The sequence below is a fragment of the Pseudomonas sp. NPDC087697 genome, from assembly GCF_044743155.1.
GTDB lineage: Bacteria > Pseudomonadota > Gammaproteobacteria > Pseudomonadales > Pseudomonadaceae > Aquipseudomonas.
The window spans coordinates 1-45315 of record NZ_JBIUVW010000050.1 but is presented as its reverse complement, the minus strand read 5'-3'; the positions used below and the strand labels follow the sequence as shown (position 1 = coordinate 45315).

Annotated in this window: 46 protein-coding genes and 1 other RNA gene; 12 read left to right on the top strand and 35 right to left on the bottom strand. The window is 58.0% G+C overall.

What is annotated here, in order from left to right; translation table 11 throughout:
- Nucleotides 1–181: 181 nt before the first annotated feature.
- The 17 genes from ftsZ to rsmI all read right to left on the bottom strand — a co-directional run bounded on the left by ftsZ (nt 182) and on the right by rsmI (nt 18718).
- The gene (gene ftsZ / locus ACIPIN_RS25470) at nt 182–1372 is read right to left on the bottom strand and encodes a cell division protein FtsZ (RefSeq protein WP_123425034.1); all 1191 of its coding nucleotides are present in this window, start codon (nt 1370–1372) and stop codon (nt 182–184) included.
- A gap of 104 nt (nt 1373–1476) precedes the next feature.
- The gene (gene ftsA / locus ACIPIN_RS25465; RefSeq protein ID WP_019693553.1) at nt 1477–2739 is read right to left on the bottom strand and encodes a cell division protein FtsA; all 1263 of its coding nucleotides are present in this window, start codon (nt 2737–2739) and stop codon (nt 1477–1479) included.
- Nucleotides 2740–2753: 14 nt separating this feature from the next.
- Entirely contained in the window at nt 2754–3620 is an 867-nt protein-coding gene (locus ACIPIN_RS25460) for a cell division protein FtsQ/DivIB (RefSeq protein ID WP_401123559.1), read from the bottom strand.
- A 4-nt stretch (nt 3621–3624) separates the two neighbouring features.
- Entirely contained in the window at nt 3625–4605 is a 981-nt protein-coding gene (locus ACIPIN_RS25455) for a D-alanine--D-alanine ligase (protein ID WP_401123556.1), read from the bottom strand.
- Entirely contained in the window at nt 4602–6062 is a 1461-nt protein-coding gene (murC, locus tag ACIPIN_RS25450) for a UDP-N-acetylmuramate--L-alanine ligase (RefSeq protein WP_401123554.1), read from the bottom strand. Before murC ends, ACIPIN_RS25455 begins: the two co-directional genes overlap by 4 nt.
- The gene (gene murG / locus ACIPIN_RS25445) at nt 6055–7125 is read right to left on the bottom strand and encodes an undecaprenyldiphospho-muramoylpentapeptide beta-N-acetylglucosaminyltransferase (protein WP_401123551.1); all 1071 of its coding nucleotides are present in this window, start codon (nt 7123–7125) and stop codon (nt 6055–6057) included. The genes murC and murG overlap by 8 nt, the downstream gene beginning before the upstream one ends.
- Nucleotides 7115–8332, bottom strand: a complete 1218-nt coding sequence (ftsW, locus tag ACIPIN_RS25440) for a putative lipid II flippase FtsW (protein ID WP_123425029.1) — start codon at nt 8330–8332, stop codon at nt 7115–7117. Before ftsW ends, murG begins: the two co-directional genes overlap by 11 nt.
- Entirely contained in the window at nt 8329–9675 is a 1347-nt protein-coding gene (murD, locus tag ACIPIN_RS25435; protein ID WP_401123548.1) for a UDP-N-acetylmuramoyl-L-alanine--D-glutamate ligase, read from the bottom strand. Before murD ends, ftsW begins: the two co-directional genes overlap by 4 nt.
- 5 nt (nt 9676–9680) lie before the next feature.
- Nucleotides 9681–10763 (bottom strand): phospho-N-acetylmuramoyl-pentapeptide-transferase, encoded by a 1083-nt coding sequence (mraY, locus tag ACIPIN_RS25430; RefSeq protein WP_071553419.1) that lies wholly within the window; start codon nt 10761–10763, stop codon nt 9681–9683.
- Entirely contained in the window at nt 10763–12130 is a 1368-nt protein-coding gene (gene murF / locus ACIPIN_RS25425; protein ID WP_401123545.1) for a UDP-N-acetylmuramoyl-tripeptide--D-alanyl-D-alanine ligase, read from the bottom strand. Before murF ends, mraY begins: the two co-directional genes overlap by 1 nt.
- Entirely contained in the window at nt 12123–13586 is a 1464-nt protein-coding gene (locus ACIPIN_RS25420; RefSeq protein WP_401123543.1) for a UDP-N-acetylmuramoyl-L-alanyl-D-glutamate--2,6-diaminopimelate ligase, read from the bottom strand. The genes murF and ACIPIN_RS25420 overlap by 8 nt, the downstream gene beginning before the upstream one ends.
- Nucleotides 13586–15325 (bottom strand): peptidoglycan D,D-transpeptidase FtsI family protein, encoded by a 1740-nt coding sequence (locus ACIPIN_RS25415; protein WP_401123564.1) that lies wholly within the window; start codon nt 15323–15325, stop codon nt 13586–13588. The genes ACIPIN_RS25420 and ACIPIN_RS25415 overlap by 1 nt, the downstream gene beginning before the upstream one ends.
- Nucleotides 15325–15618 (bottom strand): cell division protein FtsL, encoded by a 294-nt coding sequence (gene ftsL / locus ACIPIN_RS25410; RefSeq protein WP_401123541.1) that lies wholly within the window; start codon nt 15616–15618, stop codon nt 15325–15327. The genes ACIPIN_RS25415 and ftsL overlap by 1 nt, the downstream gene beginning before the upstream one ends.
- Nucleotides 15615–16562 carry a 16S rRNA (cytosine(1402)-N(4))-methyltransferase RsmH gene (rsmH, locus tag ACIPIN_RS25405; protein WP_401123540.1) on the bottom strand — a complete coding sequence of 316 codons (948 nt, stop codon included), beginning with the start codon at nt 16560–16562 and terminating at the stop codon, nt 15615–15617. Before rsmH ends, ftsL begins: the two co-directional genes overlap by 4 nt.
- The gene (mraZ, locus tag ACIPIN_RS25400) at nt 16559–17014 is read right to left on the bottom strand and encodes a division/cell wall cluster transcriptional repressor MraZ (protein ID WP_071553412.1); all 456 of its coding nucleotides are present in this window, start codon (nt 17012–17014) and stop codon (nt 16559–16561) included. The genes rsmH and mraZ overlap by 4 nt, the downstream gene beginning before the upstream one ends.
- Before the next feature lie 402 nt (nt 17015–17416).
- An RNA gene (gene rnpB, locus ACIPIN_RS25395) (RNase P RNA component class A) lies at nt 17417–17770 on the bottom strand.
- Nucleotides 17771–17845: 75 nt separating this feature from the next.
- A complete protein-coding gene (rsmI, locus tag ACIPIN_RS25390) occupies nt 17846–18718 on the bottom strand; it encodes a 16S rRNA (cytidine(1402)-2'-O)-methyltransferase (protein ID WP_401123536.1) in 873 nt (290 codons plus the stop codon).
- Between the two features lie 208 nt (nt 18719–18926).
- On the opposite strand from rsmI, the gene ACIPIN_RS25385 reads away from it, so the two are divergent.
- The 4 genes from ACIPIN_RS25385 (at nt 18927) to ACIPIN_RS25370 (ending at nt 22370) form a co-directional block, all read left to right on the top strand.
- Nucleotides 18927–20738, top strand: a complete 1812-nt coding sequence (locus ACIPIN_RS25385; protein WP_401123535.1) for a penicillin-binding protein activator — start codon at nt 18927–18929, stop codon at nt 20736–20738.
- Complete coding sequence (locus ACIPIN_RS25380) at nt 20738–21100, top strand: YraN family protein (protein ID WP_019693569.1); 363 nt, start codon at nt 20738–20740, stop codon at nt 21098–21100. The genes ACIPIN_RS25385 and ACIPIN_RS25380 overlap by 1 nt, the downstream gene beginning before the upstream one ends.
- A 101-nt stretch (nt 21101–21201) precedes the next feature.
- Nucleotides 21202–21795: a phosphoheptose isomerase gene (locus tag ACIPIN_RS25375; RefSeq protein WP_007904374.1), complete on the top strand. Its 594-nt coding sequence runs from the start codon at nt 21202–21204 to the stop codon at nt 21793–21795.
- Nucleotides 21792–22370, top strand: a complete 579-nt coding sequence (locus ACIPIN_RS25370) for a BON domain-containing protein (protein WP_401123532.1) — start codon at nt 21792–21794, stop codon at nt 22368–22370. The genes ACIPIN_RS25375 and ACIPIN_RS25370 overlap by 4 nt, the downstream gene beginning before the upstream one ends.
- Nucleotides 22371–22526: 156 nt before the next feature.
- On the opposite strand, the gene ACIPIN_RS25365 is transcribed toward ACIPIN_RS25370, so the two are convergent.
- The 7 genes from ACIPIN_RS25365 to rplM all read right to left on the bottom strand — a co-directional run bounded on the left by ACIPIN_RS25365 (nt 22527) and on the right by rplM (nt 27399).
- The gene (locus ACIPIN_RS25365; protein ID WP_401123530.1) at nt 22527–22940 is read right to left on the bottom strand and encodes a ClpXP protease specificity-enhancing factor; all 414 of its coding nucleotides are present in this window, start codon (nt 22938–22940) and stop codon (nt 22527–22529) included.
- A 16-nt stretch (nt 22941–22956) separates the two neighbouring features.
- Entirely contained in the window at nt 22957–23574 is a 618-nt protein-coding gene (locus ACIPIN_RS25360) for a glutathione S-transferase N-terminal domain-containing protein (RefSeq protein ID WP_262115948.1), read from the bottom strand.
- Nucleotides 23575–23724: 150 nt separating this feature from the next.
- On the bottom strand, nt 23725–24507 hold the full coding sequence (locus ACIPIN_RS25355; RefSeq protein WP_401123527.1) for a cytochrome c1: 783 nt from the start codon (nt 24505–24507) through the stop codon (nt 23725–23727).
- Complete coding sequence (locus tag ACIPIN_RS25350; RefSeq protein ID WP_201120579.1) at nt 24507–25718, bottom strand: cytochrome bc complex cytochrome b subunit; 1212 nt, start codon at nt 25716–25718, stop codon at nt 24507–24509. Before ACIPIN_RS25350 ends, ACIPIN_RS25355 begins: the two co-directional genes overlap by 1 nt.
- On the bottom strand, nt 25718–26311 hold the full coding sequence (gene petA, locus ACIPIN_RS25345) for a ubiquinol-cytochrome c reductase iron-sulfur subunit (RefSeq protein ID WP_401123524.1): 594 nt from the start codon (nt 26309–26311) through the stop codon (nt 25718–25720). The genes ACIPIN_RS25350 and petA overlap by 1 nt, the downstream gene beginning before the upstream one ends.
- Before the next feature lie 252 nt (nt 26312–26563).
- Entirely contained in the window at nt 26564–26956 is a 393-nt protein-coding gene (gene rpsI, locus ACIPIN_RS25340; protein ID WP_401123521.1) for a 30S ribosomal protein S9, read from the bottom strand.
- A gap of 14 nt (nt 26957–26970) precedes the next feature.
- Nucleotides 26971–27399, bottom strand: coding sequence for a 50S ribosomal protein L13 (rplM, locus tag ACIPIN_RS25335; protein ID WP_019693576.1), 429 nt, complete (start codon nt 27397–27399; stop codon nt 26971–26973).
- 248 nt (nt 27400–27647) lie between these two features.
- Here rplM and ACIPIN_RS25330 point away from each other — a divergent pair, with 248 nt between their 5' ends.
- Complete coding sequence (locus ACIPIN_RS25330; RefSeq protein WP_401123518.1) at nt 27648–28688, top strand: NADP(H)-dependent aldo-keto reductase; 1041 nt, start codon at nt 27648–27650, stop codon at nt 28686–28688.
- A gap of 131 nt (nt 28689–28819) precedes the next feature.
- Here ACIPIN_RS25330 and ACIPIN_RS25325 read toward each other — a convergent pair whose 3' ends face one another.
- The gene (locus ACIPIN_RS25325) at nt 28820–29956 is read right to left on the bottom strand and encodes an acyl-CoA dehydrogenase family protein (protein ID WP_401123515.1); all 1137 of its coding nucleotides are present in this window, start codon (nt 29954–29956) and stop codon (nt 28820–28822) included.
- 243 nt (nt 29957–30199) lie between these two features.
- Here ACIPIN_RS25325 and ACIPIN_RS25320 point away from each other — a divergent pair, with 243 nt between their 5' ends.
- Nucleotides 30200–31096: a GlxA family transcriptional regulator gene (locus tag ACIPIN_RS25320; protein ID WP_401123561.1), complete on the top strand. Its 897-nt coding sequence runs from the start codon at nt 30200–30202 to the stop codon at nt 31094–31096.
- 200 nt (nt 31097–31296) lie between these two features.
- Here the strand turns inward: ACIPIN_RS25320 and ACIPIN_RS25315 are convergent, their stop codons facing one another.
- Nucleotides 31297–32265: a GlxA family transcriptional regulator gene (locus tag ACIPIN_RS25315; protein WP_401123513.1), complete on the bottom strand. Its 969-nt coding sequence runs from the start codon at nt 32263–32265 to the stop codon at nt 31297–31299.
- An 89-nt stretch (nt 32266–32354) separates the two neighbouring features.
- Between ACIPIN_RS25315 and ACIPIN_RS25310 the strand changes: the two genes are divergently transcribed.
- On the top strand, nt 32355–33146 hold the full coding sequence (locus ACIPIN_RS25310) for an MBL fold metallo-hydrolase (protein ID WP_401123511.1): 792 nt from the start codon (nt 32355–32357) through the stop codon (nt 33144–33146).
- A gap of 225 nt (nt 33147–33371) precedes the next feature.
- Here ACIPIN_RS25310 and zapE read toward each other — a convergent pair whose 3' ends face one another.
- The 3 genes from zapE to ACIPIN_RS25295 form a co-directional block, all read right to left on the bottom strand.
- A complete protein-coding gene (gene zapE, locus ACIPIN_RS25305) occupies nt 33372–34466 on the bottom strand; it encodes a cell division protein ZapE (RefSeq protein WP_401123508.1) in 1095 nt (364 codons plus the stop codon).
- 90 nt (nt 34467–34556) lie between these two features.
- Nucleotides 34557–35912 carry a tryptophan--tRNA ligase gene (locus tag ACIPIN_RS25300; RefSeq protein WP_401123506.1) on the bottom strand — a complete coding sequence of 452 codons (1356 nt, stop codon included), beginning with the start codon at nt 35910–35912 and terminating at the stop codon, nt 34557–34559.
- A gap of 24 nt (nt 35913–35936) precedes the next feature.
- Nucleotides 35937–36566, bottom strand: a complete 630-nt coding sequence (locus tag ACIPIN_RS25295) for an alpha/beta hydrolase (RefSeq protein WP_401123504.1) — start codon at nt 36564–36566, stop codon at nt 35937–35939.
- 146 nt (nt 36567–36712) lie between these two features.
- Here ACIPIN_RS25295 and ACIPIN_RS25290 point away from each other — a divergent pair, with 146 nt between their 5' ends.
- Nucleotides 36713–37150 carry a YhcB family protein gene (locus tag ACIPIN_RS25290; protein ID WP_123582770.1) on the top strand — a complete coding sequence of 146 codons (438 nt, stop codon included), beginning with the start codon at nt 36713–36715 and terminating at the stop codon, nt 37148–37150.
- Between the two features lie 271 nt (nt 37151–37421).
- Here ACIPIN_RS25290 and ACIPIN_RS25285 read toward each other — a convergent pair whose 3' ends face one another.
- The 4 genes from ACIPIN_RS25285 to ACIPIN_RS25270 all read right to left on the bottom strand — a co-directional run bounded on the left by ACIPIN_RS25285 (nt 37422) and on the right by ACIPIN_RS25270 (nt 40295).
- Nucleotides 37422–38150 (bottom strand): OmpA family protein, encoded by a 729-nt coding sequence (locus tag ACIPIN_RS25285; protein WP_401123501.1) that lies wholly within the window; start codon nt 38148–38150, stop codon nt 37422–37424.
- A gap of 116 nt (nt 38151–38266) precedes the next feature.
- The gene (locus ACIPIN_RS25280) at nt 38267–38911 is read right to left on the bottom strand and encodes an MBL fold metallo-hydrolase (RefSeq protein WP_401123500.1); all 645 of its coding nucleotides are present in this window, start codon (nt 38909–38911) and stop codon (nt 38267–38269) included.
- A gap of 438 nt (nt 38912–39349) precedes the next feature.
- A complete protein-coding gene (locus ACIPIN_RS25275) occupies nt 39350–39721 on the bottom strand; it encodes a DUF6124 family protein (RefSeq protein WP_401123497.1) in 372 nt (123 codons plus the stop codon).
- A 277-nt stretch (nt 39722–39998) separates the two neighbouring features.
- A complete protein-coding gene (locus ACIPIN_RS25270; protein WP_401123495.1) occupies nt 39999–40295 on the bottom strand; it encodes a hypothetical protein in 297 nt (98 codons plus the stop codon).
- A gap of 397 nt (nt 40296–40692) precedes the next feature.
- Here ACIPIN_RS25270 and ACIPIN_RS25265 point away from each other — a divergent pair, with 397 nt between their 5' ends.
- The 4 genes from ACIPIN_RS25265 to ACIPIN_RS25250 all read left to right on the top strand — a co-directional run bounded on the left by ACIPIN_RS25265 (nt 40693) and on the right by ACIPIN_RS25250 (nt 43377).
- Complete coding sequence (locus ACIPIN_RS25265) at nt 40693–41481, top strand: DNA polymerase beta superfamily protein (RefSeq protein ID WP_401123493.1); 789 nt, start codon at nt 40693–40695, stop codon at nt 41479–41481.
- A gap of 201 nt (nt 41482–41682) precedes the next feature.
- The gene (locus tag ACIPIN_RS25260) at nt 41683–41970 is read left to right on the top strand and encodes a barstar family protein (protein ID WP_401123490.1); all 288 of its coding nucleotides are present in this window, start codon (nt 41683–41685) and stop codon (nt 41968–41970) included.
- Between the two features lie 355 nt (nt 41971–42325).
- Complete coding sequence (locus tag ACIPIN_RS25255) at nt 42326–42811, top strand: hypothetical protein (protein WP_401123488.1); 486 nt, start codon at nt 42326–42328, stop codon at nt 42809–42811.
- A gap of 182 nt (nt 42812–42993) precedes the next feature.
- Nucleotides 42994–43377, top strand: a complete 384-nt coding sequence (locus ACIPIN_RS25250) for a c-type cytochrome (RefSeq protein WP_401123487.1) — start codon at nt 42994–42996, stop codon at nt 43375–43377.
- A gap of 112 nt (nt 43378–43489) precedes the next feature.
- Here the strand turns inward: ACIPIN_RS25250 and blaOXA are convergent, their stop codons facing one another.
- Nucleotides 43490–44302 (bottom strand): class D beta-lactamase, encoded by an 813-nt coding sequence (blaOXA, locus tag ACIPIN_RS25245; RefSeq protein ID WP_401123485.1) that lies wholly within the window; start codon nt 44300–44302, stop codon nt 43490–43492.
- A 234-nt stretch (nt 44303–44536) separates the two neighbouring features.
- Nucleotides 44537–45037, bottom strand: a complete 501-nt coding sequence (locus ACIPIN_RS25240) for a methylated-DNA--[protein]-cysteine S-methyltransferase (protein ID WP_401123483.1) — start codon at nt 45035–45037, stop codon at nt 44537–44539.
- Nucleotides 45038–45315: the final 278 nt, after the last annotated feature.

The window sequence follows — 45315 nt, the reverse complement described above, 5'->3', positions numbered from 1 at the left end:
CATAACCCCGGAGTGCAGGCCTACACATGTGGCACGGATAATATTATTCAGCGTTCGTTGTTTAATCATTGCTTGGGCCGCTTCAGAGCAAATTTCGAACTGGTATCAACAAAGGCTGGCGATAATAGCAGACCAGACCTTTGCTGAACACCAATCACCTTCATAGCCCTGATACATTCCATCAATCGGCCTGACGACGCAGGAATGCCGGGATGTCCAGGTAGTCCAGATCGTCTTGTGGATTCATCTTCGCGGCAGTCGCAGCACCGGCCTGAGCCTGGTTGCGCATGACGGTCGGACGGTCCAGGTCACGGTAGTTCACCGCAGGCTGTTCCTGACGAGCGGGTGCCGGTTGCGACTGAGAAGCCATGGAGGTGTGAACGGTATTGTCGATAACCTTCACAGGCTTCTCGATTTTTGCGCCCAGACCCGTGGCTACCACGGTCACGTGCAGCTCGTCGCGCATGTCCGGATCGATAACGGTACCGACCTTGACCATGGCGTGCTCGGAAGCGAACGCTTCGATGATGCTACCCACGTCGGAGTACTCACCCAAGGATAGGTCAGGACCGGCGGTGATGTTCACCAAAATACCGCGTGCACCTTGCAGGTTCACGTCTTCGAGCAGCGGGTTGCGGATTGCCGCTTCGGTCGCTTCACGTGCACGGTTCGGACCGCTGGCGCAGCCAGTGCCCATCATCGCCATGCCCATTTCGCTCATCACGGTACGCACGTCGGCGAAGTCGACGTTGATCATGCCTGGACGCTTGATGATGTCGGAGATACCGCGAACGGCACCGGCCAGAACGTCGTCAGCCTTGGCGAAAGCCGACAGCAGGCTGGCGTCTTTACCGAGGATGGTCAGCAACTTCTCGTTGGGAATGGTGATCAACGAGTCGACGCTTTCAGACAGCAGACGGATGCCTTCGTCGGCGATCTGCATGCGCTTGCGACCTTCGAACGGGAACGGACGAGTCACCACCGCAACGGTGAGGATCCCCATTTCCTTGGCCACTTCGGCAATGATCGGCGCAGCACCGGTACCGGTACCGCCGCCCATGCCCGTGGTGATGAACACCATGTTGGTGCCTTGCAGCACTTCGGCGATGCGCTCGCGGTCTTCCAGAGCGGCCTGACGACCGACCTCAGGGTTCGCGCCAGCACCCAGACCTTTGGTCACGCCGGTGCCCAGTTGCAGGATGGTCCGCGCGCCGATGCTTTTCAGCGCTTGGGCATCAGTGTTGGCGCAGATGAACTCAACGCCTTCAATGTTGCTCTTGACCATGTGATTGACAGCGTTGCCGCCGCCACCGCCAACACCGATAACTTTAATAACCGGGCTTGCGGGGATGTTGTCTACGAGTTCGAACATTTTCCCTCTCCTTACATTCTCTAGTTTTTTCGCCTACTGCGCCTACTGCTTTTTACTTGTTGCTTGCCGCTTGAAGCTTGTTGCTGCTGTATTACGGTAAATCTTTAAAAATTGCCCTGGACCCAGCTTTTGATGCGATCGATCAACGGGCTCTTGGCCTCGTCATTGTTGTAGCTATCGCGACTGCTGCTGATCCCGGAGAAGGAAATGCCATCGGACTGCTTTTGCAGGCCATACATCAGCAAACCAACACCGGTGGAATAAATCGGGTTGCGCACTACGTCGTCCAGGCCTCTGACGCCATGCGGCACGCCCAGGCGAACCGGCATGTGGAAAATCTCTTCGGCCAACTCGACCGCGCCTTCCATCTTCGAGGTACCGCCGGTCAGCACGATGCCGGCCGGGATCAGGTCTTCGTAGCCGCTGCGACGCAGCTCGGCCTGGATCAGTGTGAACAGCTCGTCGTAACGCGGCTCGACCACTTCGGCCAAAGCCTGACGGGACAGCTCGCGCGGCGGACGGTCACCGACACTTGGGACCTTGATGGTTTCACCAGCGCCGGCCAGTTTGGCCAGGGCGCAGGCGTAACGAATCTTGATTTCTTCGGCGTACTGGGTCGGAGTGCGCAACGCCATGGCGATGTCGTTGGTCACCTGATCACCGGCAATCGGGATCACCGCGGTATGGCGAATCGCGCCTTCGGTGAAGATCGCGATGTCGGTGGTACCACCACCGATGTCCACCAGGCACACGCCCAGCTCTTTCTCGTCATCGGTCAGCACCGAGTACGCGGAAGCGAGCTGCTCGAGAATGATGTCGTCGATCTCCAGACCGCAACGACGCACGCATTTTTCAATGTTCTGTGCCGCGTTCACCGCGCAGGTAACCACGTGGACCTTGGCTTCCAGACGTACGCCGGACATGCCCAGAGGCTCACGCACGCCTTCCTGGTTATCGATCACGTAATCCTGCGGCAGCGTGTGCAGAACTCGCTGATCCGCCGGAATGGCCACGGCCTGGGCAGCATCGAGCACGCGCTCAAGGTCGGCCGAGCTGACTTCGCGATCACGAATCGCCACGATGCCGTGGGAGTTCAGGCTGCGAATGTGATTGCCGGCCACGCCGACGAACGCCGAGTGAATCCGGCAACCGGCCATCAGTTGCGCTTCTTCGATCGCACGCTGAATGGACTGCACGGTGGATTCGATATTCACCACCACGCCCTTCTTCAGGCCGCGGGACGGGTGAGTACCGATCCCGACGATTTCCAGTTGGCCATCGGCCGCGACCTCGCCTACCAGCGCCACCACCTTGGAGGTACCGATATCCAGACCGACGATCATTTTGCCGCTTTGCACGTTTGCCATGGTCCTGCCTCTTCTCAATTCTTCGCGACGGCGGGTTGGGCCGCCGTGGGCGCTACAGGTTCCCGCCAGCCGACGGCCAGGCCGTTGGCATAACGCAGGTCGATGCGCGCAATGTTCGTAATCTGTTCTTTAAGCGTCTTGTCGTAGATGGCAATGAAGCGGCGCATCTTTTCTACCAGGTGATCGCGACCCAGCAACAGCTCGATCCCAGGGCCCGCGCTACCCGCGCCAGTGGTCAGAAACCAGCTGCCGCGTTCACGCAATTCCAGCCGGGCAATCGAGAAGCCCAATGGCCGTAACATCTGGCTCAACACCTGATACTGCTGCATCACTTGCTGCTGAGCCCGCTGTGGGCCGAACAGCTGTGGCAAATGTTCGTAGTTGGCCAATTCACGTGGCGTAAATGCCTGGCCCTGGTTGTTCAACAGTGCTTCGTCGCCCCAACGGGCCACGGGCAGTTGTTCTTCCAGACGAATCACCACCTGGTCAGGCCAGACGCGACGCACTTCGGCGTGTGCAATCCATGGCATCTGTTCCAGCTCGGTACGCATGCTCGCCAGGTCAATGGTGAAGAAGCTCGCCGCCACGTACGGGGCGATCCGCTGCTGCACCGCTTGCTGGCTTATGTAACTCAAATCGCCCTGCACGTTGATCTTGGTGATCGGCCGGTCGGCGTACGGCAGCAAACGCTGTGCACCGACGTAAGTACCGAACCCCAAAGCGACCAACAGCACGGGCCAGAACAAGGCTTTGAGAAAACCAAAATTGGCTTTCGGCAGGCGCACCGACATCGGCTCTTTGGCCACCATTCGGCTGGCACCCCGCGGTACCGGCTTGCGGCCGGGTGCGGATGGCTGATGACGTAGCTGGGCGCCTTGCATGGACTTAACCTCGCGGCTCTTTGTTACTGGCAGCGTTACCGACAACACTTGCCGCCAGGATCGCCAACACCAACTGTTGGAAATCCAGGCCGGCAGCGCGTGCGGCCATTGGGACCAGACTGTGATCGGTCATGCCCGGTGCGGTGTTGACTTCCAGGAACCAGAACTGCCCATCGGCGTCCTGCATCACGTCAGCCCGTCCCCAACCGGCGATACCCAGCGCCTCACAGGCTTTTGCCGTGAGGTCCATGAGCTCTTGTTCTTTGGCGCTATCGAGGCCGCACGGGATCCGGTACTGGGTATCGGAAGCCAGGTACTTGGCGTCGTAGTCATAGAAAGTGTGTGGCGTGCCCAGAGCGATCGGTGGCAACACCTGATCACGCAGGGTGGCGATGGTGAACTCCGGACCTTGAATCCATTGCTCGACCAACACTTGCGAATCGTAGGTACTGGCCGCTTTCCAGGCTTCGATCAATTCAGCTGCCGAAGTCACTTTGGCCATACCGATACTTGAACCTTCATGCGCCGGTTTGACGATCAAAGGGAAGCCCAGTTCCGTCGCCGCCAAAATACAGTCGGTTTCGTTGCTCAGTACCGCGTGACGTGGCGTCGGAATACCCAGGCTGTGCCAGACCTGTTTGGTCCGCAGCTTGTCCATGGCCAGCGCAGAAGCAAGGATGCCGCTGCCTGTGTACGGAATCCCTGCGCATTCGAGCAGGCCCTGCATGCTGCCGTCTTCACCGCCACGACCGTGGAGAATGATAAAGGCGCGATCGATTTTTTCGTTCAGCAGGCGCTGCAGGAAATCGTCGCCGACGTCGATACCGAACGCATCCACGCCGGCACTTTGCAGCGCTTCAAGCACCGCATTACCGGATTTCAGCGAGACCTCACGTTCGGCGCTTTTGCCACCGAACAGCACAGCAACGCGGCCGAAGTCTTTCGGGGCGATTGTCGAGAACAGGTTGGCGTAGGCAGCAGTCATTTCAACTTCCCCTCGCTAGGAGCGACAACGGCACCCGCGAACAAAGGACTATTCAACAGTTTCGGTGCAAGACCGCCGATATCACCGGCGCCCTGGCACAGCAGGATGTCGCCGGCACGCAGCAGCGGTTTGACCAGCGGCGCGAGGTCGACACCGCGCTCGATGTAGATCGGGTCGAGCTGACCGCGCTGGCGAATGCTGTTGCACAGCTTGCGACTATCGGCACCCGGAATCGGTTCTTCGCCGGCTGGATAGACTTCCATCAGCAACAGGACGTTGGCGTCAGCCAGTACATTGACGAAATCGTCGTACAGGTCGCGGGTGCGGCTGTAACGGTGCGGCTGGTAAACCATCACCAGACGGCGATCTGGCCAGCCACCGCGCACGGCTTTGATCACGGCAGCGACTTCGGTCGGGTGGTGACCGTAATCGTCCACCAACATCACGTGGCCGCCTTCGACCGGCAGCTCGCCGTAGACCTGGAAGCGTCGGCCAACACCCTGGAAGCCCGACAGCCCTTGAACGATGGCTTCATCGCTGACGCCCTCGTCGGTCGCGATGCAGATAGTCGCCAGGGAATTCAGTACGTTGTGGTTGCCCGGCATGTTCACCGAGACATCCAGCGGTTCACGATCAGGACGCAGCACGGTGAAGAAGGTCTGCATGCCTTGCTGGCGAACATTGATGGCGCGCACGTCGGCGTCTTCGCTGAAGCCGTAGGTCATGGTCGGACGTTTGACCAGCGGCAGGATTTCACGCACCACCGGGTCGTCCAGGCACATCACCGCCAGACCGTAGAACGGCAGGTTGTGGAGGAATTCGACGAAGGTTTTCTTCAGTTTGTTGAAGTCACCGTCGTAGGTCGCCATATGATCGGCGTCGATGTTGGTGACCACGGCCACCAGCGGCTGCAAGTGCAGGAAACTGGCGTCGCTTTCGTCGGCTTCGGCGATCAGGTAACGGCTGGTACCCAGCTGGGCATTGGTGCCCGCTGCATTCAGACGGCCACCGATAACGAAGGTCGGATCCAGACCACCGGCCGCAAACACCGAAGCGATCAGGCTGGTGGTGGTGGTTTTGCCGTGAGTACCGGCGACGGCGATGCCGTGGCGGTAGCGCATCAGCTCGGCGAGCATTTCAGCACGCGGCACCACTGGAATACGACGTTCCAGAGCCGTCGCGACTTCCGGGTTGGAAGTGTTCACGGCGCTCGACACCACCAGTACATCGGCGCTCGCGCTGTTCTCGGCGCGGTGGCCGATAAAGATCTGTGCGCCGAACGATTCGAGACGCTCGGTCACAGGCGACGCTTTCAGGTCGGAACCGGACACTTGATAGCCCAGGTTCAGCAGTACTTCGGCAATCCCGCACATGCCCACACCGCCGATTCCGACGAAGTGAATGCGACGGATACGGCGCATCTCCGGTTGCGGCATGGCTTTCTGATTCTCAACCATGAACCACCTCCAGACAGATATCGACTACGTTGCGGGTTGCATCAGGTTTGGCCAGGCGACGAGCGGCGCCAGCCATGTCGTTGAGTCGTTGCGGTTGCATCAAAACCTCTGTCAGGCGTGCAGCGAGATCCGCTGCGCCAGTCGTTCTTTGCGGCATCAGGAAGGCAGCGCCTTCACGAGCCAAATATTCGGCATTGCGGGTCTGGTGATCGTCGATCGCGTGGGGCAAAGGCACCAGCATCGAGGGCAGACCGGCAGCAGCCAGCTCACTGACAGTCAGCGCGCCTGCGCGACAGACCACCAGGTCGGCCCAGCCATAGGCTTGGGCCATGTCTTTGATGAAAGGCTGCACTTGCGCCTCGACACCGGCAGTGCGATAGCGCTCGGCAGTCACTTCATCGTGGTTTTTACCGGCCTGATGAAACACTTCCGGGCGCAGTTCAGCAGGAACCAGCGACAGGGCTTCAGGCAGCAATTTGTTCAACGGTTCTGCGCCAAGGCTTCCGCCCAGGATCAGCAAACGCGCTTTGCGTCCGGCCAGGGCTGAACGCGGTGTATCGAGGAACAACTCGGTGCGCACCGGGTTACCGGTAGTGCGCCGGCTGCCACTGGCAGCAAAGGTGTCCGGGAAAGCTTCGCAGACTCGCGCGGCCAACGGCACCAGCAACCGATTGGCGGTACCGGCAACGGCGTTCTGCTCATGAACGATGACGGGCACACCGGCCAATTTGGCCGCTACACCGCCGGGGCCGGTGACATATCCGCCAAAGCCCAGTACGCAGACCGGTTTCAGCTGACGGATGACGGCACGTGCCTGCCAGATCGCCTTGAGCAATACAAAAGGCGCCTTGAGCAACGACAGCTTGCTCTTGCCACGCAGGCCGCTGACGTTGATCAGGTGCAACGGCAGACCCGCCGCCGGAACCAATTCGTTTTCGATCCCGCGTGGCGTCCCGAGCCAGTGCACGGTGTAACCGCGTGCCTGAAACTCGCGAGCGCAAGCCAGCGCCGGGAACACGTGGCCGCCGGTGCCGCCCGCCATGATCAGCACGTTAGCGCCCATGGGTCGGCTCCTCAGCGAAGTCGCTCTCACTGAACTCCATCTCTTCGCTGCCCAAGTGGGTTCGACTCTCCCATTCAATACGCAACAGCAAGCCAAGACAGGCGCAGCAGATCACCAACGAACTGCCGCCATAACTGAGGAACGGCAAGGTCAGACCCTTGGTCGGCAGCAGGCCGACGTTCACCCCGATGTTGATCAGGAACTGACCAATCCACAGGAACGACAGGCCGTAGGCGACGTAAGCGGCGAAGAATTGTTTGGCCTTTTCTGCCCACAAACCGATGTACATGCCACGAATACAGACAAAGACGAACAGTGCGACCGTGCACAAGGAACCCACGGCACCCAGCTCTTCGGCCAGGACCGAGAACACGAAGTCAGTGTGGGCTTCCGGCAGGTAGAACTGTTTCTGCACGCTGTTGCCCAGGCCAACGCCCAGCCATTCGCCGCGACCGAAGGCGATCAATGCTTGAGACAACTGATAGCCGGCGCCGAACTGGTCGGCCCATGGATCCGCAAAGTTGGTCAGGCGCGCCATTCGATACGGTTGCACTTGAATCAACAACACCACCGCCCCGACAGCCAGGACAACCATCAAGGAAAAACGGAACAGCCCGACCCCGCCCAGGAACAGCATCGCCGCAGCCGCCGCCATCATCACGACGGTGGCACCGAAGTCCGGCTCCATCAGCAGCAGACCGGCCATTGGCAGCAACACGATGAACGGCTTGAAGAAGCCCATCCAGCTCTCGCGAACTTCTTTCTGCCGACGCACCAGATAACCGGCGAGGTAGATCACCACGAACACCTTGGCAATCTCGGAGGGCTGGACGTTGAAGAAACTGAAACCGATCCAGCGCATCGAACCGTTCACTTCGCGGCCGATCCCCGGGACGATCACCATCACCAGCAAACCGAACGCGCCGATCAGCATCAGCCAGCCCAGGCGTTGCCAGGTAGCGATCGGGATCATCATGGTGACGATGCAGGCACCCAAGCCGAGCACGACGTAAATCAGGTGACGAATCATGTAATACAGGGCACTGCCCGACTGCACCGCCGCCACTTCGGTCGATGCCGAGGCGATCATGACCAGCCCCAGGCCGAGCAACGCCAGGCAACCCGCGAGCATCGGGAAGTCGAGGTCGATACCGCGCCCGGTGATGATCGGCGACGGATACGGCTTGATGATGTTTCTCAAGCTCATGCCAAGTCCTCCACGGCCTGAGCGAACAGATGCCCGCGCTCTTCGTAGTTCTTGAACATGTCGAAACTGGCGCACGCCGGCGACAACAGCACGGCATCGCCTGGCTGGGCGATAGCGCGGCATTGCTCGACGGCTTCGATCAGCGAATTGACCCGAATCAGTGGCACGGCATCGCCGATGGCCTGGCCAATCAGCTCGGAATCACGGCCCATCAACACCACTGCGCGGCAGTTGGCCGCGACCGGATCACGCAAATCCTTGAACTCGGCACCTTTGCCGTCGCCACCGGCAATCAGCACCAGTTTGCCTTCGATGTCCGCGCCCAGGCCTTCGATAGCGGCCAGAGCGGCGCCAACGTTGGTGGCTTTGGAATCGTTGTAATAACTCACGCCATCCAGGTCACGGACCCACTGGCAGCGATGCTCAAGCCCGGCGAAGGTGCGCAGGCTCGACAGCATGGCGTCGAACGGCAGGCCAACGGCGTGCCCCAGGGCCAAGGCCGCAAGAGCGTTGGACTGGTTATGCGCGCCACGAATTTTCAGTTCACGCACTGGCATCAGGTTCTGGAATTCAAAGGCCAGATACTTCTCGCCATTCTCCTCGCGCAGACCAAAGGCCTTGAAATCAGGTTTGCTCAGACCAAAGGTCCAGCATGGCAGGCCCTCGCCCATCAACGGACGGCTCAGCGCATCCTGACGATTGACCACCACTTGCTTCGCGCCACGGAAAATCCGGTGTTTGGCCAGGTGATACGCCGGCAGGCCGCTGTAACGGTCCATATGGTCTTCGCTGACGTTCAGCACGGTGGCCACTTCGGCGCCCAGATGGTCGGTGGTTTCCAGCTGGAAGCTCGAGAGTTCCATCACGTACAGCTCGACGTCGTCGCTCAGCAGGTCGAGTGCCGGAGTACCGAGGTTGCCGCCCACCGCCACGCGCTTGCCGGCCGCTGCCGCCATTTCGCCGACCAGGGTGGTCACGGTGCTTTTCGCATTGGAGCCGCTGATGGCAACAATCGGTGCCTTCGCGTTACGCGCGAACAGCTCGATGTCACCCGACAGCTTCACGCCACGGGCCGCGGCCGCTTGCAGGGCCGGAGTCGCCAAGGCCAGGCCCGGGCTCACGTAGAGCTCGTCGGCACGGCAAAGGAATTCAACATCCAGCTCGCCACAACGCACTTCCACGTGCGGATAGTCACGGCGTAGCGTGACCAGTTCCGGTGGATTTTCCCGCGTATCGGCGACAGCGAACGACACGCCCCGGTTCGCCAGGAAGCGAACCAGGGACATGCCGCTCTTGCCGAGGCCGACAACGATGCGGAAGTGGTCAGAAGCGATCAGAGACACTCGTTCTACCTCAGCTTCAGGGTGGCAAGGCCGACCAGTACGAGAATGACGGTGATGATCCAGAAACGGACGATCACGCGTGGCTCGGGCCAGCCCTTGAGTTCAAAGTGGTGGTGAATCGGTGCCATGCGGAACACGCGGCGGCCGGTCAGCTTGAAAGAGGCAACCTGAATGACCACCGACAGGGTTTCCATCACGAACACACCGCCCATGATGAACAGGACGATTTCCTGACGAACGATCACAGCGATGGTGCCCAGAGCCGCGCCCAGCGCCAGTGCGCCGACGTCGCCCATGAACACTTGAGCCGGATAAGTGTTGAACCAGAGGAAACCCAGGCCGGCACCGATCAGTGCGCCGCAGAACACGATCAACTCACCTGCGCCCGGGACATAAGGGATCAGCAGGTATTCGGCGAATTTCACGTTACCCGACAGGTAGCAGAAGATCCCCAGTGCGCCGCCAACCATCACGGTTGGCATGATCGCCAGGCCGTCGAGGCCGTCGGTCAGGTTGACCGCGTTGCTGGAGCCGACAATCACGAAGTAGGTCAGGACGATGAAGCCCGCGCCCAGCGGAATGCTGTAGTCCTTGAGCATCGGCAGGATCAGGGTGGTTTCCACCGGCGACGTTGCGGTCATATAAAGAAAGATCGCCGCACCGAGGCCGAACACCGACTGCCAGAAGTATTTCCAGCGGCTCGGCAAGCCACGGGAGTTCTTCTCGATCACTTTGCGGTAATCGTCGACCCAGCCCACGGCACCGAACAGCAGGGTAACCAGCAACACGACCCAGACATAACGGTTGTGCAGGTCAGCCCAGAGCAAGGTGCTGACGCCGATGGCGGTCAGAATCAGCGCGCCGCCCATGGTCGGAGTACCCGATTTTGAGAGGTGCGATTGCGGGCCGTCATTGCGAACCGACTGACCGATCTGGCGGTTCTGCAAGGTGCGGATCATCCATGGACCCAGGCACAGCGACAACGACAACGCGGTCAGCACACCGAGAATCCCGCGCAGGGTCAGGTACTGAAAGACCGCGAAGCCTTTGTAGAACTGTTGCAGATACTCCGCTAACAACAGCAGCATTAATGTTTCTCCCCGCTCGAACCGCACAAAGCCGCAACGACGTTTTCCATCGCAGCGCTGCGCGAGCCCTTGATCAAAATAGTGGTGTTTGTATCGTGTTCGGCGCCCAGCGCCGCGATCAGATCAGCCTGATTGGCAAAGTGACGAGCCTGCTCACCGAAGGCTGCGACGGCATGCGCCATCATCGGGCCAACGGCGTAAAGCGCGGAGACCTTGCCGCTGGCATACGCGCCAACGTCGCGGTGCCCCTGCTCCGCCCACTTACCCAACTCGCCAATATCTCCGAGCACCAGAACGGTGCGGCCGGAAAAGCCGGCGAGTATATCAACGGCGGCGCACATCGAGGTGGGGTTCGCGTTGTAAGAATCATCAATTACGCGCATGCCGTTGGTCGCCAGTTGCGCGACGGCACGGCCCTTGACCGGTTGCACCGCATTCAGTCCCGTGGCGATACCGAAGAGCGACACGCCCAAGGCATGGGCAGCCGCCGCGGCGGCCAGGGCGTTGGCAACGTTGTGGTTGCCGAGCAGGTTCAGCTGAACGTGCTCGACACCTTGCGGGCTGTGCAGCTTGAAGGACGGGCAACCGCGTGCATCACGGTCCAGATCGCTGGCGTGGAAATCGGCACGGCTGTCGTTCAGGGCAAAGCTCAGCACCTGGCGACCGGCGACACGCTTCTTCCAGATATCAAAAGCCTTGTCGTCGAGGTTCAGAACGGCGACGCCATCGGCGTCCAGCCCTTCCAGAATCTCGCCCTTGGCTTCAACGATTTTTTCCGGCCCGCCGAATTCACCGACGTGAGCGGTCCCGGCATTGTTGATCACGGCCACATGCGGTTTGGTCATGCCGACGGTGTAGGCAATCTCGCCGATCCGCGAAGCACCGAGTTCGATCACGGCCGCGGTGTGTTCCTGGGCCAGTTCGAGCAAGGTCAGCGGAACGCCGAGGTCATTGTTCAGGTTGCCACGGGTCGCCAGTACCGGCCCGCGCGTACGCAGGATGCTCGCGAGCATCTCCTTGACCGTGGTTTTGCCGCTGGAGCCGGTAATCGCCGCGACCGGGTTCGAATACGCCGCACGGTTCAGCGCGCCAAGTTCGCCCAAGGCCTGACGGGTGTCCTTGACCAGCAGTTGCGGCAATGTGGCGTTTGCCACTTCACGCTCGACCAGGGCTGCGACCGCACCGTTGGCAGCAACGTCGTTCAGGTAGTCATGACCATCGAAACGTGGCCCGGTCAGGGCAACAAACAACTGGCCCGGCTTGATCGCCCGGCTGTCGATGCTGACGCCATCGAAGCTGCTATCGGCAGCCAGCAGACGGCCGGCCAATGGACCCGCCACTTCGCTCAGTTTCAAAGCTTTAAGCATGGGCCACCTCCCACGCGGTCAAGGCACGGTCGGCCTCCACCAGATCGGAGAAGTCATGGCGTTCGCCATTGATTTCCTGATAGTCCTCGTGACCTTTACCGGCCAGAACAATCACGTCATCCGCGCTGGCGCTGGCGATCAACTGGGCAATCGCCTGGTCACGGCCGGCGACGAAACGGACGTTATCCACAGCCGTGAAACCGGCGCGGATGTCGTCGAAAATCTGTGCAGGGTCTTCACTGCGCGGGTTGTCATCGGTGACCAGCACGCCGTCCGCCAGACGCTCGACCACTTCGGCCATCAGCGGACGCTTGCCGCGATCGCGATCACCGCCGCAACCGAACAGGCAGAGTAATTTGCCCTTGGCGTGCGGACGCAGAGCCATCAACACTTTTTCCAGCGCATCCGGGGTGTGGGCGTAGTCGACCACCACCAGCGGCTGAGTGCCGCCGCCCAGGCGCTGCATGCGACCGGCCGGGCCTTCGAGTTTTGGCAGCACACGGAGGATTTCATCCAGCGCGTAATCCAGACCGAGCAAGGCACCGACAGCGGCCAACACGTTGCTCAGATTGAAACGACCGAGCAAGGCACTGCGCAAATGGTGTTCACCCTGCGGCGTCACCAACGTAGCGCGCACGCCTTCATCATCGAAATGCGCTTCACGGCAATACAGATAAGCGCTGGAATCTTCGAGACTGTAGGTGATCAGGCGCGACTCACGTTTTTCAGCAGCCAGTTGCCGACCGAATTCGTCGTCGAGATTGATTACCCGGCACTTCAGATCGTTCCAGTCGAACAGCTTGGCCTTGGCCTCGCCGTAGGCTTGCATCGTCCCGTGATAATCCAGGTGATCGCGCGACAGGTTGGTCATCACCGCCACATCGAACGCCAGTGCGGTGACGCGCCCCTGGTCCAGACCGTGGGAGGACACTTCCATGGCCACGGCTTTGGCGCCGGCCTTTTTCAGGTCGGCCAGGGTCGCCTGTACGGCAATCGGGTTCGGGGTGGTGTGCAGGCCACTTTCCAGTGCGCCGTAAAAACCGCTGCCCAGGGTGCCAACGATGCCGCAATGCTGACCCAGCAGATCCAGCGCCTGTGCGACCAGTTGGGTCACGCTGGTTTTACCGTTGGTGCCGGTCACGCCAATCAGGTTCAGGTTGCGGCTCGGGTCGCCATAAAAACGCCCGGCGATGTCTGATAGCTGCGCAGCCAGGCCCTTGACCGGAATCAGCGGTACTTCGGTAATCGGCAGGACGGTCGCGCCTTCAACTTCATAAGCGACAGCTGCGGCACCGCGCTGCAAGGCGTCGGCAATGTGTGCACGACCATCGAACTTGCCGCCAGGGACGGCCAGGAACAGGTCGCCTGCCCGAACATTGCGGCTGTCCAGGGTCAGTTCGCGAATCAACAGATCACGGCCAGCGTGGGCGAAAATCTTGTTCAGGCTAAGAGACATCAGCCGCGCCCTCCATTGGTTTTAACAGGGGTGACCGGAGCAGCGTTAGCTTGCTGAGTGGTCGGCAGGTTGTCCGGCGTAACGTTCATCAGACGCAGGGTTCCGGACATCACTTTGCTGAACACCGGCGCCGAAACCAGACCACCGAAGTAGCCGGCCTTGCTCGGTTCGTCGATGACTACAACGATGGCGTAACGCGGATCGCTCATCGGACCAAAACCTGCGAACAGCGAGCGGTAGGAATTCTCGGCATAGCCTTTGGTGCCCACCGACGTTTTACGGGCAGTACCAGACTTGCCAGCGACGTGATAGGCCGGCACTTGCGCACGGAATACACCGCGCGGGGCTTCGATCACTTGCTGCAACATGCCCTGCATGGTTTTCGCCACGGCTTCCGGAATCACTTGGGTGGTTTGCGCTGCCTTGTCGGTCTTGATCAGGGTCAGCGGCGCAATACGGCCGTTGTTGGCCAGCGCCGAGAAGGCGTGGACCAGTTGAATCGCGGTCACCGAAATGCCATAGCCGTACGACAGCGTGGCCGTCTCGGCTTTGCGCCATTCGCGATAATTCGGCAGGTTGCCGACACGCTCGCCCGGGAAGCCCAGGCCTGTGTCCTGGCCGAGACCGACTTTCTGCGCCAGGCGGAAAATGGTTTCGCCGCCGATATCGAAGGCGACCTTACTCATGCCGACGTTACTGGAGTTGATCAGAATACCGGTCAGGTCGAGCACCGGGCCTTCGGTCTTCGATACGTCCTTGATGGTGTACTTGCCAATCTGCAAGGAGCCCGGGTACACCTCGACGGTGTCGCTCGGTTTCCAGCGCCCGGTTTCCAGCGCGGCGCTCATGGAGATCGCTTTCATGGTCGAACCCGGTTCGAACACGTCGATCATCGCGCGGTTACGCATCATCGCCGGTTGCAGGTAGCGACGGTTGTTCGGGTTGTAGGTCGGCTGGTTGACCATGGCGAGGATCTCGCCGGTCTTGACGTCCATGATCACCAGACTGCCGGCCTTGGCGCCGTTCTCGATGATCGCGTTGCGCAGCTCGCGGTTGGCCAGGTACTGCAGACGCAGGTCAATCGACAACGCCAAGGGCTTGCCGGCCTTGGCGTTTTTGGTCACTTGAACGTCTTTGATCAGTCTGCCGCGCCGGTCCTTGATGACCTGACGTTTGCCGGCGACACCGGCCAGCCATTCGTCGTACGCCAGCTCTACGCCTTCGCGCCCGTGGTCATCAATGTCGGTAAAGCCGACCATGTGCGCAGTGACTTCACCGGCCGGGTAGAAACGCCGGAATTCTTCGATGCCATAAACGCCCGGCACTTTCAGATCAAGCACAACCTGGCCCTGCTCGGGGGTCAGCCCGCGCACCAGATAGATGAATTCTTTATTGGCCTGGGCTTCGAGTCGCTCGGTCAGGGCTTTAGGGTCTTGACCCAGCGCAGCCGCCAGTGCCGGCCACTTCTCCTTGGCCAGTTGCATTTCCTTGGCATTGGCCCACAGGGTGGTGACCGGGGTACTCACGGCCAACGGCTCGCCGTTGCGGTCGGTGATCAAACCACGGTGAGCCGGAATCGGGATGTGTCGAACACTGCGCGCGTCGCCCTGACCAATCAGGAAGTCACGGTCGATCACTTGCAGGTCGATAATGCGCCAGGCGATGGCCGCCACCATGACGCCCAGCAAGCCGAGCACCACACGAAACCGCCACGGGAAGAGCGCCCCTTCGAGTTTCATCATGGCGCCACCATCCGTACTTCAGCGGCGCCGGGAATGCGCATCTTCAGTTGTTCGGTGGCCAATACTTCGATGCGGCTGTGGGCGGTCCAGGTGCTCTGCTCGAGAATCAACCGGCCCCACTCTGCCTGCGCCTTGTCGCGCACACTCAACTCGTTGAACAGCGAGTTCAGCAGCTGACGGTTCCAGTGGGCGCTATAGGAAACCCCGATCGCGGAGACCAATACGGCGAGAAATAGCAGCAGCATGAAAAAGCTTCCGCCTGGAAGTGGCTTGGCGAAGAGCTTGCTCACCGAAGTTTCTCCGCCACACGCATGACGGCGCTACGGGAACGAGGGTTGGCTTTGAGTTCGGCTTCGCCGGCGAACTGCGGTTTGCCATGAATTTTGATTTTCGGCACAAAGGCTTCGAAACGTACCGGCAGGTTGCGCGGCAGGTTATCGGTTTCACCCTTGACCAGTTTGCGCATGAACTGTTTGACGATGCGGTCTTCCAGCGAGTGGAAACTGATCACCACCAGACGGCCGCCCACTTCGAGGGCTTCCAGCGCGGCTTCGAGACCCGTTTCAAGATCGCCCAACTCGTTGTTGACGTGAATTCTCAGGCCCTGGAACGCACGGGTCGCCGGGTTCTTGCCCTTTTCCCAGGCAGGATTGGCCACTTTCAGGACTTCAGCCAGATCGCCAGTGCGCTCGAAGGGCTTGATGTCGCGGCGCTCGGCCACGGCACGGGCCATACGACCGGAGAAACGCTCTTCGCCGTATTCCTTGAACACGCGGGCAATTTCTTCGACGGGTGCGGTGTTGACGAACTCTGCCGCACTGATCCCGCGAGACGGGTCCATGCGCATGTCCAGCGGACCATCATTGAGGAAACTGAAGCCACGCTCCGGGTCGTCGAGCTGTGGCGAAGATACGCCCAGGTCGAGCAGAACGCCGCTGACCTTGCCGGCCAGACCGCGCTCGGCAACTTCCGAACCGAACTCGGCAAAGCTGCGCTGCACAACGACAAAGCGGCCGTCTTCGGCCGCTAGCGTTTGCCCGGTGGCAATCGCCTGAGGATCTTTATCGAACCCCAGCAACCGACCATCGGGACCGAGCTGGCTGAGAATCAGACGGCTATGCCCGCCGCGCCCGAACGTGCCATCCAGATAGCAGCCATCAGGGCGTACGGCGAGAGCCTCAACGGCTTCGTCAAGCAGTACGGTGATGTGGTTAAAGCCGCTATCAATAGTCACAGGATCAAATCACGCAGTTCATCAGGCATGGCGCCCGGTTGTTGAATAGCAGCCAGGTCAGCAGCAGAAACTGCATCCCAGGCATCCTCGTCCCACAATTGGAACTTGTTCAGTTGGCCTACCAGCATCGCGCGCTTATCCAGCTTGGCGTATTCGCGCAGACGCGGTGGAACCAGAAAACGACCACTGCTATCGAGCTCGAGGTCGACGGCATTACCAATCAGCAAACGTTGCAAACGGCGGTTCTCTTCGCGAAGCGAAGGCAGTGCGCGCAGTTTGGTTTCAATCAGCTCCCACTCATCAAGTGGGTAAACACACAAACAAGGATCAACGGCATCAATTGTGACAATTAATTGCCCGGAACTTCGCGAAACGAGCTCGTCACGATACCGGCTCGGCATGGCGAGACGGCCTTTTGCATCGAGACTGATAGCGTTAGCTCCGCGAAACACGTCAGCGTTTCTCCAAATTTTAGCGTTTTACGCTTAAAAAACCCACTTCATGCCACTTTCCGCCACTTGCGCACACTATAGGAATGCGCCCACCACACCGTCAAGGCGCGGATTGAAGGAAAACCCTTACAGATCGGAGATTTAGCGCTGTAAAAGAAGGGGTTACGAGTATTTGGCGGATGATTTAGCTCAATAACTTGAAGCAGCACTGAAGGCTACGTTCAGAAGTTAAAGTGATTTGTTAAGAGTAAGATTTTTTCGGTATTACAAATGCGCTTCTGCTATTGATTCAAGCAGGGAGGGTAATCACTACTGTATCGGAGCCTCTGCAGGGGGGCAGCAGATGGCCAATCAGTATTACCACGTCCTTCCGCCAAAGATTCAAGCCGAAGGAACAAAAAGGTGGAGAGTCGATCTATAAGCCGGGTTCTGTCTTGAACAGTCATTCGTCTACGATGGCCATCACTGGACATCTTTAGCAACCTACCCGGTCCCAGCGCGGGCCACGCCTTGGGACCCTATTTGGTCTTGCTCCAAGTGGGGATTACCTAGCCACGAACTGTTGCCAGTCGTGCGGTGCGCTCTTACCGCACCTTTTCACCCTTACCGGCACCGAAGTGCTTAGGCGGTTATTTTCTGTGGCACTTTCCGTAGGCTCACGCCTCCCAGGCATTACCTGGCACTTCGCCCTATGGAGCCCGGACTTTCCTCCCCCCCCTAATTTTCATAGAGGGCAGCGACTGTCCAATCGACTCTCCGCCGCAAAGGTTAACGGCAGAGAGCCCGAAGAACAAGCGATAAAAGCCTTTTGCCGCCCCGCAACCCGCGTTCTTACTCGCCTTTCTGTTTATCCAGGGCGACTTGATAGAGAACATTCTTGCGCTCACCGGTAATTTGCGCCGCCAGAGCCGCGGCACGCTTGAGTGGCATTTCTTCGAGTAGCAGATTGAGAATACGCATCGCCTCGCTACTCACCGCCTCCTCACTCTCCGGCGCCGACCAGCCCGCCACCAACACCACGCACTCGCCGCGCTGCTGATTGCTATCGTTTTCAACGAATGCCCGCAGCTCGGCCAACGGCAGTCCCTTGAGCGTTTCAAAGGTTTTGGTCAGCTCGCGAGCGAGCAAGGCCGGACGCTCTGCTCCGAACACCAACTCCATATCCTGCAAGCATTCAAGAATCCGGTGCGGCGCTTCGTAAAAGATCAGTGTGCGCGGCTCTTCTTTTATGGACTCCAGGCGCGCACGTCGACCCACAACCTTGGCCGGCAAAAAGCCTTCGAAGATGAACCGGTCTGACGGCAACCCCGCCGCAGACAACGCAGCAATCAGCGCGCAAGCACCGGGAACCGGCACTACATTGATACCTGCCGCCCGCGCCTGACGCACCAGGTGATAACCCGGGTCAGAGATCAGCGGCGTACCCGCGTCGGAGATCAGCGCGACATTGTCACCGGCCAGCAAGCGCGTGATAAAGCGACTGCCTTCATCGCGTTCGTTGTGCTCATGACACGCCGCCAGAGGCGTGGCGATCCCGAAATGCTGGAGCAACCGCAAGGAGTGACGAGTGTCTTCAGCAGCGATCAACGCCACCTCACGCAAGATTTTCAGCGCACGCGCGCTGATGTCGTCCAGGTTGCCGATGGGCGTCGCCACCACATAAAGCGAGCCAGCAGCGGAATTCAAAGCACCTGGAGCAGTCAAAGCGCACACCTCATGATCGGTAAAACCGGCATTGTAGCGCGTAGAAGCGCTTTGAATGCGCGCCGCAACCATCTTGCGCCGCAGCCTTTTGTTGAGCTCCGTAACATTTACACGATCTAAATTGAACGTTTAACGCCAGTAACATCGCGCCCCGGCCAGTGCTTGGGTACAATTCCACGCTAATTTGATCGAGTATCAGGAACATTACATGATCGCTTGCCTGCGGCTGTTCTCTGCCCTCTGCCTTGCTGCTCTGTTGGCGGCTTGCGCCAGCTCGCCCTCCTCCAGCCTTGGCGAACTTCCACGGACTGCGGATGCCAGTATCGAGCAATTGCTCGAACAGGCTGCCAGCAGCAAAACTCCAGAAAAGGCTGCCCTGTTGCGCCTGGGCGCGGCAGACCTGGCCTACCGCCAGGGCAATGCCGGCCAGTCCGCACAAATCCTTCAACAGGTCCCAATGGACCAGCTGAAGCCTGGCCAACAGGTCTTCGCCAGCACCCTGGCCGCCGAACTGGCGATGACTCGCAACCAGCCCAAGGCGGCGCTGACTGCCCTGAGCCATCCGAGCCTGCAACGCCTGAGTGAGCTGCCGGTCGAACAGCAAGTGCGCACCGGCACCGTCCATGCCCGCGCCCTTGAAGCCGACGGCCAGACCCTGGCCGCCGCCCGCGAGCGCATCTTTATCGCCCCGCTGCTCAGCGGTGATGCGGCCAGCAAAAACCATGAGGCCATCTGGGCACTCATTGCGTCCTTGCCGACCGATCAACTGCAACCCATCACCACCGATGACCTCGGCGGCTGGATGAGCCTGGCCGTGGCGGTAAAAAACGCCAGCACGCTGGAACAACAACAGGCCGCTATCGACAACTGGCGCGCACAGCACCCTAAACACCCTGCCGCTATTGTGCTGCCACTGCCCTTGACCAAACTCAAGGAACTGGCCAGCCAACCGGTCAGCAAGATCGGCCTGCTGCTGCCGCAAGACGGCCCGCTGGCGTCGGTCGCCAAAGCACTGCGCGAAGGGTTCATGGCCGCTCACTATCAGGCTCAACAAGCCGGACAGAAGCCGCCTGCCATCGAGTTCTATGACAGCTCGCACCTGACTTCGCTGGATGACTTCTATCGCAAGGCACAAGCCGACGGCGTGCAACTGGTCATCGGCCCGCTGGAGAAACCGCTGGTCAAACAACTCAGCGCTCGCCCGCAACTGCCGATCACCACGCTGGCGCTGAACTACAGCGAAGGCGAACAAGGTCCGGCCCAACTGTTCCAGTTCGGTCTGGCTGCCGAAGACGAAGCCCGCGAAGTTTCCCGTCGCGCACGTGCCGACGGCCTGCATCGCGCTGCTGCCCTGGTGCCGAAAGGCGAATGGGGCGATCGTGTACTCAAAGCCTTCCGTCAGGATTGGGAAGCCAACGGCGGCACTGTCGTGGGCATCGAACGTGTTGATCAACCGGTGGCCCTGGCTCAGCAAATCGCCGACCTGTTCCAGCTGCGCCAGAGCGAAGGTCGCGCCAAGAGCCTGCAAAGCACCGTAGGCTCACAGGTTGCTGCACAGCCTTCGCGCCGTCAGGACATCGAGTTCATCTTCCTCGCCTCGACACCGCAACAAGCCCAGCAGATCAAACCAACACTGAACTTCCAATACGCAGGTGACGTACCGGTTTACGCCACCTCCCACGTGTTCAGCGCCAGCGGCGACCAGAACCAGTACAACGACATGAACGGCATTCGCTTCTGCGAAACCCCATGGCTGCTGGACGCCAACGACCCACTGCGCAGGCAAGTGACCACCCAATGGCCACAAGCCGCAGGCAGCCTGGGCCGCCTCTATGCAATGGGTGTCGATGCCTATCGCCTGGCTCCGCGCCTGGGCCAACTCAAGGCACTGCCAGACAGCTCCATCGAAGGTCAGTCGGGCACCCTGAGCATGACATCGTCGCAACGCGTTCAACGTCAGCTGCCGTGGGCACAGTTCATCAACGGTCAGGTTCAACGCCTGCCCGACACACCACGCTGATGCCCGACAGGTCACGCCAACAAAGCGGTCGAGATGCCGAAAGCCAGGCGCTCAAGCATCTCCAGCAACAAGGTCTGCGCCTCCTGGCGCAGAACTGGTTGTGTAAACGCGGCGAGCTTGATCTGGTCATGCTTGACGGCGATACAGTAGTATTCGTCGAAGTCCGCTACAGACAAAACACCCAATGGGGTGGCGCGCTCGGCAGCATCGATGCGCGCAAGCGCCAGAAACTGATACTCGCCGCGCAGTATTTTCTGCAGCGCGAGTCGCGCTGGGCCAACTCCCCCTGCCGTTTCGATGTGGTTGCCATAGACGGCAGCGCGGCTCATTTGAACTGGCTAAGGAACGCCTTTGACAGCTGACTGCTCAAAGGCAAGGCCGATCTTCACTCAACACTTTTGCTCTTTGCTTTGCGGGCCGCACATTGCTGTGCCACCAAGCCGCGCTACTTAAGGTCACACAGATGGACATGCAATCCCGAATTCGCCAGCTTTTTCAGGCCAGTATCGATACCAAGCAACAGGCGATGGACGTACTTGCACCGCACATCGAGCAAGCCAGCCAAGTGATGGTCAACGCCCTGCTCAACGAAGGCAAAATGCTCTCGTGCGGCAACGGCGGTTCAGCCGGTGACGCGCAACACTTCTCCTCCGAGCTGCTCAACCGCTTCGAGCGCGAACGCCCGAGCCTGCCGGCCATTGCACTGACCACCGACAGCTCGACGATCACCTCGATCGCCAACGACTACAGCTACAACGAAATCTTCTCCAAACAGATCCGCGCGCTCGGCCAACCCGGCGACGTACTGCTGGCGATTTCCACCAGCGGCAACTCGGCAAACATCATTCAAGCGATCCAGGCCGCACATGATCGTGAAATGATTGTCGTAGCATTGACTGGGCGCGATGGCGGCGGCATGGCTTCGCTGTTATTGCCCGAAGACGTTGAAATTCGCGTACCGGCCAATGTCACTGCACGTATTCAGGAAGTCCACCTGCTGGCGATCCACTGTCTTTGCGACTTGATCGACAGCCAATTGTTCGGGAGTGAAGAATGACCCTTAATCGCCTTGGCCTTCTGGCCTTGACTCTAAGCCTGGGCATCAGCGGCTGCACCTCGGTACTCACCGCGAGCCGCGAAGCGCCCATTGAAGACGATCGCGGCACCCGCACCCTCGGCAGCAAGATCGACGACTCCCTGATCGAAACCAAGGTCGGCGTGAACGTGGCCAAGGCCAACCCGGACCTGGAGAATGGCTCGCACATCATCGTCACCACCTTCAACGGTGTCGTGCTGCTTGCCGGGCAAACGCCACGCCCCGACCTCAAGGAACTGGCCGGGCAAGCCGCTGCTGCGGTTCAGCGGGTCAAGACCGTACACAACGAACTGCAAGTGATGCAGCCTTCGTCGATACTGGCCCGCAATAACGATGCCTGGCTGACCACCAAGATCAAAACCCAGATGCTCACCGACAACAGCATCCCTGCCTCGCGCATCAAGGTCGTGACCGAGAACGGCATCGTCTACTTGCTGGGTCTTGTGACCAAGCAGGAAGCCGACCAGGCCACCAATCTGGTGCAGGGCGTTTCCGGCGTACAGAAGATTGTGAAACTGTTCGAGTACATCGACTGATACCTGCCGCCCTCCCTCTGTAGGAGCACGGCTTGCCGGCGATGGCGTCCTTGAGGCCGCCATCGCGAGCAAGCTTTGCTCCTACAGGCGTACCGAGGTATCGACGTACCGAAGAGCAGGCACAAAAAAGGCGATCCATTCGGATCGCCTTTTTTATTACTTCACTACCTTCAAGCTTGGCCGGCCGCTAGGACGCGGTGGCTCGCCGTCGGGTGGCGGAAGATCATCATCCGGCTCGATCTCTTCCTCGTCATCCATAGGCGATTCCAGATCGAACACCATGCCCTGACCGTTCTCCCGGGCGTAAATGCCTAGGATCGCAGCGATAGGCACGTACAGCGTATGCGGCACGCCACCGAAGCGCCCCTCAAAACTGACCGCATCGTTGTCCATGTGCAGATGGCGTACCGCCGCAGGCGATACGTTCAGGACAATCTGTCCGTCACTGGCAAAGCCTTGCGGCACCTGCACCGACGGATACTCGGAATTGACCAGCATGTGCGGGGTGCAATCGTTGTCCACAATCCACTCATAGAGCGCGCGGACCAAATAAGGTCGACTGGAGTTCATAGCGGCTCCTTAAGCCTCAGCGCATATCGCGTTCGACACCAGACAGACTCGCCTGGAAAGCCTCACGCGCAAACTGGCGCTCCATGTAATCAAGCAGCGGCTTGGCAGGCCGCGGCAGTTCAATACCCATAATCGGTAAACGCCAGAGTATTGGCAGTAGGCAACAATCCACCAGACTTTGTTCCTCACTTAAGAAAAACGGCTTGTCGGCGAACAGCGGCGAAACGCCAGTCAGGCTTTCACGCAATTCCTTGCGAGCCTGCACACGTGCCGGCTCCTTGGTCCGCGAATCCAGAATCAGATCCACCAGCACACACCAGTCACGCTGAATACGGTGAATCAGCAGACGACTGTTGGCACGCGCCACCGGATAAACCGGCAGCAAAGGTGGATGCGGGTAACGCTCATCCAGATATTCCATCACCACGGTCGACTCCCACAACGCCAGGTCACGATCGACCAGGGTGGGCAAGCTGCCGTAAGGGTTCACTTCGATCAGTTTTGGCGGATGACGGCCCGCCTCCACACTGATGATCTCGGCGCTGACACCCTTCTCTGCCAGTACGATGCGCACTCGGTGGGAATAGTGGTCGGCGGGGTCGGAGTAACAGGCCAACCGATTGGTCACGCCCATGGCGGTCCTCCTCGCTTGTTGAAATTATCGGGAGCGGAAAAACGAGCGCGCCCAGAGGGCGCCTCCCGTAACGCCTGGATGACCAGACTCGTTACACGTTCAGAGACGCCCTTGGGCGCGCGCGATTAACAGCAATTGCTTAACGCTTTATCAATGCACGTCTTTCCAGTATTCACGCTTGAGCAAGTAAGCGAATACGAAGAAAAACGCCAGGTACAGCAACACATAGGTACCGATGCGCTGATGCTGCAGCTTCACCGGGTTGGCCGAATAGGCCAGGAAGGTCACCAGATTCTTGACCTTCTCGTCGAACTGCTCTTCGTTCAGCGCACCAGTTTTCGGCACAATGGTCAGCTGATCGCACGCTTCATGAGTCAGCGGCGTGCCGGTCAGCGGATCATACTGCTTCTTACCGTTTTCGACGATTTGAACTTGTTTGCAGCCTACCACCTGACGACCCTGCAGGCCGACCAGAACGTTAGGCATACCGACGTTCGGGAACACTTTGTTGTTCACACCCCAAGGGCGCGAAGGGTCTTCATAGAAAGACCGCAGGTAGCTGTAGAGCCAGTCAGTCCCACGAACGCGAGCCACCAGCGTCAGGTCAGGCGGCGCGGCGCCAAACCAGGCCTTGGCGTCTGCCGGCTGCATGCCGGTGCTCATGTGGTCACCGATCTTGGCGCCCGTGAACACCAGGTTTTTCAGCATCAGATCATGAGGAATCCCCAGATCGTCGGCAACGCGCTCATAGCGCTGGAACTTGGCACTGTGGCAGCCCATGCAGTAGTTGGCGAACGTACGTGCGCCATCTTGCATTGCAGCTTTATCGGAGACGTCGATATCGACTTTTTCCAGCTCTGGACCACCATGCTCGGCCGCGAAGGACAAGACAGGCAAAGCAGCAAGAATCAGTACAGCAAATAGCTTTTTCATCAGCCAGTCACCCTTTCCGGAACCGGTTTGGTCTTCTCGAGCCTGGTGTAGAACGGCATCAGAATGAAGTAGGCGAAGTACAGGAAGGTACAGACCTGCGACAGCAACGTACGTTCCGGGGTAGGCGCCATGACACCCAGCCAGCCAAGAATCACGAAGGAGATGCAGAACACCCAGAGCCAGATTTTGCTCAGCCAGCCCTTGTAGCGCATGGACTTCACCGGACTACGGTCAAGCCAGGGCAGGACGAACAGCATGGCAATCGAAGCACCCATGGCAACCACGCCCATGAGCTTGTCCGGAATCGCACGCAGAATCGCGTAGAACGGGGTGAAGTACCAGACCGGGGCAATGTGTTCCGGGGTCTTGAAGGCGTTTGCCACTTCAAAGTTCGGCTTCTCGAGGAAGTAACCGCCCATTTCCGGGAAGAAGAACACGATCGAGCAGAAGATGAACAGGAACACCACCACGCCGACGATATCTTTCACGGTGTAGTACGGGTGGAAGGCAATGCCGTCCAGCGGTACGCCGTTTTCGTCTTTGTGCTTCTTGATGTCCACGCCGTCCGGGTTGTTCGAACCGACTTCGTGCAATGCCAAAACGTGCAGCACCACCAGACCGAGAATCACGATCGGCAAGGCCACGACGTGCAAGGCGAAGAAGCGGTTCAGGGTAATGCCCGAAATCAGGTAGTCACCACGGATCCACTGGGTCAGGTCGTTACCGATGACCGGGATCGCACCGAACAGCGAGATGATCACCTGGGCGCCCCAGTAGGACATCTGACCCCACGGCAGCAGGTAGCCCATGAAGGCTTCAGCCATCAGTGCCAGGTAGATCAGCATGCCGAACACCCACACCAGCTCACGCGGTTTCTGGTACGAACCGTAGAGCAAGCCACGGAACATATGCAGGTAAACCACGATGAAGAACGCCGAAGCGCCGGTGGAGTGCAGCAGACGCAGGATCGAGCCGTACTCGACGTCGCGCATGATGTATTCGACGGAGGCGAATGCCTCTTCCGCCGACGGGGTGTAGCTCATGGTCAGCCAGACGCCGGTTACGATCTGGTTAACCAGAACCAACAGCGCCAGGGAGCCAAAAAAATAGAAGAAGTTGAAGTTCTTCGGGGCGTAGTACTTGCTGAGATGGTCTTCCCACATTTTGGTGGCGGGAAAGCGCGCATCAACCCAATCCATGAACTTGCTCATCACGCTTTCTCCGTATCGACGCCGATGACAATAATGTCGTTCGACTCATAGGAATGCGGGGGAACTGGCAGATTCAAAGGCGCGGGTTGCGACTTGAAGACGCGGCCAGCCAGATCGTAGTGGGAACCGTGGCAAGGGCAGAAATAACCACCTACCCATTTCGGACCAAGATCCGCAGGCGCTACTTCTGGACGGAAGGTTGGCGAGCAACCCAAGTGCGTGCAAATACCGATCAGCAACAGAACTTCTGGCTTGATCGAACGCGTTTTGGGGTCCACGTAAGTCGGTTGTACCGAATTCTTGGAGTCTGGATCAGAGAGGTCACCCTCGATCTTTGTGAGATTCCCCAAAATCTCCTGGGTACGGCGGACGATGAATACCGGCTGACCGCGCCACTCAGCAATCATTTGCTGACCTGGTTCGATTTTGCTGACATTCACTTTCACCGGTGCACCTGCGGCTTTCGCCTTGGCACTGGGAAACCATGACCCCACGAACGGGACCGCAGCCCCCACCGCTCCTGCAGCACCCACCACGGATGAGGCTGCTACCAAGAAGCGACGCCGGCCTGCATTCACGCCGTCATTGCTCATTCAGTCCTCTCCCATCAGCTTTGTGGCCTGTTAAATCAGGCATCTACTAAGTAAAAATCTGAACTTATAAAAATTTTGCAGAATGGTAATGAAAAGCCCCAGTTCTGACAAGGTAATTACCACCCGGGCTCAGCGCCAAGCCTTGTAGTATAGGGGCTCTACGAATGTGGCAAGTTGTCACACCATAAATCTTCGAGCAAAAAAAACGCCCAGCTCCGCGAGGAGACTGGGCGCTTTGAACGCGAAAGCGAATTAACGCTTCGAGTACTGCGGACGCTTACGCGCTTTACGCAGACCAACTTTCTTACGTTCAACTTCACGTGCATCGCGAGTAACGAAGCCAGCTTTGCGCAGAGCACCGCGCAGAGTTTCGTCGTACTGCATCAGAGCGCGAGTGATACCGTGGCGGATTGCGCCAGCTTGACCACTTACACCACCACCGATCACGGTGACGTAGATGTCGAACTTCTCGACAGTCTCAGTCAATTCCAGCGGCTGACGAACTACCATGCGGGCAGTTTCGCGACCGAAGAAATTTTCCAGGGAACGGTTGTTGATGGAGATGTTACCAGTACCCGGACGCAGGAAAACGCGTGCGGTTGCGGTATTGCGACGGCCAGTGCCGTAATTTTGCGGCGCCGACATAATGAACTATTCCGTTAAAACTTCAGTTCTTGGGGCTGCTGAGCAGTATGAGGGTGTGCAGCGCCCGCATAGACTTTCAGCTTACGATACATGTCGCGACCCAGCGGGTTCTTAGGCAGCATGCCTTTGACCGCGGTCTCGATCACGCGCTCAGGGGCTTTAGCGATCAGCTTTTCGAAGTTGATCGACTTGATGCCGCCCGGGAAACCGGAGTGGGAGTAGTAGATTTTGTCGGTGGTTTTAGCACCGGTTACACGAATCTGCTCGGCATTGATAACGACGATGTAGTCGCCGGTGTCAACGTGAGGAGTGTACTCAGGCTTGTGCTTGCCACGCAGACGGCTCGCGATCTCGGTGGCCAGACGACCCAGGGTCTGACCAGCAGCGTCGACGACAAACCAGTCGCGCTTTACTGTTTCCGGTTTAGCAGTAAAAGTTTTCATTCTTTATAGCCTCAGGGGCCGCCCTGTAAATTTAGACGGCGGATCTTACTGAATAGTGCGTACTTTGACAAGTCAAAGGCAGCCGGGTACAGACGCTATCGGGGGCTCGGGTCGGCGCGTCCGTTCAACGGCAAGATTCTTCGGCAGGCGGCGCATCACTTCCACTGCAGAAAGAGGTGCGCAATTATGCAGATTGCGAAAAAAAATTCAACCTGCTTTTATGATTGTTTTCCTCCAAGGACTACCCGATGGACTATCGACAGCTGGGCCGTACCGATCTGAACGTAAGTGCAATCTGCCTCGGGACCATGACCTGGGGCGAGCAAAACAGCGAGGCAGAGGCCTTCGCACAGATTGAACGGGCCAAGAGCGCCGGGATCAATTTCATCGACACCGCCGAGATGTATCCGGTGCCACCCAAGGCCGAAACCTACGCCAGCACCGAGCGTTATATCGGCAACTGGTTCAAGACCCGCGGCGATCGCGCCGACTGGATTCTGGCGAGCAAGATCGCCGGCCCCGGCAATGGCATCGACTACATTCGCGATAAAAACCTGCGACACAATCGCCAGCACATCACTGAAGCCGTCGATGCCAGCCTCAAGCGCTTGCAGACCGACTATATCGACCTCTATCAGTTGCACTGGCCGGAACGCAGCACCAACTTCTTCGGTCAGCTGGGCTACAAACACAAGATCGAAGCCAACCTGACCCCGCTTGAGGACACCCTCGAAGCGCTGGACGAGCAGGTCAAGGCCGGCAAGATCCGCCACATCGGTCTGTCCAACGAAACGCCGTGGGGCACCATGCGCTTTCTCGCGCTGGCCGAAGCCCGTGGCTGGCCGCGTGCAGTGTCGATCCAGAACCCCTACAACCTGCTCAACCGCAGCTTTGAAATCGGCCTGTCGGAAATCGCCATCCGCGAACAATGCGGGCTGCTCGCCTATTCGCCGCTGGCGTTCGGTTTTCTCTCGGGCAAGTACGAAGGTGGGGCGCGCCCGGCGAAAGGTCGCTTGAGCCTTTACAGCCGCTTCAGCCGCTACTTCAACCCACAGTCGGAAGCCGCATGCAGCCGTTACGTGGCGCTGGCCCGTGAACACGGCCTGGACCCGGCACAAATGGCCCTGGCGTTCGTGACCCAGCAGTCGTTCGTTACCAGCAACATCATTGGCGCGACGACGCTGGAACAGCTGGACAGCAACATTGCCAGTTTCGATCTGAAACTGTCGGATGAAGTGCTGGCGGGGATTGAGGCGATTCACAAGGATCACCCGAACCCGGCGCCTTGATCGTTCTTTAGAAACAATCGCGAGCAAGCTCGCTCCCACAAGAGCCTATGCCGATCACAAACACGTGGTCATACATAGAACCCATGTGGGAGCGAGCTTGCTCGCGATGGCGCCCGACCAGTCACCCCAAGTCAAAGCGACCGCGCGATGATCTCTTTCATGATTTCATTGGTCCCGGCATAAATCCGCTGCACCCGCGCATCCGCCCAGGCTCGGGCGATCGGGTATTCCCACATGAAGCCGTAACCGCCATGCAGCTGCACGCACTCGTCGAGCACCTTGCATTGCAGATCGGCGCCCCAGTATTTGGCCATCGCCGCCGTCGGCACGTCGAGCTTGCCTTGCAGGTGCAGCTCCAGGCAGCGGTCAACGAAGACCCGGCCAATCTGAATCTCCGTGGCCATCTCCGCCAATTTGAAACGGGTGTTCTGAAAGTCCGCAATCGCCTTGCCGAACGCCTTGCGCTCGCGGGTGTAATCCAGAGTCCACTGCAACGCCGCCTCAGCCGAGGCCAAACCGCCGATGGCGACCGTCAGACGCTCCTGCGGCAATTCCTGCATCAGATAGGCGAACCCCATCCCGGCCTGCCCCAAGAGGTTTTCCTTGGGCACACGAACGTCCTGGAAGAACAGCTCGGAAGTGTCCTGCGCCTTCATGCCGACCTTCTCCAGGCGCTTGCCCTTTTCGAAACCCGGGGTGTTCGCTTCCACCAGAAACAGACTGGTGCCCTTGGCGCCGGCCTTGGGATCGGTCTTGGCCACGACAATCACCAGGTCCGCGAGGTAGCCGTTGGTGATGAAGGTTTTCGAACCGTTGATCACATATTCATCGCCATCCAGCACTGCGGTGGTTTTCACCCCTTGCAGGTCGGAGCCGGCGCCTGGCTCGGTCATGGCAATCGCGGTGACCATTTCGCCCGAGACCAGCTTCGGCAGGTATTTGTGCTTCAGCGCTTCGCTGCCGTAATGCAGGATGTACGGCGCCACAATGTCCGAATGCAGGGAAAAACCGATACCGGTCAACCCCAGTCGCCCCACCTCTTCGATCACCACCACACTGTAGAGGAAGTCCGCATCGAACCCGCCGTACTCTTCCGGCAGGTGCGAACAGAGCATCCCCGCCTCCCCTGCCTTGTTCCACAGTTTGCGGTCGATGTAGCCCTGTTTCTCCCACTGCGCATGAAACGGCACGGCCTCTTTTTCGAGGAAGGTTCGTACGCTGTCGCGAAAGAGTTCGTGCTCGGAACTGAACAAGGTTCTGGGGATCATCGGGGCACCTGTGGTTATTGTGGGTCGCAAATGAATCCCAGAGCCTAAGCCTCCAGTACATAACAGGACACTGGACACATCAGACAAAAAATAAGACGATCCAGCCGCTTGGTGACCACTTTCCCCTATAAGAATAAATTGAATATGTCTATCCAACTCTCCACGCCCTTGCGGCGCGTCAGCATCCTGGCTATCGACCGGGTTTTTGCTTCCACCCTCATGCAAGCCAAGGATTTCTTCCATCTGGCCAGCCTGCGTTACGGCAAACAACTGGGCCATGGCCTGACTCCGGCGTTCGAAACCCGCCTGGTCAGTCCCGACGGCAAACCGGTCAACAGCTTCAGCGATGTGATCTTGCCGGTGGACGGCGACCTGGAAAACGCCGACATCATCATCCTTCCAGCCTTCTGGGACGATTTCGAGACGCTCTGCAAACGTTATCCACAGGTGCTGCCGTGGCTGCGCGAGCAACACGCACGCGGTGCGGTGCTCTGCGGCGAAGCCACCGGAGTGTTCTGGCTCGCCGAGGCCGGCCTGCTCGATGGCAAGGAAGCGACCACTTACTGGCGCTTCTTCAACGCCTTCGAAGAGCGCTTCCCTAACGTTCAGCTCAATCAGGACAAGCACCTGACCGACGCCGACAATCTGTACTGCGCCGGTGGCACCACGTCAGCCTGCGACCTCTACATTTATTTGATCGAGCGCTTCTGCGGGGCCAACGTGGCCCAGGCCGTGGCCCGCGACATTCTGTATGAAGTGCAGCGCAGCTATTCGCCCGGCCGCATCGGCTTCGGCGGGCAGAAGCTGCACCAGGATGTGATCATCCTGCAGATCCAGCATTGGCTCGAAGAGCATTTTGCCGACAAGTTCCGCTTCGAAGACGTCGCCCGCGAGCACGGCATGAGCATCCGCAACTTCATGCGCCGCTTCCAGACCGCCACCGGCGACAAACCGCTGCACTACCTGCAACGGCTGCGCATCGAAACCGCCAAGGGCCTGCTGTCCGCCAGCCGCAAGAGCATCAAGACCATCAGCTACGAAGTCGGCTACGACGACGCGAGTTTCTTCGCCCGGCTGTTCCGCCAGCACACAGAGTTGTCGCCAAACCAGTATCGGCAGCAGTTTCAGCAAGCGGCGTAGGCCGAGAACCCAACACAAATCAACTGTGGGAGCGAGCTTGCTCGCGATGACGGCGGCACATCCAGCATTGATGTAACTGACACACCGCTATCGCGAGCAAGCTCGCTCCCACAGGGATCTTCAGCGTATAAAAAAGGGTCTGCATTGCAGGCCCTTTTTCCAAGGTATTCACCTTCGAGTCCGGCATCCCGCCCTACCCATCAATACCGCCCGAACCGCTGCCGATACTCCAGCGGAGTCAACGCTGTCAGCTCCTTGAACATACGCCGCAGGTTGGAGTCGCTGCTGAAACCCAGCTCAGCGCTGATCGTATTGACCGCTGCAGACGTGAGGATCAGGCGTTCGCTGACCTGATTCAGTTTGATACAGCGAGCATAGGTCGCTACGGCAATGCCGGTTTCACTGCTCACCTTACGAGACAAGGTGCGCTCGGACATGCCGAGCAGCTCTGCCAACCGCTGCACGGTTATCTGTTCGGCCGGCAACTGCTCAACCAGCGCATGCAGCTGGCGCAGCAGATTGCTCGACTGCTCAATCAGGCTCATGGCCGCAAAGGCGCTATGCGCTTGGGCCGGACGCGCAAGGACCATCAGCCGGGTAAGGTCGCGAAAGACCTCCGGGCTGACATACCGCTCAATCAAGGCCTGAGCGATGGGCAAGTAACCGTTTACACCGGACGCGGTCGCCGTCAGCGGGTTAATGATGCAGTGACGCTCGCTTTGCCACTTCACGGCCTTATGGCGCTGCGCCATCGCGTCTGCCAACCACCATGTCACCGTCGCCTGCTGGCCGTCCAGCTTCCCGCTCGCGGCCAACAGACAAACCCCACTGCAATAACTCCACAGCTGCTGCTTTTTCGAACGCGCCGACAAAACGGCTACCAAGGAGGTATTCGCGGCCAGCGTATCCTCGACCTGCCGGGCTGACTCGGCCCAGAAACCGGGGATCAACAGCGCGTCAAAATGAGCCTCCGCCAGTGTGCTGTCCACCTGTAACGATAGACCTTGAGCGCATTCAACCGTACCGGCCTGCACTGCAACGAAGCGCGTGTCAAAGAGCGTACTCGAGGCTCGACGATTGGCCGCGTGCAACAAATCGGCAAAAGCGAACAACCCCGCCGGCATGCAGCGAGGGAAAAGAAGCAAACCGATTCGAAGGCGTGGGGGCATGGCTGAAATCGAATTAATTATGTCTGAGCCTGCCATTCTGTGGCGTAACCCGACTGGAGACAATGGCGCCTCTTCCCAGAGGTATCGCCATGAAGATCCATCAGCTCCGTAACGCGACGATTATTGTGGAACTCGGCCCCCATCGAATTTTGATCGACCCGATGCTGGCGCGAAAACACGCGCTTCCGCCCTTGCGTATATTCAGCGCACGAGACCGTAACCCACTGGTCGAATTACCCGACTCGGCAACGGCCGCACTGGAGTCCGTCACCCACTGCCTGATCACCCATTGCCAGAAAGGACACTTCGACCATCTGGATCGCGCCGCAAAGAAGTGGCTGCGCGACAGGCGGATTCCGGTTATCTGCACGCCGCACGACGCCACCCATTTGGCCGAGCATGACTTGAACGTTCAGCCTTTACCGGCCGAACACGAGCAACCGAGCGCCTTCTTCGACGGGCAGATCCGCACGATTCGCTGCACCCATGGCCGGGGACTGGTAGGCAAGATGATGGAGCATGGCGTGGGTTATTTGATTGAAATGCCCGGCGAACCCAGCCTCTACCTGACTGGCGATACGCTGCTCACGCCCGCCGTTCAGGCGTTCGTTGCGCTGCACCGCCCAGATGTTTCTGTGGTGCCGGCTGGCGGCGCACGATTCGATTTGGGTGGGGACATCATCATGGGGATTGATGAGGTGCTTGCCTTCACTCAGCAGTCATCGGGCACAGTCGTCGCCAATCACCTGGAAGCGCTGAGCCACTGCCCCGTGACACGTACGTCACTGGCCAGTGCAGCCCGACAGGCCGGCATCGAGTCGCGCCTGCTGATCCCGAACGACGGAGACCTGCTGGAATTTCAGATCCCGAATATTCAATGAGGGCGCGGCTGCCCCATGGACAGCAATATACAGGACTGCTTCCGTAGCAGCTGCCGAGCCCGCGAGGCTGCGTTCGGCTGCGAAGCAGTCGCCGAATCAAGCAACGCGTTCCTTCAGGCAAACCGCGTACACAGGATTGGCGAGGACTTCGTCCTCGAACGCAGCCTCGCGGGCTCGGCAGCTGCTACGGAGGGGTTAGAACGAAGCCACGCCTCATGTAGACCGTTACGGCTTGTGCGCCCGCGCCAGGAACTCGTGGGACTGCATTTCCAGCAGACGGCTGAGGGTGCGCTGGAACTCGAAGTTCAGGCGACCGCCGGTGTAGAGGTCTTTGAGCTCGACTTCGGCGGAAATGATCAGCTTGACGTTACGATCGTAGAACTCGTCGACCATGTTGATAAAACGTCGGGCGATGTCGTCGGTAGTGACGCTCATCTGCTCCACACCGCTGAGCAACACGGCGTGGAAAATCTTGCCAAGTTCGATGTAGTCGTTCTGGCTACGCGGGCCGTCGCACAGTTCGCGGAAGTCGAACCAGGCCACGTCGTCGCAGGTACGCACGGCACGGATCTCACGGTTCTCGATGATCAGCACATCGTTTTCCAGCGCTTGCGTGCATTCCGGTGTGAGTGCGCGGAAGCTTTTGCGCAGGCTCTCGTGGGACGCATCGTCAAGCGGGAAGTGGAACAGTTCGGCTTGCTCAAGGTGACGCAGACGGTAGTCGACGCCGCTATCGACGTTGACGATGTCAGTGTTCTGCTTGATCAGCGCGATGGCTGGCAGGAAACGCGCACGTTGCAGACCGTCCTTGTACAGACCGTCCGGCACGATGTTCGAGGTCGCGACCAGGGTCACGCCGTTCTTGAACAGCTCTTCCATCAAGGTGCCGAGGATCATCGCGTCGGTAATGTCGGACACGAAGAACTCATCGAAACAGATCACCCGCGCTTCGTCGGAGAAGCGCTTGGCAATGATCGTCAGCGGGTTTTTCTCGCCGCCGAGGGTCTTCATCTCTTCGTGCACGCGCTTCATGAAGCGGTGGAAGTGAGTGCGGACCTTTTCCTTGAACGGCAGCGCTTCAAAGAAGGTGTCGACCAGGTAAGTCTTGCCGCGACCTACGCCGCCCCAGAAGTACAGGCCCTTGACCGGCGCCTGCTCCTTTTTGCCAAACAGCTTGCCGAGCAGGCCCGGTTTGCTCTGCGAGGCCGCGACCAAGTCGTCGTACAGACGCTGCAAATGACGCACAGCGGTTTCCTGGGCGGCGTCATGGAAGAACTCCGGACGTTTGAGATCAGCTTGATATCGTTCTAGGGGCGTCATAATTCGTTAGCAAGGCAACAAAAACGGGCCGTCACTGTAGCGACGGCCCTTGAGAATGGCAATCAGCCCTTAGTCGGACCGAGCCGTTGATTATTCCTGAACAGGCGTCAGAGCAACCCGCAAGGTGTCGATGGCGACATCCCGCGCAGCGCTGTCAGCGAAGGCCGGGCTGTCGGCGACGCATTCGCCTTCGAGCCAGACGCTGAAGCTCAGGTCTTCACTGCGAACGTCCAGCGCCTGGCCGGATTGCAGCTGTTTGGTCACCTGGCCTGCGGTTTTGCCGTCAGCGAAGTTACGCGACAGCAGCAGTTGCTCGCCATCAGCGGCCAGCAGACGGAAACGGAAACTGCCGTCGTCTTCACGGAAACTGACGAAACGCGCGGCTTTCGCGGCTTTCTTCTTGGTAGTAGTCGCGACTTGCGTCTGATTGACGAAAGAGCGCAGGCCGACCGCTTCACGCAGTTCGTTGAGGAACGGCGTGGCCACGGCGCGGGCCTTCTTGGCACCGTGCTGCAGCATGTCTTCGAGATCTGCCGGGCGCTCGATCAACTGGTAGTAACGCTCGCGGGACTCGCCCAGTTCGTTGTCGAGCAGTTGGAACAGACGATTCTTCGCCTCGCCCCAACCCAGGCCCTGCAACAGTTCGCTGCGGAACTCGGCGGACTGCGCCGGGGTGGCGAAAGCCTGGAACAGCGTGAACAGGTGCGAATTGTCCGGATCTTTCGCTTCGCCCGGCGCACGGGAATCGGTGACGATCCGCGAAATCGCGTCCTTCATCTCTTTGGCGCTGGAGAACAACGGAATGGTGTTGTCGTAGCTTTTCGACATCTTCCGGCCATCGAGGCCCGGCAGCGTGGCGACGCTTTCTTCGATCAGCGCCTCCGGCATGGTGAAGAATTCTTTGCCCTGGCCAAACAAGTGGTTGAAGCGCTGGCCGATGTCTCGAGCCATTTCCACGTGCTGGATCTGATCGCGACCGACCGGGACCTTGTGCGCGTTGAACATCAGAATGTCCGCCGCCATCAACACCGGATAGCTGTACAAGCCCATGGTGATACCGGCGTCCGGGTCTTCACCGGTTTCGACGTTCTTGTCCACCGACGCCTTGTAGGCGTGCGCACGGTTCAGCAGGCCTTTGGCGGCGACGCAAGTCAGCAGCCAGGTCAGCTCGGGGATTTCCGGGATGTCGGACTGGCGATAAAACGTTACCCGATCCACATCCAGACCACCGGCCAGCCAGGTCGCAGCGATTTCCAGACGCGAGCGCTGAATGCGCAGCGGGTCATCGCACTTGATCAGGGCGTGGTAATCGGCCAGGAAGTAGAACGAATCGGCATTGCTGTCGCGGCTGGCGAGGATCGCCGGACGGATCGCGCCGGCGTAGTTGCCCAGGTGCGGGGTGCCGGTGGTGGTGATGCCGGTGAGGATGCGCGTACGAGTAGTCATGGGTAATCGCTTATCAGACTGCAATCAATTCGAAAGGCGCGGCAGGATCAGATCCTTGAGATCGGTCAGCTTGCCGTGAAAAAAGTGTCCGCATTCTGCCACTTTCAGCAGCTCATGGGGGCGATCGAGGGTGTCAGACCAATCGTAAACCAGCTGCGGATCGATGACTTCGTCGGTTTCTGGCTGGATAAGTGTCAGTTCGCCATGCTGCGGCAACGGATCCTGATCGCCCAGACGCATCACCGCAGGCGCGACCATGAACAAATGCTTGAGCTGTTCGCCCTTGGCTTCCAGGCGTCCGCCGAGGCTGGCCGCGACGAAACCACCGAAGGAGAAACCGAACAGGGTCATTGGCAATTCAGGGTGCCTGGCGCGCAACCATTCAGCCACGGCTTGTGCGTCGTCGACTTCGCCGGTGCCCATGTCATGCGTGCCGGCGCTGGCGCCGACGCCACGGTAATTAAAACGTAATGTGATCAAACCGGCGTCACGGGCGGTGCGCTGCAAGGTCGAAACGACTTTATTGAGCATGGTGCCGCCCTGCACCGGATTGGGGTGGCAAATCAGCGCCAGGCCACGTGGCTCGGGGGAGTCCAGGTACAAGGCTTCCAGTTGGCCCACTGGGCCATCAATCAATACAGGGGTTTCACGCATAAGCAAGGAAGGAACTCCGTGACCTCTCGAAGGGTCGACTCGTCTAGCTAAAAGTCTGTGCCTGGCATGATTGCGATCTCGTCGCGGTATACAGCGCAGGTCCGAGCCGTTAACGTAAAGCAAAGCCGTTTATAGAGGAAGGACTCGTGGAACACTCGCTCTTAGTTTGGTTGTTGCCGACTCTTGCCCTGGTTGCCGGTGTCGCCATTGGATTCCTGGTTGCCCGCCTTCTGCCGAATGCCGCGCCTAGCAGCACGCAACGTCAGCTGGATGACATTCAGGAACGTTTTGACAGCTATCAGAATGAAGTGGTTACCCACTTCAACAGCACCGCAACGCTGGTCAAGAAGCTCACTCAGAGCTATCAGGAAGTGCAAGACCACCTCGCCGAGGGTGCCAACCGCCTGGCCCTGGACGAACAGACTCGCCAACGCCTGCTGGCCGCCCTGCACGCCGATGTTGCCGTGCAAGCCCCACGGGAACGCCTGACGCCGCCACGCAATCAGGAGCCGCCACGCGATTACGCGCCGAAAATGCCAAACTCTCCTGGCATGCTCGACGAGCATTACGGCTTGAAGAAGTAACCAGGTTTCACGCGACATAAAAAAGCCCTCGGACACGTGATGTCCGAGGGCTTTTTTGTTGCTGAGGGATTGAGCGCCTGTGAGGGCCTCATCGCGAGCAAGCTCGCTCCCACATTTGAATTTCAGTGGGCACACCTTCAGCGACAAATAGAGATCCCCTGTGGGAGCGAGCTTGCTCGCGATGAGGCCCTAACAGGCAACAAAAAAAAAAGCCCGCCCGATCTGCTGAGAATCGGGCGGGCTTTTTACACCTGGGGTTCAGTCAGGTTTGTTACTGGTACTGCTGACCTTGCTGCTGGGCAGGCTGGCCATACTGCTGACCCGGAATCGCCTTGAGGTTGACCTCTACACGACGGTTCTGCGCCCGACCATTGACATCACCGTTGCTGGCAATCGGGTTATCCGGACCAGCACCACGCGCCGACAGGTTGGTACCGCTGACACCTTGCGACGTCAGGTAGGTTGCCACGCTTTGAGCACGACGCTGGGACAAGTCCATGTTGTGCTGGCGGCTGCCGGTGCTGTCAGTGTAGCCGACGATTTCAATCTGGTTCTGGCTGAACTCTTTAAGCGAACCGGCCAGGTTGTTCAGCGGCTGGTAGAAGCTTGGAGCGATATTAGACGAATCGGTGCCGAACGTGATGTTGCCCGGCATGATCAGCTTGATCTGATCGCCCTGACGCTGCACTTCAACCCCGGTGTTGGCCATGCTGGCGCGCAGTTTCTTTTCCTGCTGATCGGCGTAGTAACCGTAACCGGCGGCGGAAGCACCACCGATAGCAGCACCAATCAGCGCGCCCTTGCCACGGTTGTTGTGGTTGATGGCAGCACCGGCCACCGCACCGGCCAAGGCACCGAGGCCGCCGTATTTGGCGGTTTTGCTCATGCCCTGAGAGCCGCCGTCGGCCTGACCCTGGTTGTCATACGGGTTCTGGTTCGCACAGCCAGCCAGCATGGCCACGGCAGTAGCGACAATAATCAAACGACTCGAGGTGAACATGGAGAGCTCCTACTTTTACATTCTGTGGTGCAACGGACGTTGGCAATAAACCCGTGCGGGCGTTGGAACACGACCTACGGCAAAAATTCCATCAGGTCGTTTCATAGCCCGGAAAATCAGGCTCGCACAAAAGGATTTTCACGCATTTCATCGCCCAGACGGGTGTCGGGACCGTGTCCGGTTATTACCGTCGCCTCTTCATCAAGGGTGTACAGACGCTGCTTGATCGAACGCACGATGGTCGCTTGATCACCGCCCCACAAGTCCGTACGCCCTACCCCGCGACGAAACAGCGTGTCACCGGCAATCAGCAGCTTAGCCTCGGAAAACCAAAAGCTCATGGAACCCGGCGTATGCCCCGGCGTGTGCAACGCCACGCCACAGCCGCAGGCCAGCTCTTCATCATCGGCCAACCAACGATCCGGCGACGGCACCGGCGTGTACGGCACCCCGAACATCTGGCACTGCATCTCCAGATTGTCCCAAAGGAACTGATCCTCTTTATGCAGGTGCAACGTGGCGCCGGTTTTCTCCTTCAACTGGCCCGACGCCAGAAAGTGATCCAGGTGCGCGTGCGTATGAATGATGCTCACCACCTTCAACCCCAACGCATCCAGCCGCGCCAGAATCAACTCATGATTACCACCCGGATCGACGACGATGGCCTTCTTGGTGATCGGATCACCGATGATCGTGCAGTTGCACTGCAACGGCCCAACGGGAAAGGTTTCGCGGATCAGAGCGGGTTTGGCAGCGTCCATGGGCGTTCCTGGAAAAATTGACGGCCTATTCTGTCACACCCCACCTGCCCCGCCGATGGCTGTCCTGTTACAAACCGGACAACCCAATCAATGCTCAGACTGTCCCCCCCACCCACCTCGTAGGAGCTGCCGCAGGCTGCGATCTTTTGATCTTAATCTTGCCGCAACCCCACCCATCGCCAAGATCGCAGCCTGCGGCAGCTCCTACGGGGGCGGCACATGATCAATCGAGGGAGTGAGCCTTACTGCCAGCCAGTTGAGCGAACGCAAGGCTCCAAACAACAAAGATCAAATGTGGGAGCGAGCTTGCTCGCGAAGAGGCCATCACATTCAACACCTCAGTTGACTGTCAGTCCGCTTTCGCGAGCAAGCCCGCTCCCACACCAGACTCGCTTCGGTTTACAGAATGTATTGCCCCCTCCTGGCCACACTATGGTGCTACGGAGCCTCCGGCTGATCAAAACTATCCAATGCCCGATTCACCAACAACTCCCCCAACGAAATCATCTGCTGAATCGCCAGAGCCACATGCCGACGCGTACCTTCCAGCTCAAACGCCAGATCACTGGCCAGCACATTCACCGACGCCAAGGTTTCCGAGGCATGCGCCAACAGCGTCTCGTTATCCAGATCAGGAATCACCGCAAAGATATTGGAGGGACGTTTATCCGGCAGATTGCCCTTGTCAAACGGTGGCTTGAGGTAATGATCCAACGCCCGCTCGGCGGCGTCGTGGAGTTTTTTGGAATCGCTGGAGGCGTAAGGGGAAGTGCCTGGGGTTTCTGTGGTATTGGAAGTGTCATTGTGCATGGTGAAGCTCCTAAACAAAGTTTTTGGATGCTGTATCACCTATACCTGTTCGGGTCGCTAAACCCGGTCGCTGAATTGGCAGCGACACCCGGAGGTTATCCACATACCTTCCCACCCGGCAACCTTGAAAAGCTGTCGGAAAAATCTCCCAGAACCCAGATATTTGTAGTCTTATCCTAGGACTGAACCGGCTGCTTTGGGGAGCAGTAACAATTAAATCTGTCCCATAGAAGTTTTCAATAATCTGTCGTTAAGCACATTTCACTCCAGCTAGTGTTCACTCATAAAATTTACCGGCGAGCAAAATAGCCGCACAGCGTTGCCATACATTAGACACAGGAGCATCCGTCAGGGAACGCTTGGCGCTGGCAGTTGCCCACGACGCCGCTGCATCAAGAAACGTGTCGACAGAACCGTTCTCCCACCCCAACGCCCCCGCCCCGTAGGGGAATGATGGCGAGGTGTTTTCCAACAAACGTTCACGAGCGAAATCGGAGCTAAGTGCCCCAACAAATCTGATGAAGGATTGCTCGTCATTTACGCTTTCCAGCAACTGATGAAGATCGACAGACATAGGCATCCTGACAACGAACTAATAGCGAGAGAGTGACCCGACTAACATGCTGCTATGCCGCAATATCTATGGTCAACCTCTACCATTGCCAACATCCTCTTCGGGTCGATAGCCGCCCATCCTGACAGGCAGTATTCGGCCGATTGTGTTGAAAAAGTCGACCCGGCCTGGCTAGCCATGCATTGAGCGGCGAAAACGCCTTTTTTGCGCGCTGCTACGTCAAATCTGAGCCCTGAACCTTCTGCGCAAAACACAGATTTCAATCTCAGATGCGCACTTTTCTACCGTGGAAACCGAAGCCGACTTTTTCAACAGAATCGGCCAAAATCAGTCACTGGACAGTCCGTCCACTAATGAGTAGCGTGCGATCGAAATATCATCTGATTAGAGTTGGCTCATGGTTTCTATGGCTGTTCAGGAAGAAGTTCGAGACCGCCTTCGCCGTGCTGAGAACGAGCATGATGTGAAGGTGCTTTTAGCCGTTGAATCAGGCAGTCGCGCCTGGGGGTTTGCCTCTCCGAATAGCGACTATGACGCACGCTTCATCTACGTCAATAAACCTGAATGGTATTTGTCTGTCGGCCTTGAGGAACAACGCGACGTCATCGAGTATCCGATCGTTGACGACATGGACATCAATGGCTGGGATCTGCGCAAGGCACTGAGGCTATTCTGGAAGTCCAATCCAGGCTTCGTGGAGTGGGTGCAGTCCACCATCACTTACGAACACTCAGGATCCTTTCACGAGCGGGCTAAGGAGTTGCTGCCGCTGGTGTACTCGGTCGAAAGTGGCATCTACCATTATCGCAGCATGGCCAAAACCAACTACAGGGGGTATTTGCAGGCCCCTCAAGTACCGCTGAAAAAGTATTTTTACGTACTGCGCCCCTTGTTATCGGTGCGGTGGCTGGAACAGTTTCATAAGCCCGCCCCCATCGAGTTTGACAAGCTGCGCGGAGTCATCGAAGGAGAGCCCGGACTCCAGGAGGCCATTGATGACTTGCTTGCAATCAAACGCGCGTCTCCGGAGATGGGGCTATCGCCCCAGATCATGCCCATCCAGCAATTCATTGAGCGTGAACTGCATCGACTTGAGACTATCAAGCCGACCCGTAGCGAACGCAAAGAGGTTGAGCCGTTACTTTCCGAACTGTTTCGCTCTGTACTGAAAGAAACTTGGGGATGACGCAAAAATACAGGGACAGACCACGATTATGAGATTGAGTAAAATGTGGTCCGCTCCCTTTTGTTACAAAGCGTTTCATTGACCATCCCTGAGTTAGCTCCCTAGGAAATCATAGCAAAGATGCAAGGCGGTATAGGCTCCCTGGCAGAGGCGGACTTCAGTTACCCCTGTCATCAGCGAACAATTTTTGAGGTGCTGAAGATGACACGCTTACAGATTGTAAAAATTGACTTAGGTGAGGTAACGAGTTCCGACGAACTCCATTCCACCTTGAGGGATGCGCTCGGATTCCCCGGCTGGTATGGCTGTAATTGGGATGCTTTCTGGGACGCAATTACGGGACTTGTCCAAATGCCCGCACATCTGAAAATTTTAGGGTGGGGTACTTTATCCAGACGTTTACCGGGGGATGCGAAGCTCATGCAAAAATGCCTTGCAGACATGAGAATTGAGTATCCAGAACTCGCACCAGATGTGGAGTTCGACTAAACGATTTTTCAAGCCAGCACTCGGCCGAAGCCACGTAAAAACGCTAGCTTCACTCAGGCACATTTTTAGCAGATCCCGCAGCGAGTTCATTGGCTCAGTACCGCTGACCGAACCATCTGTTTTTACACACTCTGGGCCAATAGCAGCCATACTGCTCAGTCTCATAGAAAAGGGGACAGATTTATTTTTTGGCCAAGGGTTAACCCAATGACACCCCTGCCAATGGCAAATAAATCCGTCCTCTTTTTTCCCAATCAATCGGGGGCGGCCCTTGGAAGGACCGCGGAATCTAAAGTTGTCGTCCCGGCTGCCGACTCTATTTGCTATTAATTGCTCTTATACGAAGGACCGTTCGATGTTTTACCCGCGTGAAGCTGAAAGAGATCACCTGTACAACCGAGTCATCCTGCTCACCATTGCTTGCTGTGTATTCCTGCTATTGGCCGCGATGGCACGGCACGAGGGATCCATCTATGTGGCAGTCCAGTTAAGCGTCGCTGAGACCACTGGCACTGTGACGCAACTGGAAAACATCCCCATGAACAAAGACGGCAAGGTGATCCATTACCGGTATACCGATCGCAGCGGCCTGGCTCACGAAGATGAATACATAGACCAGCGCTATCAGAAAAATGTCCAATATGAGGTAGGTGGGTCCATCTCGCTACTTTATTCAAGCTGGTTCCCGTGGAAAAACTGCATCGCCACCGAACTGCACACCTACCGCCCCGGTTTTTACATCATGGCTGGCGGGATATTGCTGTCGCTGCTGTTCTTGGCAATCTCCGCTAAGACGATAGGACGCATCTTCGTCATGAAACAGGAAGAACGCTTCTACTGAGAAGTACCACAATGAAAAAAAGGGGACAGATTTATTTATTCGCCAGGCCACCTTAGCAACAAATAAATCTGTCCCCTTTCTTACGCGGTTCAAATGTTATCGAGAGAGTTGAGTGCTGCTGTGGCACCTCCGGGGTTTGCCATCGATTCAGATCTGATTTATACAACAAGGCCACATGAAAAATGAAAATGAAAATATTATTCATCGCTTCGCTAGGAATTTTATCGCTAACTCAAACATCACTATCCTTCGCGGATAATACCAATGGGAAAAATCTCTATTTACAGAGATGTGTCATGTGCCACGGAATAGATCTCAAAGGAACAGGACCATTGGCTAATAAAAGCAATCCTCCTACACCTGACCTTACAACATCCATTTTCAAAAAACGACTAAATGATTATCCGGGCGTTATTGTATCATCGATAATACTTCGTCCAAATGGAGACTTGATTCCAAAAACTTTGCGAGAGAATGGTGTAAAGCTATCGCCGTACTCTTGGAGGATTAAGGATCTGCGCGATTTAAATCAATACATGAGTGGTGTGATTTCAAAAAATCGATGATTTTAAAAAAGGAGACAGATTTATTTATTCGCCAGGCCACCTTAGCAACAAATAAATCTGTCCCCTTTCTTAGGTTGAATCCACAGTCAACAGCGGACACTGCTAAGTCATCTCATTTCACTAGCGAGTTCGCTAGCTGCGGCCATTGCTCCATCAACGCATCGCGTACTCGTAGCCCTGCGGGAACGGGTTGTGCGTGCTCGTCCTGAACTAGACGAGCGAAAACCAGCGAATGCTCATCCTTGGTCGCCCAGCCAACAAACCAGCCGTATCCGTGAGCTTCATCGCTGCTCCCGTCCTCCATTCGAGGGAAGGCCGTGCCTGTTTTGCCGTGAACATCCCAACCGTCGGGCCGTTGGGCGATTTGCGAAATCCGGTTCGTCATATCAAAGGCATGTGGGCTTACTGGCAGTTGGCGATTCACCAGCCTCTTCAAAAAGGTGATTTGCTCGTGAGGGGAAATCTTCAAAGAGGAACTGATCCAGGCACGATCAAGGCCATTGTTTTTTTCGGGATCACCAGACAGGTCGGCGTTCCCGTAATCGAATGCCTCGGCATATCGCTTGACCGTTGCCTCTCCAAGCGCATGAGTAACGCGTTGAGAGAACCACACCACAGAATACTGAAACCATCGAACTGCATCTGTAGGCTCCAGCCAGGCAGCTCCGCCCCAATCAGGATCACCGGGTTGGTATGGCAACGTTGGAGAATGTTCATCTTGCAAAAAGGCTGCGTCGAAGCCCATCAGGCTTATCGCGATCTTGAATGTTGAGGCAGGAGTCACGCGACGGTTGCAATCACCCTCTTGCAGCAAAACGTCACCGTTTTTTGCGTCGGCCACAATGGTGCAGATAGTCTCGGCCCGTGCTGCTGAAATGCTGAATCCCAGTATCAATAAGCCCAATGCAACACTGCGCATGAACATGCGTTCTAATCCTTTAGGGGGTTACTTTCTTTACGGATGAGTTCCATGAATCCTTCTCAAGAACTTTGAGCGACCGTAAGGCAAAACTGTTCGCCTGCCCGCCGGGGCGATGTAGCTCATCCACCCAAGCGAACTCTACCAGCAGGCACTGTATCAATGTCGGAGTTGGATCGTAAGCAGTCGAGTGCGACCCGCAGCTAACGAAACTTCGATCAACTAGCGCAACGCCCCCCATCAAAACGCCAATTGCAACGTCTCCTTCCCCTCCAACGTAAGCAAAAACTGCTTCGCCCCCAACCCACCCGCAAACCCGGTCAAACTCCCCGAAGCCCCAATCACCCGATGGCAAGGCGCAACAATCGAGAGCGGATTCTTCCCATTAGCCGCCCCCACAGCCCGAACCGCTTTCGGATTCCCAATCTGCACCGCAATCTGGCTATAACTCCGCGTCTCACCAAACGGAATAGTCAGCAACGCCTGCCAAACCTTTTGCTGAAATTCGGTGCCAGCAAAATCAAGTTCCAGCTCAAAACAGACACGCTCCCCCGCAAAGTACTCATTGAGTTGGCGCTCGGCTTCCAGCAACACGGGGCTGTGGATATCTTCCTGCGACGGGCCGATACGAACCCGGTCGAGCTTTTCGTTTTCCCACAAGATCGCGCAGAGTTTGCTGCCCTTGGCGACCAGCGTGAGGGTGCCGACGGGGGATTTCATCAGTTTGAATACGTACGACATGGGTTGACTCCTTGATCCGACGGGGCTTCAGACGTCATTGGACGTTGAAGGCGATCGTTCATCTGTGTCAGAGGACGTATTCAGAGTAATTGTGTGTTCAAACGCAAGAACTACGTTTCTTGCGATTGAATTTACACGCTGATGTCACCCGCACTGCCTAATGCCTGTCAGTTAGGCGTTGGTTGTCCCAAAAGATCGCAGCCTGCGGCAGCTCCTTGTATCTCGACTATCGCTCCGTCAGGAGCGATAGTTCTCGACTGATCATCGAGGGAGGGACC

Excerpts from the sequence above, each read along its gene's own strand:
- murC (WP_401123554.1), bottom strand. The coding sequence starts at position 6,062 with ATGGTTGAGAATCAGAAAGCCATGCCGCAACCGGAGATGCGCCGTATC.
- blaOXA (WP_401123485.1), bottom strand. The coding sequence starts at position 44,302 with ATGTTCATGCGCAGTGTTGCATTGGGCTTATTGATACTGGGATTCAGC.
- ACIPIN_RS25355 (WP_401123527.1), bottom strand. The coding sequence starts at position 24,507 with ATGAAAAAGCTATTTGCTGTACTGATTCTTGCTGCTTTGCCTGTCTTG.
- ACIPIN_RS25280 (WP_401123500.1), bottom strand. The coding sequence starts at position 38,911 with ATGGACGCTGCCAAACCCGCTCTGATCCGCGAAACCTTTCCCGTTGGG.
- ACIPIN_RS25330 (WP_401123518.1), top strand. The coding sequence starts at position 27,648 with ATGGACTATCGACAGCTGGGCCGTACCGATCTGAACGTAAGTGCAATC.
- ACIPIN_RS25350 (WP_201120579.1), bottom strand. The coding sequence starts at position 25,718 with ATGAGCAAGTTCATGGATTGGGTTGATGCGCGCTTTCCCGCCACCAAA.
- ACIPIN_RS25460 (WP_401123559.1), bottom strand. The coding sequence starts at position 3,620 with ATGCAAGGCGCCCAGCTACGTCATCAGCCATCCGCACCCGGCCGCAAG.
- ACIPIN_RS25255 (WP_401123488.1), top strand. The coding sequence starts at position 42,326 with ATGTTTTACCCGCGTGAAGCTGAAAGAGATCACCTGTACAACCGAGTC.
- ACIPIN_RS25265 (WP_401123493.1), top strand. The coding sequence starts at position 40,693 with ATGGTTTCTATGGCTGTTCAGGAAGAAGTTCGAGACCGCCTTCGCCGT.
- ACIPIN_RS25375 (WP_007904374.1), top strand. The coding sequence starts at position 21,202 with ATGGACATGCAATCCCGAATTCGCCAGCTTTTTCAGGCCAGTATCGAT.
- ACIPIN_RS25275 (WP_401123497.1), bottom strand. The coding sequence starts at position 39,721 with ATGCACAATGACACTTCCAATACCACAGAAACCCCAGGCACTTCCCCT.
- murF (WP_401123545.1), bottom strand. The coding sequence starts at position 12,130 with ATGCTTAAAGCTTTGAAACTGAGCGAAGTGGCGGGTCCATTGGCCGGC.
- ACIPIN_RS25260 (WP_401123490.1), top strand. The coding sequence starts at position 41,683 with ATGACACGCTTACAGATTGTAAAAATTGACTTAGGTGAGGTAACGAGT.
- rpsI (WP_401123521.1), bottom strand. The coding sequence starts at position 26,956 with ATGTCGGCGCCGCAAAATTACGGCACTGGCCGTCGCAATACCGCAACC.
- ACIPIN_RS25380 (WP_019693569.1), top strand. The coding sequence starts at position 20,738 with ATGCCCGACAGGTCACGCCAACAAAGCGGTCGAGATGCCGAAAGCCAG.
- ACIPIN_RS25310 (WP_401123511.1), top strand. The coding sequence starts at position 32,355 with ATGAAGATCCATCAGCTCCGTAACGCGACGATTATTGTGGAACTCGGC.
- zapE (WP_401123508.1), bottom strand. The coding sequence starts at position 34,466 with ATGACGCCCCTAGAACGATATCAAGCTGATCTCAAACGTCCGGAGTTC.
- ACIPIN_RS25370 (WP_401123532.1), top strand. The coding sequence starts at position 21,792 with ATGACCCTTAATCGCCTTGGCCTTCTGGCCTTGACTCTAAGCCTGGGC.
- rplM (WP_019693576.1), bottom strand. The coding sequence starts at position 27,399 with ATGAAAACTTTTACTGCTAAACCGGAAACAGTAAAGCGCGACTGGTTT.
- ACIPIN_RS25240 (WP_401123483.1), bottom strand. The coding sequence starts at position 45,037 with ATGTCGTACGTATTCAAACTGATGAAATCCCCCGTCGGCACCCTCACG.
- ftsZ (WP_123425034.1), bottom strand. The coding sequence starts at position 1,372 with ATGTTCGAACTCGTAGACAACATCCCCGCAAGCCCGGTTATTAAAGTT.
- ftsA (WP_019693553.1), bottom strand. The coding sequence starts at position 2,739 with ATGGCAAACGTGCAAAGCGGCAAAATGATCGTCGGTCTGGATATCGGT.
- ACIPIN_RS25250 (WP_401123487.1), top strand. The coding sequence starts at position 42,994 with ATGAAAATGAAAATATTATTCATCGCTTCGCTAGGAATTTTATCGCTA.
- mraY (WP_071553419.1), bottom strand. The coding sequence starts at position 10,763 with ATGCTGCTGTTGTTAGCGGAGTATCTGCAACAGTTCTACAAAGGCTTC.
- ACIPIN_RS25285 (WP_401123501.1), bottom strand. The coding sequence starts at position 38,150 with ATGTTCACCTCGAGTCGTTTGATTATTGTCGCTACTGCCGTGGCCATG.
- petA (WP_401123524.1), bottom strand. The coding sequence starts at position 26,311 with ATGAGCAATGACGGCGTGAATGCAGGCCGGCGTCGCTTCTTGGTAGCA.
- ACIPIN_RS25365 (WP_401123530.1), bottom strand. The coding sequence starts at position 22,940 with ATGAACTCCAGTCGACCTTATTTGGTCCGCGCGCTCTATGAGTGGATT.
- ACIPIN_RS25270 (WP_401123495.1), bottom strand. The coding sequence starts at position 40,295 with ATGTCTGTCGATCTTCATCAGTTGCTGGAAAGCGTAAATGACGAGCAA.
- ACIPIN_RS25360 (WP_262115948.1), bottom strand. The coding sequence starts at position 23,574 with ATGGGCGTGACCAATCGGTTGGCCTGTTACTCCGACCCCGCCGACCAC.
- ftsW (WP_123425029.1), bottom strand. The coding sequence starts at position 8,332 with ATGAGCTTGAGAAACATCATCAAGCCGTATCCGTCGCCGATCATCACC.
- ACIPIN_RS25415 (WP_401123564.1), bottom strand. The coding sequence starts at position 15,325 with ATGAAACTCGAAGGGGCGCTCTTCCCGTGGCGGTTTCGTGTGGTGCTC.
- ACIPIN_RS25295 (WP_401123504.1), bottom strand. The coding sequence starts at position 36,566 with ATGCGTGAAACCCCTGTATTGATTGATGGCCCAGTGGGCCAACTGGAA.
- ACIPIN_RS25420 (WP_401123543.1), bottom strand. The coding sequence starts at position 13,586 with ATGTCTCTTAGCCTGAACAAGATTTTCGCCCACGCTGGCCGTGATCTG.
- ACIPIN_RS25455 (WP_401123556.1), bottom strand. The coding sequence starts at position 4,605 with ATGACTGCTGCCTACGCCAACCTGTTCTCGACAATCGCCCCGAAAGAC.
- murG (WP_401123551.1), bottom strand. The coding sequence starts at position 7,125 with ATGGGCGCTAACGTGCTGATCATGGCGGGCGGCACCGGCGGCCACGTG.
- ACIPIN_RS25315 (WP_401123513.1), bottom strand. The coding sequence starts at position 32,265 with ATGCCCCCACGCCTTCGAATCGGTTTGCTTCTTTTCCCTCGCTGCATG.
- ACIPIN_RS25300 (WP_401123506.1), bottom strand. The coding sequence starts at position 35,912 with ATGACTACTCGTACGCGCATCCTCACCGGCATCACCACCACCGGCACC.
- ACIPIN_RS25325 (WP_401123515.1), bottom strand. The coding sequence starts at position 29,956 with ATGATCCCCAGAACCTTGTTCAGTTCCGAGCACGAACTCTTTCGCGAC.
- ACIPIN_RS25385 (WP_401123535.1), top strand. The coding sequence starts at position 18,927 with ATGATCGCTTGCCTGCGGCTGTTCTCTGCCCTCTGCCTTGCTGCTCTG.